The organism is Streptomyces sindenensis, from assembly GCF_014649035.1.
Taxonomy (GTDB): Bacteria; Actinomycetota; Actinomycetes; order Streptomycetales; family Streptomycetaceae; genus Streptomyces; species Streptomyces sindenensis.
Map to the genome: position 1 here is coordinate 57,672 of NZ_BMSG01000024.1, position 57,671 is coordinate 115,342.

33 protein-coding genes (2 of these 33 cut by a window edge) are annotated in these 57,671 nt (G+C 72.1%); 27 read left to right on the top strand and 6 right to left on the bottom strand.

Going from position 1 to position 57,671, the window contains the following annotated elements; all coding sequences use genetic code 11:
• The 3 genes from IE145_RS23615 to IE145_RS23625 form a co-directional block, all read left to right on the top strand.
• Positions 1–12,298, top strand: partial view of a non-ribosomal peptide synthetase gene (locus IE145_RS23615; RefSeq protein ID WP_189527451.1) — the 3' portion only. It extends 3,254 nt beyond the left edge of the window; 12,298 of the gene's 15,552 nt are visible here — the last part of the coding sequence; its start codon lies beyond the left edge, outside the window; it ends in the stop codon at positions 12,296–12,298.
• Between the two features lie 17 nt (positions 12,299–12,315).
• Positions 12,316–27,129: a non-ribosomal peptide synthetase gene (locus IE145_RS23620; RefSeq protein WP_229825759.1), complete on the top strand. Its 14,814-nt coding sequence runs from the start codon at positions 12,316–12,318 to the stop codon at positions 27,127–27,129.
• A gap of 202 nt (positions 27,130–27,331) precedes the next feature.
• Positions 27,332–28,432: an NYN domain-containing protein gene (locus IE145_RS23625; protein ID WP_229825760.1), complete on the top strand. Its 1,101-nt coding sequence runs from the start codon at positions 27,332–27,334 to the stop codon at positions 28,430–28,432.
• 75 nt (positions 28,433–28,507) lie between these two features.
• Here IE145_RS23625 and IE145_RS23630 read toward each other — a convergent pair whose 3' ends face one another.
• From IE145_RS23630 to IE145_RS23645, 4 genes are all read right to left on the bottom strand, one after another.
• A complete protein-coding gene (locus tag IE145_RS23630) occupies positions 28,508–29,356 on the bottom strand; it encodes an ABC transporter permease (RefSeq protein ID WP_189527453.1) in 849 nt (282 codons plus the stop codon).
• Positions 29,357–29,365: 9 nt separating this feature from the next.
• Positions 29,366–30,298, bottom strand: coding sequence for an ATP-binding cassette domain-containing protein (locus tag IE145_RS23635; RefSeq protein ID WP_373296624.1), 933 nt, complete (start codon positions 30,296–30,298; stop codon positions 29,366–29,368).
• Positions 30,299–30,389: 91 nt separating this feature from the next.
• The gene (locus IE145_RS23640) at positions 30,390–31,607 is read right to left on the bottom strand and encodes an acyltransferase family protein (protein WP_189527455.1); all 1,218 of its coding nucleotides are present in this window, start codon (positions 31,605–31,607) and stop codon (positions 30,390–30,392) included.
• A 67-nt stretch (positions 31,608–31,674) separates the two neighbouring features.
• Positions 31,675–32,868, bottom strand: coding sequence for a cytochrome P450 family protein (locus IE145_RS23645; protein WP_189527456.1), 1,194 nt, complete (start codon positions 32,866–32,868; stop codon positions 31,675–31,677).
• Positions 32,869–33,208: 340 nt separating this feature from the next.
• Here IE145_RS23645 and IE145_RS23650 point away from each other — a divergent pair, with 340 nt between their 5' ends.
• On the top strand, positions 33,209–34,147 hold the full coding sequence (locus IE145_RS23650; RefSeq protein ID WP_229825762.1) for a methyltransferase: 939 nt from the start codon (positions 33,209–33,211) through the stop codon (positions 34,145–34,147).
• Positions 34,144–35,313 (top strand): tryptophan 2,3-dioxygenase, encoded by a 1,170-nt coding sequence (locus IE145_RS23655; RefSeq protein ID WP_189527458.1) that lies wholly within the window; start codon positions 34,144–34,146, stop codon positions 35,311–35,313. The genes IE145_RS23650 and IE145_RS23655 overlap by 4 nt, the downstream gene beginning before the upstream one ends.
• A gap of 65 nt (positions 35,314–35,378) precedes the next feature.
• Here IE145_RS23655 and IE145_RS23660 read toward each other — a convergent pair whose 3' ends face one another.
• A complete protein-coding gene (locus IE145_RS23660; protein WP_189527459.1) occupies positions 35,379–36,617 on the bottom strand; it encodes a sensor histidine kinase in 1,239 nt (412 codons plus the stop codon).
• Between the two features lie 68 nt (positions 36,618–36,685).
• Here IE145_RS23660 and IE145_RS23665 point away from each other — a divergent pair, with 68 nt between their 5' ends.
• Positions 36,686–37,222, top strand: coding sequence for a hypothetical protein (locus tag IE145_RS23665; protein ID WP_229825764.1), 537 nt, complete (start codon positions 36,686–36,688; stop codon positions 37,220–37,222).
• 16 nt (positions 37,223–37,238) lie between these two features.
• Here the strand turns inward: IE145_RS23665 and IE145_RS23670 are convergent, their stop codons facing one another.
• The gene (locus IE145_RS23670; protein WP_189527460.1) at positions 37,239–37,994 is read right to left on the bottom strand and encodes a thioesterase II family protein; all 756 of its coding nucleotides are present in this window, start codon (positions 37,992–37,994) and stop codon (positions 37,239–37,241) included.
• Positions 37,995–38,353: 359 nt separating this feature from the next.
• Here IE145_RS23670 and IE145_RS23675 point away from each other — a divergent pair, with 359 nt between their 5' ends.
• From IE145_RS23675 to IE145_RS23770, 21 genes are all read left to right on the top strand, one after another.
• On the top strand, positions 38,354–38,572 hold the full coding sequence (locus IE145_RS23675; protein ID WP_189527461.1) for an MbtH family protein: 219 nt from the start codon (positions 38,354–38,356) through the stop codon (positions 38,570–38,572).
• Between the two features lie 25 nt (positions 38,573–38,597).
• The gene (locus tag IE145_RS23680) at positions 38,598–38,849 is read left to right on the top strand and encodes an acyl carrier protein (protein ID WP_189527462.1); all 252 of its coding nucleotides are present in this window, start codon (positions 38,598–38,600) and stop codon (positions 38,847–38,849) included.
• Positions 38,850–38,884: 35 nt separating this feature from the next.
• Entirely contained in the window at positions 38,885–40,135 is a 1,251-nt protein-coding gene (locus IE145_RS23685; RefSeq protein ID WP_189527463.1) for a beta-ketoacyl-[acyl-carrier-protein] synthase family protein, read from the top strand.
• On the top strand, positions 40,132–41,262 hold the full coding sequence (locus IE145_RS23690) for a beta-ketoacyl-[acyl-carrier-protein] synthase family protein (RefSeq protein ID WP_189527464.1): 1,131 nt from the start codon (positions 40,132–40,134) through the stop codon (positions 41,260–41,262). The genes IE145_RS23685 and IE145_RS23690 overlap by 4 nt, the downstream gene beginning before the upstream one ends.
• Entirely contained in the window at positions 41,259–42,164 is a 906-nt protein-coding gene (locus IE145_RS23695) for a beta-ketoacyl synthase N-terminal-like domain-containing protein (protein WP_189527465.1), read from the top strand. The genes IE145_RS23690 and IE145_RS23695 overlap by 4 nt, the downstream gene beginning before the upstream one ends.
• On the top strand, positions 42,161–42,913 hold the full coding sequence (locus IE145_RS23700) for an alpha/beta fold hydrolase (protein WP_189527466.1): 753 nt from the start codon (positions 42,161–42,163) through the stop codon (positions 42,911–42,913). The genes IE145_RS23695 and IE145_RS23700 overlap by 4 nt, the downstream gene beginning before the upstream one ends.
• Before the next feature lie 23 nt (positions 42,914–42,936).
• Complete coding sequence (locus IE145_RS23705; RefSeq protein WP_189527467.1) at positions 42,937–43,947, top strand: hotdog family protein; 1,011 nt, start codon at positions 42,937–42,939, stop codon at positions 43,945–43,947.
• Positions 43,944–45,050 (top strand): beta-ketoacyl synthase N-terminal-like domain-containing protein, encoded by a 1,107-nt coding sequence (locus tag IE145_RS23710; protein WP_189527468.1) that lies wholly within the window; start codon positions 43,944–43,946, stop codon positions 45,048–45,050. Before IE145_RS23705 ends, IE145_RS23710 begins: the two co-directional genes overlap by 4 nt.
• Complete coding sequence (locus IE145_RS23715; protein WP_189527469.1) at positions 45,047–45,454, top strand: 3-hydroxyacyl-ACP dehydratase FabZ family protein; 408 nt, start codon at positions 45,047–45,049, stop codon at positions 45,452–45,454. The genes IE145_RS23710 and IE145_RS23715 overlap by 4 nt, the downstream gene beginning before the upstream one ends.
• Positions 45,451–45,981, top strand: coding sequence for a 3-hydroxyacyl-ACP dehydratase FabZ family protein (locus tag IE145_RS23720; protein ID WP_189527470.1), 531 nt, complete (start codon positions 45,451–45,453; stop codon positions 45,979–45,981). The genes IE145_RS23715 and IE145_RS23720 overlap by 4 nt, the downstream gene beginning before the upstream one ends.
• The gene (fabG, locus tag IE145_RS23725) at positions 45,978–46,721 is read left to right on the top strand and encodes a 3-oxoacyl-[acyl-carrier-protein] reductase (RefSeq protein ID WP_189527471.1); all 744 of its coding nucleotides are present in this window, start codon (positions 45,978–45,980) and stop codon (positions 46,719–46,721) included. The genes IE145_RS23720 and fabG overlap by 4 nt, the downstream gene beginning before the upstream one ends.
• Positions 46,718–47,392, top strand: coding sequence for a 2-hydroxychromene-2-carboxylate isomerase (locus IE145_RS23730; protein ID WP_189527472.1), 675 nt, complete (start codon positions 46,718–46,720; stop codon positions 47,390–47,392). The genes fabG and IE145_RS23730 overlap by 4 nt, the downstream gene beginning before the upstream one ends.
• Positions 47,393–47,403: 11 nt before the next feature.
• Positions 47,404–49,818, top strand: coding sequence for a non-ribosomal peptide synthetase (locus IE145_RS23735; protein WP_229825766.1), 2,415 nt, complete (start codon positions 47,404–47,406; stop codon positions 49,816–49,818).
• Between the two features lie 11 nt (positions 49,819–49,829).
• Positions 49,830–50,825: a TauD/TfdA family dioxygenase gene (locus tag IE145_RS33470; RefSeq protein WP_229825768.1), complete on the top strand. Its 996-nt coding sequence runs from the start codon at positions 49,830–49,832 to the stop codon at positions 50,823–50,825.
• Between the two features lie 59 nt (positions 50,826–50,884).
• Positions 50,885–51,928: a 2,3-diaminopropionate biosynthesis protein SbnB gene (gene sbnB / locus IE145_RS23740; protein ID WP_189527473.1), complete on the top strand. Its 1,044-nt coding sequence runs from the start codon at positions 50,885–50,887 to the stop codon at positions 51,926–51,928.
• Between the two features lie 30 nt (positions 51,929–51,958).
• Positions 51,959–52,978 (top strand): 2,3-diaminopropionate biosynthesis protein SbnA, encoded by a 1,020-nt coding sequence (sbnA, locus tag IE145_RS23745; protein ID WP_189527474.1) that lies wholly within the window; start codon positions 51,959–51,961, stop codon positions 52,976–52,978.
• A gap of 42 nt (positions 52,979–53,020) precedes the next feature.
• Positions 53,021–54,622, top strand: coding sequence for a phosphoglycerate dehydrogenase (serA, locus tag IE145_RS23750; RefSeq protein ID WP_189527475.1), 1,602 nt, complete (start codon positions 53,021–53,023; stop codon positions 54,620–54,622).
• The gene (locus IE145_RS23755) at positions 54,619–55,143 is read left to right on the top strand and encodes a YbaK/EbsC family protein (RefSeq protein WP_189527476.1); all 525 of its coding nucleotides are present in this window, start codon (positions 54,619–54,621) and stop codon (positions 55,141–55,143) included. Before serA ends, IE145_RS23755 begins: the two co-directional genes overlap by 4 nt.
• 408 nt (positions 55,144–55,551) lie before the next feature.
• Complete coding sequence (locus IE145_RS23760) at positions 55,552–56,262, top strand: helix-turn-helix domain-containing protein (RefSeq protein ID WP_189527477.1); 711 nt, start codon at positions 55,552–55,554, stop codon at positions 56,260–56,262.
• 69 nt (positions 56,263–56,331) lie between these two features.
• Entirely contained in the window at positions 56,332–57,153 is an 822-nt protein-coding gene (locus IE145_RS23765) for a TrmB family transcriptional regulator sugar-binding domain-containing protein (RefSeq protein ID WP_189527478.1), read from the top strand.
• A 160-nt stretch (positions 57,154–57,313) separates the two neighbouring features.
• A protein-coding gene (locus IE145_RS23770; RefSeq protein WP_189527479.1) for a thioesterase II family protein crosses the window boundary here: on the top strand, positions 57,314–57,671 show its 5' end (the start). 395 nt of this gene lie beyond the right edge of the window; only the first 358 of its 753 coding nucleotides appear in the window; it begins with the start codon at positions 57,314–57,316; its stop codon lies off the right edge, out of view.

Consider the following 57,671-nt stretch of genomic DNA (forward strand, 5'->3'; position numbering starts at 1 on the left):
CGCCTCGGTGCTCCAGACCTTCCTCGACCACCACGACGCGCTGCGGCTCCGGCTGACCCGTATCGAGGACATCGGGGAATGGACCCTGGAGGTCACCCCGCGCGGCACCGTGCCCGCCGAGGACTGCCTCCACCGGGTGGACGTCCAGGGCGTCGGCGCGGACGAACTCGCGGCCGTCCACCGCCGGGAGGCCGCCGCCGCGCAGGCGAGGCTCGCCCCGGAGGCCGGCCGCATGGTCCAGGCCGTCTGGTTCGACGCCGGATCCGACCGGCCCGGCCGGCTGCTGCTGGTCATCCACCACCTGTCGGTCGACGGCGTCTCCTGGCGCATCCTGCTGCCCGAGGTCGCGGCAGCCCTGGAGGCCGCCGCCGAGGGAGCGCCGTTCACCCCCGAGCCGGTCGGCACGTCCTTCCGCCGGTGGGCCCAGCAGCTGACCGCGGCGGCCGGCGAACCGGACCGGATCCGCGAACTGCCGCTGTGGCGCGACATCCTGTCCGCACCGGACCCGCTGCTCACCGAACGCCCGCTCGACCAGGAACGCGACACCCTCGCCTCCGCCGGGCACCTCACCCTGCGCCTGCCGGCCGAGGTGACGGAACCGCTGCTGGGCCGGGTGCCCGCGGCCTTCAACGCGCAGATCAACGACGTGCTGCTCACCGCGCTCGCCGTCGCCGTGGCCGACTGGCGGCGCCGTCAGGGCCGCGGCGACGGCTCCTCCGTCCTGGTCGGCCTGGAGGGCCACGGCCGCGAGGAGATCGCCGAGGGCTCGGACCTGTCCCGGACCGTCGGCTGGTTCACCAGCCTGTACCCCGTACGTCTCGACCCCGGCGAGGCGCCCGCCGCCGAGCTCCTCAAGGGCGGCCCCGCCCTCACGTCCGCCCTCAAGGCGGTCAAGGAACAGCTGCGCGCCATCCCGGACAACGGGATCGGCTACGGGCTGCTGCGCCACCTCAACCCGCGTACCGCCGTGACCCTCGCCAAGTTCGCCGAGCCGCAGATCGGGTTCAACTACCTCGGCCGCATCGGCGGCGACGACACCCAGGACGCCGGTCTGGGCGGCGGCGCCGACCCGACGACCCCGCTGCCGTACACCCTGGTCGTCAACGCGGTCACCGAGACCCACAACGACACGCCCCGGCTCTCCGTGACCTGGTCCTGGCCGGGCGAACTGCTGGCCGATGCCGATGTCCAGGACCTGGCGCAGGCGTGGTTCACGGCGCTGGAGGCGCTGGTCGCGCTCGCGGACCGGCCCGACGGCGGGGGCGGGCTCGTCCCCTCCGATCTGCCGCTCGTGCCGCTCGCCCAGGCGGAGATCGACCGGCTGGAGCAGGCGCAGCCGCGCCTGGCCGACGTCCTGCCGCTCTCCCCGTTGCAGGAGGGGCTGCTCTTCCACACCGAGTACGACCAGCGGGCCGAGGACGTCTACATCACCCGGCTCGCCGTGGACATCCGCGGTGACCTGGACACCGGGGCGCTCCGCTCCGCGGTGGCCGGACTGCTGCGCCGGCACGACAGCCTGCGTGCCGCGTTCCGCCACACGAGCGAGGGCACGCCCGTACAGCTCATCCCCCGCGAGGTCCGGCTTCCCTGGTACCAGGTGGACCTGAGCGAACTGGACGAGGAGGAGCAGCGCACCCGGCTGGAGGCGCTGCTGGTGCAGGAGAGGGCGCGCCGCTTCGACCCCCAGCAGCCCCCGCTGCTGCGCTTCACGCTGATACGTCTCGGCGCGGACAGCCACCGGCTGCTGGTCGCCGCCCACCATCTCCTGCTGGACGGCTGGTCGGCGCCGGTGCTCGCCGGTGAGCTCTTCGCCCTCTACGGCACGGCGGGCGACGACTCCGCGCTGCCGCCCGTCGTTCCGTACAAGGAGTATCTGAGCTGGCTGGCCGCGCAGGACGGATCGGCGGCCCGGGACGCCTGGCGCGAGGCGCTGGCCGGTATCGAGGAGCCGACCCTGGTCGCCCCCGCCGCCGGGGAGGCCGGGCCGAGCCTGCCGGGCCGGATCGTGGACGAGCTGCCGGCCGAGCTGACCGCCGCCCTCACCGCCGTGGCCCGTACGCACGACCTCACCATGAACGCGGTGGTGCAGGGCGCCTGGGGCATCGTCCTCGCCGGGCTGACCGGCCGCGACGACGTGCTGTTCGGGGAGACGGTCTCGGGCCGGCCGCCGGAGCTCCCGGGCGTCGAGTCGATGGTCGGGCTGTTCAGCAACACCGTGCCCGTACGGGTGCGGATCGTCCCGGACCGCTCGGTCGTCGACACCCTCCGCACGGTCCAGGACCAGCGGGTGCGGCTCCTCGCGCACCACTACATCGGGCTGGCCGAGCTCCAGCAGATCGCGGGCCTGAACACGCTGTTCGACACCGCGGTGGTCTTCGAGAACTTCCCGGCGGGCCCCGGGGACCGGACCCTCGTGCACGGCCTCGCCCTGACCGACGTGGACACCAAGGGCGACAACCACTACCCGCTGGGCATCGTGGTGATGCAGGACGACGAGCGGATGACCCTCAACTGGTACTACCGCACCGACCTGCTCGACGCGCGCCTCGTCCGGGCCGCCACCTCGCGGCTGCGCCGGGTGCTGGAGACCGTCGCCGCCGCGCCGCAGACGCCCCTGGGCCGGCTCGACCTGCTGGGCGAGGAGGAGAGCTCGCGGCTGGAGGCCGACGTCAGCGGCCCCGAACTCCCCGCGACCCGGGCCGTCGTGCCCGAGCTGTTCCAGGCCCAGGCCGGGCGGACGCCCGACGCCGTGGCGCTGGCGCACGGTGACACCGAGCTGACCTACGCCGAGCTGAACCGGCGGGCCAACCGGCTGGCGCACACCCTGATCGCCCGGGGCGCGGGCCCCGAGCGGCTGGTCGCGATCGCCATGGGGCGCTCCGCGGACCTCGTCGTCACCCTGCTGGCCGTCCTCAAGTCCGGCGCGGCCTACCTGCCCGTCGACCCCGCCCTGCCGCAGGAGCGCATCCGGCACCTGCTCGACGACGCCGCGCCGCAGCTGCTGGTGACGACCCGCGAAGCGGGCGCAGCCCTGCCGGCCACGGACGTCGCCCTGCTGGTGACCGACGACGCGGACACGGCGGCGGAGACCGCGCGGCGGAGCGACGGCGACCCCACCGACGGGGACCGCACCGCACCGCTGTCGCCGGAGAACCCGGCGTACGTCATCTACACCTCCGGTTCCACCGGCCGCCCCAAGGGCGTCGTGGTCACGCACCGTTCGGTCGTGGACTACCTCGGCTGGACCCGGCGCTCCTACCCGGGCGCCGCGGGCGTCGCGATGCTCCACTCGCCGGTCTCCTTCGACCTGACCGTCACCGCCCTGTTCACCCCGCTGACGCTCGGCGGCACCGTCGTCGTCGCGGACCTGGAGGAGGACGACAGGCTCTCGGGCAGGCTCGCCCGGACCCCCTGCACCTTCATGAAGGCGACGCCCAGCCACCTGCCGCTGCTCGGCGCGCTGCCCGCCGCCTACTCGCCGGACACCGAGCTGCTGCTCGGCGGGGAGGCGCTGTTCGGCGAGGCGCTCACCGACTGGCGCGCACGCCACCCCGACGCGACCGTCTGGAACGTCTACGGGCCCACCGAGGCCACGGTCAACGTCACCGAGTACCGCGTCGGACCCGGCGCGGACCTCCCGGCGGGACCGGTCCCCATGGGGCGGCCCCAGGGCAACGTCCGGGCCTACGTCCTGGACGCCCTGCTGCGGCCCGCGCCGGCCGGGGTGCCGGGCGAGCTGTACGTCGCCGGGCCGTGCCTGGCCCGGGGCTACCTCGGCAGGGCCGCCCTGACCTCCGAGCGATTCGTCGCCGACCCCTACGGACCGGCCGGCGGGCGGATGTACCGCACGGGCGACGTGGTCCGCCGCCGGGCGGACGGGAACCTCGTGTTCGTCGGCCGCGCCGACGACCAGGTGAAGGTGCGCGGCCACCGGATCGAGCTCGGCGAGGTGGCGGCCGCCGTGGCCGCCGTTCCCGGTGTGGCCTCCCAGGCGGTCGTCGTGCGCGCCGGACGGACGGACGGCGACCGCCTGGTCGCGTACGTCACCGCGGCCGACGGAGCCGCGCTCAGCGGCCCGGCGGTGCGGGACAGGCTGGCCCTGGTGCTGCCCGAGTACATGGTCCCGGAGGCCGTCGTCGTCCTCGCGGAGCTGCCGCTGACCCCGAACGGCAAGCTGGACCGCAAGGCCCTGCCGGAGCCGGAGTTCACCGTGGCGGCCGCCGTCCGCGCCCCGCGGACCCCGCAGGAGGAGATCCTGTGCGGCCTGTTCGCCCAGGCGCTCGACGTGCCCGGGATCGGCGTCGACGACGACTTCTTCCAGCTCGGCGGCAACTCGCTGAGCGCGGTGCGGCTGCTCAGCCGGGTCCGTTCGGCCTTCGGCACGGACGTCGACGTACGAGCGGTCTTCGAGGCCCCGACCCCCGCGCGGCTGGCCGCCGTGCTGGGCACGGGCGGTTCCGCCCGGCCCGAGCCGGTGGCGGGCCCGCGTCCGGCGGAGATCCCGCTGTCCTTCGCCCAGCTCCGCCTGTGGTTCCTCGACCGGCTGGAGGAGGGGCCCGGCGGAACGTACAACGTGCCCATCGCCATCCGGCTCAGCGGCGCCCTCGACCGGGACGCGCTGCGTGCCGCCGTGGGCGACGTCGTGGCACGCCACGAGGTGCTGCGCACCGTCTACCCGGACACCGGGGGCAAGCCGCGCCAGCAGGTCCTGGAGCCCGCCGCCGCGACCGTGCCGATGGAGTTCGTCCGGACGACGGAGACCGAGCTCGCCGGGGCCCTGCGCGCCGGCGCCCGCCGAGGCTTCGACCTGTCCCGCGAGATCCCGCTCGCCGCGACGCTGTTCGCGCTGTCGGACACGGAGCATGTGCTGCTGCTCACCGTGCACCACATCGCGACCGACGGCTGGTCGAACGCCCCGCTCGCCCGCGATCTGTCGAGCGCGTACGTGGCCCGGCAGGCCGGCCGCGCCCCGGAGTTCGCGCCGCTTCCCGTGCAGTACGCGGACTACACCCTCTGGCAGCGGGAGCTGCTCGGCGACGAGGCGGACCCGGACAGTGTGGCCGCGCGCCAGCTGGCCTTCTGGAAGGAGACCCTCGAAGGGTCTCCCGCCGAGCTGACGCTGCCTCTCGACCGGCCCCGGCCGGCCGAGATGTCCGCCGAGGGCGGCACCGTCGAGTTCGGTGTCGACGCCGAACTCCACGCCGCCCTCGCCGCCCTCGCGAGGACCCACCAGGTCAGCCTCTTCATGGTGGCGCAGGCGGCGCTCGCCGCGCTGCTGACCCGGCTCGGCTCCGGCACCGACATCCCCGTCGGGACCGCCACCGCGGGCCGCGGTGACGAGGCGCTCTCGGAACTGGTCGGATTCTTCGTCAACACGCTGGTCCTGCGCACCGACACCTCGGGCGACCCGGCCTTCACCGAACTGCTCGCCCGGGTCAGGGCGGCGGACCTGGCGGCCTACGCCCACCAGGACATCCCCTTCGACCGGGTCGCCGACGCGCTCAGCCCCGTACGGTCCACGGCCTTCACCCCGCTGTTCCAGGTGTTCCTCGCCTTCCAGAACCACGCGGCCCCGCGACTGGAGCTGCCCGGTCTCACGGTGAGCCCCTCGGACATCGAGCTGACCGCCGCCAAGACCGACCTGGGCGTGGAGCTGACGGAGACCTTCGCCGAGGACGGCGCGCCCGGCGGTCTGCGGGGCCAGGTCAGCTACCGCACCGACGTGTTCGACCGGAGCACCGTCGAGACGGTCGTGGCCCGCTTCGCCGCCCTGCTCGAAGCCGTCGCCGCCGATCCGGGGCGTCCGCTCAGCCGGATCGACCTGCTGTCCGGAACCGAACTGCACCGGGTCCTGGAGGAGTGGAACGACACGGCCCGCGAGGTCGAGCCGACGCCGTTCCCCGCGCTCTTCGAGGCCCACGTGGCCGCGCACCCCGACCGGACCGCGGTCATCGCCGGCGACACCAGGCTGACGTACGCCGAGCTCAACGCGCGCGCCAACCGGTGGGCGCACCACTTCATCGGCCGGGGCGTCGGCCCCGAGCAGCGGGTGGCCGTCGCCGTACCGCGGTCGCTGGACTGGCTCGCGGCGACCCTGGGCGTCCTCAAGGCGGGCGCCACCCACCTCCCCGTCGACCCCGGCTATCCGGCGAGCCGGATCGCCTTCATCGCCGAGGACTCCGGCCCCGTGCTGGTCCTCACCACCGAGGACGCGGAGATCCGGGCGGCCCTGCCCGCCGGGACGGAGGTACTGACCGTCGACGCGCCGGACGTCCGCGCCGCGGTGGACGCGGCCCCGGACACCGATCCCGGCGACACGGACCGTACGGCTCCGCTCAGGGTGGGCCACCCGGCGTACGTGATCTACACCTCGGGCTCCACCGGCCGGCCCAAGGGCGTCGTGGTCACCCACCACGGCATCGCGGGCATGGCGGGCGCGCACGCGGAGAACTTCGACATCGACGACGACAGCCGGGTGCTCCAGGCGGTCTCGCCGAGCTTCGACGTCTCGATGGCCGACCTCTCCATGACCCTCCTCAGCGGGGCGACCCTGGTGCTGCCGGAAGGCAACCAGCAGCCCGCGGGCGGCGAACTGGCCGCGCTCGTGGACGAACACGAGGTCACCCACCTCCAGATCACCGCCGGAGTGCTGGCCACGCTGCCCCGGGCCGAACTGCCCACGCTGCGCACGCTCGCGGTCGGCGGCGAGGCGTGCCCGCCGGACCAGGTCGCCCGGTGGTCGCCGGGGCGCCGACTGCTCAACGTGTACGGGCCGAGCGAGACCACCGTGTGCGCCACCATGAGCCGGCCCCAGTCCGGCGCGGTACGCCCGCCCATCGGACTGCCGGTGTGGAACACCGCGGTGTACGTGCTCGACGACTTCCTGAAGCCGGTGCCGGTCGGGGTCGCCGGGGAGCTGTACATCGCCGGCGCCGGCCTGGCCCGCGGCTATCTGGGCCGTGCCGCGCTGACCTCGGAGCGCTTCGTGGCGCATCCGTTCGGCGCGCCGGGCGAGCGGTTCTACCGGACCGGGGACGTCGTACGCCGGCTGGAGGACGGCCAGCTGGAGTTCGTCGGCCGCGCCGACGACCAGGTGAAGATCCGTGGCTTCCGGATCGAGCTCGGCGAGATCGAGGCCGCGCTCCTCACCCACCCGGACGTGGCCCACGCCGCGGTCACGGCGCACACCGACGGGTCCGGGCGCACCCGCCTCGCGGCCTGCGTCGTGGCGGGGAGCGCGAAGGAGCTGCCCGCCCGGACGCTGATGGGCCACCTGGCGGAGCGGCTGCCCGAGTACATGGTGCCCGCCGCCTACACGGCGCTGGCCGAACTGCCGCTGAACGCCAACGGCAAGGTCGACCGCAAGGCCCTGCCGGAGCCCGACTTCGGGGTCCGGCCGGACGGGCGCGCACCGCGTGACCCCAAGGAGACGCTGCTCTGCGAACTCGTCCGCGTGCTGCTCGGCGTCGAGCACGTGGGCATCGACGACAGCTTCTTCGAGCTGGGCGGCGACAGCATCGTCTCCATCCAGCTGGTGAGCCGGGCCCGCGAGGAGGGACTCGAGTTCACCGCGGCCGACGTCCTGCGCCACCGCACGATCGAGGAGCTGGCCGCCGCGGCGGTCACCATCGGCGAGGCGGACGGCGAACCCGCCGCCCTCGACGCGGGGACGGGCGAGGTCCTGCTCACCCCGGCCGTGCACGCGCTGCGCGAGCGCGGCGGCCCGGTGGACCGGTCGGTCGCCACCGCGCTGCTGAGGCTGCCGGCCACCGGCGACCCCACCGCCCCGCACACCGTGCTCCAGACGCTCGTCGACCACCACGACGCCCTGCGGCTGAAGCTCAGCCGCAGGGCCGGGAACCACGTGTGGGCCCTGGAGGTACGGCCCCGGGGCGAGGTGCGCGCCGAGTCCCTGCTCACCCGGGTCGAGGTGCCGGACAGCGACCCGGCCGCGTTCGCCGCGCTGCTGGCGGAGCACGAGGGCACCGCCGTCGCCTCCGTCGCACCGGAGGAGGGCGTGGTGTTCCGGGCCGTCTGGTTCGACGGCGGCCCGACGGGGGAGCACCACCTGCTCCTGGTCGCGCACACCCTGGCCGCCGACACCGCCTCCTGGCGGATCCTCACGTCGGACCTGCACACGGCGTGGGAGGCCGTGGCCGCGGGAGCGGCCCCGAGGCTGCCCCGGGTGACCACGAGCTACCGGGAGTGGGCCGAGGGCCGCGCGGCCGCGGCCGCCGCTCCGGAGCTCATCGACGAACTCGACGCGTGGACGCGGATGCTCGGGGCGGACACCGCCCCGCTCGCCGGCCGGCCGCTGGATCCGCGACGCGACACCGCGGGCGCCGTACGCGACATGGAGCTGGCCTTCTCCGCGGCGGAGTCCCGGGAGCTGCTGACGGAGGTGCCGGAGCGCTTCTCCACCGGCACCGAGGAGGTGCTGCTCGGGGCGTTCGCGGCCGCCGTGGAACAGTGGCGCGCGGAACGGGGCCTGGACACCGGGAAGGGCGTGCTGGTCGGCCTGGAGGCGGACGGCCGGAGCGCGGCCCACCCCGGAGCGGACCTGTCGCGCACCCTGGGCCGGTTCGCGTCCGTCCACCCGGTGCGCATCGGTCACGCCGGCTCCGCCGACGACGGGCAGGACGGCCAGGTCTCCGCGGGCGCCCTGCTGAAGCGGGTCAAGGAGCAGCTGGCGGACGTGCCCGGCGACGGCCTCGGCCACGGGCTGCTGCGCCACCTCAACCCGCAGACGGCGCCGCTGTTCGCGGGCCTGCCCACCCCGCAGGTCCGGCTCCGCCACCGGGGCGCCTTCGACGCCCCGCTCGCCGACGGCTCCGTGCCGCTCGGCGCGGCGCACGCGGTCCGGGCGGTCGAGGCCGAGGACCCGGACATGCCGGTGACGTACGCCCTCGACATCGACGTATGGGTGACCGAGGAGCCGGACGGTCCCCGCCTGCACGCCCGTTGGGCCTGGCCCGACACGGTGTTCGCCGAGGCGGACGTGACCGGGCTGGCACGGAGCTGGCAGCGGGCGGTCCGGGAGATCGTCGCCGACGCGAGCCCCGCCGGTGGCGGGCACACCCCGTCGGACTTTCCCCTGGTCCGGCTCGACCAGCGGGAGATCGAGCTGCTGGAGAGCGGTGGGCAGGGACTCGACGACGTGCTCCCGCTGGCGCCGCTCCAGGAGGGGCTGCTCTTCCACTCCCTCTACGACCAGAGCGAACGCGACGTCTACACCGTCCAGTTCGGCCTCGACCTGGAGGGCGACCCGAAGACCTCGGTGCTGCGCGACGCGGTCCGGGCCCTGCTGGAGCGTCACGAGAACCTGCGGGCCGGATTCGCCTACGAGGGCCTGTCCCAGCCGGTGCAGTTCGTGCCTGCCGTCACCGAGATCCCCTGGACCGAGACCGATCTCGGCACGATGGACGCCACGGAGCGCGGCGCCGAGGTGGACCGGCTGATGCGGGCCGCCCGGGCCGAGCGGTTCGACGTCACCCGGCCCCCGCTGCTGCGCTGCGCCCTGCTCCGGCTCGGCGCGGGCCGCGCGCGACTGGTGCTCACCCTGCACCACCTCCTGCTGGACGGCTGGTCCACGCCGATCCTGCTGGACGAGCTGATGCGGCTCTACGCCTCCGGGGGCGACCCGGCGGGCCTGCCCGAGGTCAGCCCGTACCGCACCTACCTGCGGTGGGTCGCCGGGCAGGACCGGGAGTCCTCCGAGCGGGCGTGGAGCCAGGTGCTGGACGCGACGGTGCGGCCGACCCTGCTGGCGCCCGCCGACCCGGACCGCGCCCCGGTCGCCACCGAGAAGGTCTCCGCGACCTTCGAGAGCGACCTGGTCACCGGGCTGACCGCGTTCGCCGGCCGGCACGGCATGACGATGAGCACCGTCGTGCAGGGCGCCTGGGGGCTGCTGCTCGGCAGGCTCACGGGACGCGACGACGTCGTCTTCGGGGCCACCGTGTCCGGCAGGCCGCCGGAGGTCCCCGGGATCGAGCGGATGGTCGGCCTGTTCATCAACACCGTCCCGGTCCGCGTCGGCCGAAGCGCCGACGAGCCGGTGGAGGACATGCTGGTACGGCTGCGGGACCAGCAGGTCGACCTGATGGCCCACCAGCACGTCGGGCTGGTGGACCTGCAGCGGATGGCCGGACAGGGCGAACTGTTCGACACCCTGCTGGTGTTCCAGAACATCCCGGCCGACGGTGCGGGCTTCGGCGGCGACGCCGACCAGGTGCGCGCCGTGGACCTGGAGATGAACGACGCCACCCACTACCCGCTCACCCTGGACGCGGGTCTCTCCGGCGACCAGCTGCACTGCCGGCTGGGCTACCGCCCCGACCTGTTCACCGTGGAGCAGACCGAGGTCGTCCTGCGGGGGCTGCGCGAAGTGCTGGAGGCCATCGCCGCCGGCCCGGAGCGCCGCATCGGCCGGCCGGCCGAGGATCCGCTGGCCCGCTGGTGGGACGGCGTACGGGCGGAGCTGGAACAGCGGGTCGGGCACGGTGCCCCGGAGACCGCCGAGGACGGGGCACAAGCCTCGGACGGGGAGCGGGCCCTCGCCGACCGGGAGGCCGTCCTGGCCGGGCTCTTCGCCGAGGTGCTGGGCAGCGAGCGGGTCGGTCTCGACGACGACTTCTTCGAGCTGGGCGGCGACAGCATCGTCTCCATCCAGCTGGCGGGCCGGGCCCGCAAGGCCGGTCTGCTGGTCAGCCTGCGCGATGTGTTCAAGCACCGGACGGTCCGGGCCCTGGCGAGGGTCGCCCGCGCCGAGGAGGACCTGCCCGGGGCCGAGAGCCCCGAGGACGCCGTGGGCGAGCTGGCGCTCACCCCGGTCATGCTCGACCTGTACGAGCGGGGCGGACCGACGGACGCCGTGCACCAGGCGGCCCTCCTCCAGCTGCCGGCCGACTGCGACGAACAGCGGCTCGCGGCGACCCTGCAGGCGGTCCTGGACCACCACGACATGCTGCGTGCGCGCATCATCGACGAGCCGTCGGGGCGACGCCTCGACATCGCGCCCCGGGGCGCCGTCCTCGCGGCCGGGCTGATCAGCCGGGCCGACATCTCCGAGGTGGCCCAGGGCGACCTGATCGGGGTGGTCGCCGACGCGCAGACCCGGGTGCAGACCCAGCTCTCGCCGGCCGACGGCCACCTGGTGCGGGCGGTCTGGTTCGACGCCGGTCCGCGGCGACCGGGGCGGCTGCTGCTCCTCGTGCACCACCTGGCCGTCGACGGGGTCTCCTGGCGCGTCCTTCAGGAGGACCTGAAGTCCGCCTGGCAGTCGGTGGCCGCCGGTGAGGAACCGCGGCCCGCGCCGGTGGGGACGTCGTTCCGCCGGTGGTCGGGGCTGCTCGCCGAACAGGCGACGTCGCCGGCCCGCACCGGTGAGGCCGAGCTGTGGCACTCCGTGCTCGCCACTCCGGACCCGTTGCTCGGCACCCGGCCGCTCGACCCCCGCCGCGATGTGGCGGACTCGGCACGGCAGTTGACGCTGTCCCTGCCGCACGCGGTGGCGGAGCCGCTCCTCGGGCGGGTGCCCGCGGTGTTCAACGCCGCTGTCGACGAGGTCCTGTTGACCGCGCTCGCCCTGGCCGTCGGTCGCTGGCGGTCGGCGCGCGGGCGCGGCGAGGGCACCGCGGTGCTGGTGGGCCTGGAGGGCCACGGCCGTGAGGAGATCGTGGACGGGACGGATCTGTCCCGTACGGTCGGCTGGTTCACGAGCCTCTACCCCGTCGCGGTCGACCCCGGGGCGCTGCCCGAGGGCGAGGCGTGGCCGGGCGGCCCGGCTCTGGGCGACGCGCTGAAGCGGGTCAAGGAGCAGCTGCGGGCGATCCCGGACAAGGGGATCGGCTACGGCCTGCTGCGGCATCTGAACCCGGACACCGGACCGGACCTCGCCCGTCGTCCGGAGCCCCAGCTCGGCTTCAACTACCTGGGCCGGTTCGACGCCGCCGACGCGGAGGCGGCCGTGGCCGAGGACTGGGCGGCCCCGCCGGAGGCCACCGAGACCCTGGGCAGCGGGGGCGACGGCGCCAGGCCGCTGCCCCACGCGCTCGGCCTGAGCACCGTGGCCCAGGACGGCCCCGACGGGGTCCGGCTGGTCGCCATCTGGTCCTGGCCCGGCGAGCTGTTCGAGGAGCCGGAGGTCCAGGAGCTGGCCGATCTCTGGTTCCGGACCCTGTCGGCGCTGGCCGAGTACGCGGAGCGGCCCGAGGCCGGTGGCCTCACCCCCTCCGACCTGTCCCTTCTGGACTTCTCGCAGGACGAGCTCGATGAATTCGAAAGTGATCTGAGCTGATGGAAGGAAACAGCAAAGTGACAAAGCCGGGGTTCATCGACATCTGGCCGCTGTCGCCGCTTCAGAAGGGCATGCTCTTCCACGCCCTGTACGAGGAGCAGGGTGCGGATGTGTACGTCATCCAGATGGCGTTGGACCTGCGGCGCGCCCTGGACGCGCCGGGGCTGAGGCGGGCCGTGACCGGGGTGCTCGCCCGTCACGACAACCTGCGCGCCTCCTTCCGCAACCGGAAGTCCGGCGAGCCGGTCCAGGCGATCCTGCGCGAGGCGGACCCGGACTGGTCCGAGACCGACATCAGCCATCTGACCGGCGACGAGCGGGCGGCCGAGCTGGAGCGTCTCCTGGAGGAGGACCGCGGCCGCCGGTTCGACCTGACCCGGCCGCCGCTGAGGTTCTCGTTGATCCGGCTCGGCGACGAGGAGTACCGGTTCGTCTTCACCGCGCACCACATCCTGCTGGACGGCTGGTCCATGCCGCTGGTGCTCGGCGAGCTGATGACCCTGTACAACAACGGCGGTGACACCTCGGCGCTGCCGCCGGTCGTCCCGTACAAGGGCTACCTCGGCTGGCTCGCGGAGCAGGACCGGAACGAGGCCGAGCGGGCCTGGAAGCGGGCGCTGGCGGGGACCGGCGGGCCGACGCTGATCGCCCCGGCCGGCTCCTCCGCGGGCCCGGCCCTGCCCGAGACCCTGATCGAGCAGGTCTCCGGCGAGCTGTCGGCGGCGCTGGTGGAGCGGGCCCGCTCCCTCGGACTGACGCTCAACAGCGTCGTGCAGACGGCGTGGGGCATGGTGCTCGGCGGACTGACCGGCCGCGACGACGTGGTGTTCGGCGAGACCGTCTCGGGCCGTCCGCCCGAGCTGGCCGGCTCCGAGAAGATGGTCGGTCTGTTCATCAACACCCTGCCGGTGCGGCTGACGATCGACCGTACGCTCCCGTTCGGCGACCTCGTGCGCCGGCTCCAGGACCAGCAGGCGGAGCTGATCGCCCACAAGCACCTGGGCCTGGCCGAGATCCAGCAGCTCACGGGCGGCGGGCCGCTGTTCGACGCGATCACGATCTTCGCCAACTACCCGATCGACACCGATGCCCTGCAGTCGTCCGCCGACGACATCGGGGCGGTGGCCGCGACGACCGTGGACGCCACGCACTACGCGCTCAACCTGGAGGGGACGGTCCGGGGCGACCGGATGACGGTCCGGCTGGACCACCGGCCCGACCTCTTCCCGCAGGGGGCCGGACGCGAGATCCTCGACCGGCTCCTGCGGCTGCTGGCCGCCTTCGCCGAGAACCCGGACCGGCCCGCGGGCGAGGTGCCGCTCTTCACGGCCGAGGACCGCGAGCGCCTGCTGCCGTCCGCGGCCCCCGCCGTGACTGAGGCCGCGGCGCAGGCCGTACCGTCGGCGGCCGTCGCGGATTCCGGGGCGTCCGGCGAACCGCGCGACGAGCACGAGGCGCTGCTGTGCCGGCTGTTCGCCGAGGTGCTCGGCACCGAACGGGTCTCGGTCCACGACAGCTTCTTCGAACTCGGCGGCGACAGCATCAGCTCGATCCAGCTGGCGCACCGGGCCCGGAAGGAAGGCGTCGCGCTGAGCCTGCGCGAGATCTTCGAGCACCGGACCGTCGCCCGCCTCGCCGCCCTCGGGGGCGTCGCGCAGCCCGCGCCGGTGGCCGCGGACGACGGCACCGGCCCCCTGGCGCTCACCCCGATCATGCACTGGCAGCAGGGCCTGGGCGGTCCCGTCGACGCCTTCAACCAGACCATGACGGTGCCGGTCCCGGCCGGGCTGGACGAGACGAAGGTGCGGGCCGCCGTACAGGCCCTGCTCGACCACCACGACGCGTTGCGCATGCGGCTGGAGCGCGGTCCGGACGGCGGCTGGGCGCTGCAGATCGCCGAACGCGGCGCCGTCCCGGCCGAGGACTGCGTCCGCCGGGCCGAGGCGGCCGACGGGGCGGCGGCCGAGGCGCAGGTGCGCGCGGCCATGGAGCGCCTCGCCCCCGGGGACGGCCGGATGGTCCAGGCCGTCTGGTTCGACGCCGGTGCGCGGCAGGAGGGCCGGATCGCCCTGGTGGTCCACCACCTGGCCGTCGACGGTGTGTCCTGGCGCATCCTGCTCCCGGACCTCCAGGCGGCTCTCGCCGCGCTGTCGGCCGGCGACGAGGTGAAGCTGGAGCCGGCCGGGACATCGCTGCGGCGGTGGTCGCAGGTGCTGGGGCGCGAGGCCCTGTCCGAGCGCCGGACCGAGGAGCTGGAGCTGTGGCGTTCGGTGCTCCGGACGCCCGATCCGCTGCTGACGGAACGCCCCCTGGACTCCTCCCGCGATGTGGTCGGCGTCGCACGCCAGCTGACGATGTCGCTGCCGGCCGAGGTGACCGACGAGCTGCTGGGCCGGGTGCCGGCGCGGTTCAACGCCGGTCCGGACGAGGCGATGCTGACCGCGCTGGCCATGGCGGTCGCCCGCTGGCGGCGGGAGCGGGGGCGCGGCGAGGACTCCGCGCTGCTGGTGGGCCTGGAGGGCCACGGCCGTGAGGAGTTCCTCGACGACATCGATCTGACGCGTACGGTCGGCTGGTTCACGAGCCTGTACCCGGTGGCGGTGGATCCGGGAACCGACGGGCCCGAGCTGTGGTCCGGCGGCCCGGCTCTGGGCGCCGCGTTCAAGGCGGTCAAGGAGCAGCTGCGGGCGATCCCGGACAAGGGGATCGGCTACGGCATGCTGCGCCACCTCAACCCCGCCACGGGCCCGGAACTCGCGGAGCACGCGGAGCCGCAGGTCGGCTTCAACTACCTGGGCCGGATGGGCGGGGCGGACACCGAGGAGGCCGCGGAAACCGCCGCCGGCGCGGTGCGCGTACGCGATCTCACCGGGGCGGGCGACGCGGCGATGCCGCTGGCGTACGCCCTGGAGCTCAACGCGGCGGCCGTGGACTACCCGGAGGGGCCGCGGCTCGTCGCGTCCTGGACCTGGTCCGGCGAACTGCTCGGCGAGGACGAGGTCGAGCGGGTCGCCCGGTACTGGTTCGAGGCGCTGGAGGCGCTGGCCGGGCACGCCGCCCGTCCGGACGCCGGCGGTCTCACCCCGTCCGACCTGCCGCTGGTGACCGTGGACCAGGCCGAGATCGACCGGATCGAGTCCGGGGCCGGGACCGCGGGCGTGGCGGACATCCTGCCGCTCTCGCCCCTTCAGGAGGGCCTGCACTTCCACGGCCTGTTCGACGAGACGGCCTCGGACGTCTACACGATCCAGACGATCCTCGAACTCCGGGGCGAGGTCGAGGCGCCCGCCCTGCACGCGGCGGCCCGGAGCCTGCTGGCCCGCCACGACAACCTCCGCGCGTACTTCGTCGAGGGCCAAGCCGGCCGGCCGCTGCAGGTCGTGCCGCGCGAGGCCGGGCTCCCGTGGTCCGAGGAGGACCTCGGCCACCTGGACTCGGACGACGCCGCCGCCCGCTTGCGGTCCCTGCTCGCCGCCGACAGGGCGGCACGCTTCGATCTCGCCGAGCCCCCGCTGCTCCGCTGCATGCTGGTCCGGTTGGGGGAGGGTCGGCACCGCTTCGTCCTGACGGTCCACCACATCGTGCTGGACGGCTGGTCGATGCCGCTGCTCGTCAGGGAGCTCTTCGAGCTCTACGGGCTCCACCGGAGCGGTGGCGACCCCGGTGCGCTCCGTCCCGTCACGCCGTACCGGGACTATCTCGGCTGGCTGGCCGACCAGGACCGTACGGCCTCCGAGGAGGCCTGGCGGCGGGCGTTGGACGGCATCGAGGAGGTCACCATCCTCGCTCCGGACGCCACGGGCAGCGCGCCGGCGGTTCCCGAGCGCTGGAGCGTGGAGGTTCCGCAGGAGCTGTCGCGGGAGCTGATCGCGGCAGCACGGCAGCACGGCTTGACGGCCAACACCCTGGTACAAGGCGCGTGGGGGCTGACGCTCTGTGCCCTGACGGGCCGCGACGACGTCGTGTTCGGCAACACCGTCTCCGGCCGCCCGCCGGAGCTCGGCGACGTGGAGAACATGATCGGCCTGTTCATCAACACCCTGCCCGTGAGGCTGACCATCGCACCGGGCCTCTCGCTGGCCGGGCTGTTCCAGCGTCTCCAGGAGCAGCAGACGGGGCTCATGGCGCACCAGTACCTGGGCCTCGCCGACGTGCAGCGGCTGGCCGGGACCGGCGAGCTGTTCGACACCCTGGTGGTCTTCGAGAACTATCCGGTGGAGGCCGAGCCGCTGCGCCGGTCGGCGCAGGAACTGGGCGTGGTCGACGCCGAGGTCCGCGACGCGGTCCACTACCCGCTGGCGCTGCTGGCGACCCAGCGCGGGGAACGGATGACCGTGGACTGGTCCTACCGTCCCGACCTGCTGGAGCCGAGTGAGGTCCGCACGATCTCCGAGCGCTTCCTGAGCGTGCTGAGAGCGTTCGCGGACGACGCGTCGCGGCCGGTGGCCGGGCTGGACCTGCTCACCGGAGCCGAGCGGCAGCGTGTGCTCGTGGAATGGAACGACACCGCCGCCGAGGCCCCGGACCGGTCGGTGACCGAAGCGTTCGAGGCCCAGGTGGCCAGGAGCCCGAAGGCGACCGCCCTCATCGATGAGGACGAGGAGCTGTCGTACGCGGAGCTCAACGCACGCGCGAACCGGATGGCCCACTGGCTCCTGGAGCGCGGTGCTGGGCCCGAGCGGTTCGTGGCCGTGAAGTTGCCGCGTTCGGCCGGCCTGCTGGTGGCGCTGCTCGCCGTGCTCAAGACGGGAGCGGCCTATGTGCCGGTCGACCCCACGCTCCCGGCCGACCGGATCGCCTACCAGCTCCAGGACGCCGACCCGGTCCTGACCCTGACCGAGCAGGAGCTCGCGGGCGCGGAGCTGGACGCGTACCCGGCCACCGACCCGAAACTGCCGAGGCTCGCGACGCAGGCCGCGTACGTCATCTACACCTCGGGTTCCACCGGACGGCCGAAGGGCGTCGTGGTGCCCTCGGGTGCGATGGCCAACCTGCTGGAGGCCGTCCAGGAACATGTGCGGCTGACGCCCGCGGACCGGCTGGCCGCGGTGGCCACGGTCGGTTTCGACATCGCCGTGATGGAGCTCTACCTTCCGCTGCTCAACGGCGCGGCCGTGGTGCTCGCGGGGCCGGACACGGTGAAGGACCCCGAGGAACTGGCCGGTCTCATCGCGCGGACCGGCGCGACCGTGATGGAGGCCCCGCCGAGCCTGTGGCACGTCCTGGAAGGCGCCGTGCCGCACGCGCTGCGCGGTCTGCGCAAGGTCACCGCGGGCGAAGCCCTGACGGCCGACCTCGCTCAGCGTCTGTGTGCGCTGGGAGGCACCCTGACGAACCTGTACGGCCCCACCGAGACGACGGTCTACTCGACCGGCACCGACATCGACGGTACCCACGTCACGATCGGCGGCCCCCTCGCCAACACCCGGGTCCACGTCCTGGACGCGGCCCTGCGACCGGTCCTGCCGGGCGTGGCCGGCGAGTTGTACATCGCGGGTGCCGGACTGGCCCGCGGCTATCATCACCGCCCCGCTCTGTCGGCGGAGCGGTTCGTGGCCGATCCGTACGGGCCCGCGGGTTCCCGTATGTACCGTACGGGCGATCTGGTGCGCTGGACCGAGGACGGGCGGCTGAGCTACCTCGGCCGCACCGATTTCCAAGTCAAACTGCGCGGTTTCCGCATCGAACTCGGCGAGATCGAGGAGGCCTTGAACGCTCACGTCGACGTCGGCCGCGCGGTCGTGAGCGTCCGGGAGGACCGCCCCGGTGACAAGCGCCTGGTCGCCCACGTGACACCGGCCGGGGGACGTTCGGCGGACCCGGCCGTGCTGCGCGCGCACCTGGGCGAGGCGCTGCCGCACTACATGGTGCCGTCGGCGTACGTCGTGCTGGAACAGCTGCCGCTGACCCCCAACGGCAAGGTGGACCGCAAGGCCCTGCCCGCCCCCGAGACCGCAGGGGCCGTCGGCGGCCGAGCCGCGCGCACGGACGCCGAGGAGGCGCTGGCGGAACTGTTTGCCGAGTTGCTCGGTGTGGAGCGGGTCGGGATCGACGAGAGCTTCTTCGAGCTCGGCGGCGACAGCATTCTGACCATCCAACTGGTCACTCGTGCTCGCGGGGCCGGATTCACGTTCAGCCCGCGCGATGTGTTCGCGTACAAGACAGTGGAGGCCCTCGTGGCAGCAGTGGACGCGGCGGAGGAACCGGCGGCCCGGCCCGCGACCGGGACGGCCGACGGCGTCGGTGACGTACCGGTGACTCCGATCATCGACTGGCTGCGTGAACTGGGCGGCTCGGTGGACCAGTTCAACCAGACCATGTCACTGCCGGCTCCCGTGGGACTCACCGGCGAACTGGTGACGGAGGCCGTTCAGGCCGTCCTGGATCACCACGATGCCCTGCGGATGACCTTGACCCGGATCGGCGGGAACATCGCCTGGTCACTGGAGACCGCCCCGCCCGGCGCCGTCCGGGCCGAGGACTGCCTGCGCCGGGTCGATCTCGGCGTACTGGTGCGGGCCGGAGCGTCCGAGGCCGATCTGGACGAGGAGGGAGCACGGGTCACGGCGGAGGAACAGGCGCTGCTGGACCCCGACTCCGGAAAGATGCTCCGGTTCATCTGGTTCGACATGGGCCCGGACGCCCCGGGGCAGCTGACGGTGATCGCCCACCACCTGGTGGTGGACGGAGTGTCCTGGCGCATCCTCATACCGGACTTCCAGGCAGCTTTCGCGGCCCTGCTCAAGGGCCATCCGATCGAGCTGGAACCGGTCGGCACCTCCTTCAGGCGCTGGGCCCAGCATCTGAACGCAGCCGCCGCGGAGCCCGCGCGGCTCCAGGAGCTGGCCCTGTGGAGCGAGGCTCTCGCCGCCGAGGACACGCAGCTCGCCGACCGTCCGCTGGACCCGGCCCAGGACACGGTCGGCACGGCGTCGGTGCTCAGCGTCAGCCTTCCGCCGGCGGTTACGGAACCGCTGCTCGGCCGGGTACCCACCGCCTTCAAGGCGGGGATCAACGACGTGCTGCTGACGGCGCTCGCCATCGCCGTGCGCGACTGGCGCGGCCGGCAGGGCCGCGGCGACGCCCCGTCCGTCCTCGTCGACCTGGAGGGCCACGGCCGCGAGGAGATCATCGACGGTGTCGACCTGTCGCGCACGGTCGGCTGGTTCACCAGCAAGTACCCGGTGCTGCTGGACCCGGGCGAGCTGCCCGCCGACGAGCTGTTCGGCGGCGGGCCGGCTGTCGGCACCGCGCTCAAGCGGATCAAGGAACAGCTGCGCGCCATTCCTGACAACGGCATCGGCTACGGGCTGCTGCGCCATCTGAACCCGCAGACCGCCCGGGTCCTGGCCAGGTGCCCGGAGCCGCAGATCGGCTTCAACTACCTGGGCAGGCTCGGCGCCGCCGAGCCGTCGGAGGACCCCACCCGCGCCACCGTGCAGGACCTTTCGGGCGTCGCCGAGACCGCGATGGTCCTGCCGCACCTCCTGGACATCAACGCACGTACCGTCACGCGCCCGGACGGCCACTGGCTGGCCGTCTCCTGGACCTGGCCCAAGGCGCTGTTCTCCGAGGAGGCGATCCACGACCTGTCCCAGGCGTGGTTCACGGCGCTGAAGTCGCTGGTCGCCCATGTCGAGGGCGTCCCGGAGGTGGCTCTCAGCCCCTCGGACCTTCCGCTGGTGAACGTCACCCAGGACGAGATCGAGACGCTGGAAGCCGCTCACCCCGGGCTTCTGGACGTGCTGCCGCTCGCGCCCCTCCAGGAGGGCCTGCTGTTCCACGCCCTGTACGACGAGGGCGGTCCGGACGTCTACAGCCTTCAGACCGTCCTGGACCTTCGGGGCGAACTGGACCCGGCCGCTCTTCAGGACGCCGCCCGCGCGGTGCTCGGCCGGCACGACATCCTGCGTGCGGGCTTCCGCCCGGGATCGTCCGGCCAGTCCCTCCAGGTCATTCCGCGTGAGGTCCAGCTGCCGTGGACCGAGGTGGACCTGAGCGGGTCCGGACCGGCGGAGCGCGAAGCGGCGCTCGACCGGCTGACCGCCGACGACGTCACCCGGCCCTTCGACGTCGTCCGGCCGCCCCTGCTGCGGTTCACCCTGATCCGGCTCGGCGAGGAGGAGCACCGGCTGCTCTTCACGCACCACCACATCCTGCTCGACGGCTGGTCGGCCCCGCTCGTGATGGGTGAGCTCTTCGAGCTCTACGGGCGCCGCGGGGACGTCTCCGCGCTGCCCGCCGTGGTGCCCTACCGCGACTACCTCGGATGGCTGGCCGGGCAGGACCGCGCGGCCGCCGAGGAGGCCTGGCGGACCGTCCTGGACGGGCTGGAAGAGCCGACGCTGATCACCCCCTCGGGCACGGGCCGCAACCCCGTGCGGTCCGCGTCCTGGGAGGTGGGGCTCTCGCCGGAGACCACCGCGGCCCTCACCGCCCAGGCCCGCCGCCACGGGCTGACGCGGAACACCGTGGTGCAGGGCGCGTGGGCGCTGCTGCTCGGCGGGATCACCGGCCGGGACGACGTGGTGTTCGGCGAGACCGTGAGCGGCCGGCCGGCCGAACTGCCGGGCGTGGAGTCCATGGTCGGCCTGTTCATCAACACCCTGCCCGTGCGCGTCCGGATCGAGCAGGGGGACAGCCTGCTGAGCCTGCTGGACCGGTTGCAGAACCAGCAGCTCGACCTGTTGCCGCACAAGTACGTGGGCCTCGCCGACATCCAGCGGCTCGCCGGTTTCCGTGAACTCTTCGACACCGCGACCGTCTTCGAGAACTTCCCGGTGGACGCGAACGGCCTCCAGGAGTCCTCGCAGGGGCTCGGCGTCGTCGACGCGCGGCTGGAGGAGGCCACCCACTTCGCGCTGGGCCTGTCCACCGCGGACAACGCCCACTCGCTCGGGCTGAACGTCACCTACCGGCCCGACCTCTTCACCGAGGACGACGCGCGGGAGTTCGGCGAGCGGCTGGTACGGATCCTGTCGGCCTTCGCGGACGACCCCGAGCAGCGGATCGGAGGCATCGGCGTCCTCTCCGCCGATGAGCACCACCGGGTGCTGGTGGAGTGGAACGAGACCGGGCACGAGGTGCCGGCCGCGACCTTCCCCGCCCTGTTCGAGGCCGCCGTCGCCGCATGGCCGCAGCGCACCGCCGTGATCGCGGACGACCGGAAGCTGACCTACGCCGAGCTGGACGAGCAGGCCAACCGCTGGGCGAACCTGCTGATCGGACGCGGTGTCGGCCCGGAGGACCGGGTCGTCGTCGCCGTGCCCCGGTCCCCGCTGTGGCTCGCGGTCACCCTGGGCGTCCTCAAGGCGGGCGCGGTCTACGTGCCCGTGGACCCGGACGGCCCCGCCGAACGCCTCGCCCACCTGCTTGCGGACGTACATCCGGCCCTGGTGCTGGTCACCGAGGGCGGCGCGGAACTTCCGCTGTCGCCCGGCACGGCCGCGCCCCTGCCGGTGGACTCCGCGCAGACCGCGGCGGCGCTGGCCCGGGCGGCCGCCACCGCCCCCCGTGACGCGGACCGGGTGCGTCCGCTCGCCCCCGCCAACGCCGCGTACGCCATCTACACCTCGGGCACCACCGGCCGTCCCAAGGGCGTCGTGGTCACCCATGCCGGCTTCGCCGATCTGGCGGCCTCGCACGCCGGGAACCTGGGCGTCGAACCGGATTCCCGGGTGCTCCAGCTGATCGCGCCCAGCTTCGACGTCTCGGTGGCGGACCTGTCGATGACCCTGCTGAGCGGAGCGGCTCTCGTTCTGCCCGACGGCAACGGCCAGCCCGTCGGTGACGAGCTGACCGCGTTGATCCAGCAGAGCGCCGCCACCCATCTCCAGCTCGCGGCGGGCACGCTGGGTACCCTGCCGCCCGACGCCCTGCCGAGTCTGCGGACCCTGGTGACCGGGGGCGAGCCGTGCTCGCCGGAGCAGATCGCGCTCTGGTCCGCGGGCCGCCGGATGATCAACGCGTACGGTCCGACCGAGACCATGGTGTGCGCCACGATGAGCAGCCCGCTGTCGGGCGCCGTCCAGCCGCCCATCGGCCGGCCGCTGCGCAACCGCCAGGTGTACGTGCTCGACGGGCATCTGCGGCTCGTTCCGCCGGGCGTGCCCGGGGAGCTGTACATCGCCGGAGCCGGGCTCGCCCGCGGCTATCTGGACCGGGCCGCGCTGACGTCGGAGCGGTTCGTCGCCAACCCCTTCGGCCCGCCGGGCGGGCGCTTCTACCGGACCGGTGACGTCGTGCGCTGGACCGCCGACGGCGAGCTGGAGTACGTCGGCCGGACCGACGGCCAGGTGAAGATCCGCGGCTACCGCGTCGAGCTCGGCGAGATCGAGGCCGTCATCGGCGCGCGTGCCGACGTCGAGCAGGTCGTGGTGCAGGCCCGGGACAGCGCGCACGCCGGCCGCAGGCTCGTCGCCTATGTGGTGCCCGCGGCGGGGTCCCGCTTCGACGGGCAGGCCGTCCGCGACGCCGTCGCGGCGCAGCTGCCCGAGTACATGGTCCCGGCCGCGGTCATGGAGCTGTCCGCGATACCGCTGACAGGCCCCGGCAAGATCGACCACCGGGCCCTGCCGGAACCCGTGTTCCCCGGTGCGTCCGAGGGCCGGGCCCCGCGTGACGAGCGGGAGGAGACGCTCAGCGCCCTGTTCGGCGAAGTGCTCGGTCTCCCGCCGGTCGGCATCGACCACAGCTTCTTCGACCTCGGCGGGCACTCCCTGCTCGCCACGCGGCTGGTCAACCGGGTCCGTTCCGTCTTCGCCGTGGAGCTGCCGGTGCGGGCCGTCTTCGACGCGCCGACCGTCGCGACCCTGGCCGAGCGCATCGAAGGGGCCGCCGCGGCCCGCCCGGCGCTGGGACCCGTCGAGCGGCCGGACGAGATCCCGCTGTCCTACGCACAGCGCCGCCTGTGGTTCATGGACCGTACGGGCAACGGCGACGGGCGCTACAACATCCTGCTGTCGGTGAGGCTGCTGGGCGACCTGGACACCGGTGCGCTGCGGTCGGCGCTGGCGGACGTGGTGGCCCGGCACGAGAGCCTGCGTACCGTCTTCCCGGTCGACGAGGGCGTGCCCCGTCAGCGGATCCTCGCCCCGCAGGAGTCGGCCGTGCCGCTGACCGTCGAGGAGGCGGGCCCGGACGGGCTGGACGCGGCCCTGGCGGCCGCCGCCGCCAAGGGCTTCGACCTCGCGGCCGAACTGCCGCTGCGCGGCCACCTGTGGCAGCTCGCCGGACGCGAGCACGTCCTGCTGCTGGTCCTCCACCACATCGCGAGCGACGGCTCCTCGATGGCCCCGCTCGCCCGGGACCTGGGCGCCGCGTACGAGGCCCGGGTCACGGGCAAGTCACCCGAATTCGCCCCGCTGCCCGTGCAGTACGCCGACTACACGCTCTGGCAGCGGGCGGGGCTCGGTGACGAGGAGGACCCGGACAGCGCCATCTCCCGGCAGCTCGCGTACTGGCGTGCGGCCCTGGCGGAGCTGCCGGAGGAGCTGAGCCTGCCGTACGACCGCGCGCGTTCGGCCGAGTCGGGCAACCGCAGCGGGGAGGTCGCGCTGCCGCTGACCGCCGAACAGGTCGACGCCGTCGTGAGTTTCGCCCGGACGTCGGGCGTCAGCCTCTTCATGGTCGTCCAGGCGGCGGTGTCTGCCCTGCTGCACCGGCTCGGCGCGGGGACGGACATCCCGCTGGGCTCGGTGGTGGCCGGACGGACCGACGAGGCGCTCGACCAGCTCGTGGGCTTCTTCGTCAACACGCTCGTGCTGCGTACGGACCTCTCCGGGGACCCGGACTTCGCGGAGCTGGTGCGGCGGGTCCGGGCCGGCAACCTGGAGGCGTACGGCAACCAGGAAGTGCCCTTCGAGCGGGTGGTCGAGGAGCTGGCCCCGGTGCGGGTGGCGAACCGCAACCCGCTCTTCCAGACGGCCGTCAGTTACCAGAACAACGAGGAGGCGACGCTGGAGCTGCCGCGCCTCACCCTGGCGCCCCAGCCCCTCGGCTCGGACGTCGCCAAGTTCGACCTCTCGTTCAACTTCGAGGAGGAGCGCGGCGCCGACGGTGCCGTCACCGGTCTCGGCGGCGTCATCGAGTACAACAGCGCCCTGTTCGATGCCGCCACCGTGCGGTCCTTCGCGGACCGGCTGGTGCGGCTGCTCACCGAGGCGGTGCTCCACCCCGACCGGCCGCTCAGCCACTGCGAAGTGATGTCGCCGGCCGAGCGGAAGCTGTTGCTGGAGGAGGTCAACGACACCCGCCGGGAGGTGCCCGAGGGGACGATCGCCGACCTGTTCGAGGCCCAGGCCGCCCGGACCCCGGAGGCCGTCGCGATCGTCGGGAACGGCACGGCACTGAGCTACGCCGCCCTCGACGCCCGCGCCAACCGCCTGGCGAACCATCTCATCGCGACCGGCGTCCGGCCGGGCTCCGCCGTCGCCGTCCTCCAGGAGCGGTCGGTCGACCTGGTGGTCTCCCTGCTGGCCGTGGCCAAGACGGGCGCGGCGTACGTACCGCTGGACTCCCGCTACCCGGCGCCGCGACTGGAGCTGATCGTCGAGGAGACCGGGTGCCACACCCTGCTCACCGACCGGGCCGGCGCGGCGACGGAGTTCCGCCACGGGGCGCGGACGGTGGTGGTCGACGAGGACCCCGCCGTCCCGTCGGCGGACGCGAGCCTTCCGGACGTGCGGCGGCGCGCGGACGAACTGGCGCTGATCATCTACACCTCCGGCTCCACCGGAGCGCCCAAGGGGATCGGCGTCACCCACCGCGACGTGGTGGCCATGGCCAACGACGAGCACTGGCGGACCGGGCACGAGAGGCTGCTGGTCCACTCGCCGCAGGCCTTCGACGCCCTGTCGTACGAACTCTGGGCCGGCCTGCTGGGCGGCAACCAGCTGGTGGTCGCCCCGCCCGGGCGGATGGACGCCGAGGTGCTGCGTGGCCTGGTGGCCGAACACGGTCTGACCGCCATGTTCCTGACCACCGCCCTCTTCAACCTCCTGGCGGAGGAGGAGCCCGAGTCCTTCACGGGCATGAGCACGGTCCTCACGGGCGGCGAACAGGTGTCGCCCACCGCGATCCAGCGGGTCCTGGACGCCTGCCCGGAGACCGAGGTGGCGCACGTCTACGGCCCGACCGAGACCACGACGTACGCCACGCGGTACGGGATGCGCTCGCCGTACCGCGTGGGCCGGACCGTGCCGATCGGCCGGCCGCTGGACAACATGCGCGCCTACGTGTTCGACGACCGGCTGCGGCCCGTACCGCCGCAGGTCGCCGGTGAGCTCTACATCGCCGGTACCGGGGTGACCCGGGGCTATGTGGGCAGGCCCGGACTGACGGCCGAGCGGTTCGTCGCGGATCCCTACGGTCCGCCCGGCAGCCGGATGTACCGGACGGGGGACGTGGCCCGCTGGGACACCTCGGGACAGCTCGAATTCGTCGGCAGGGCCGACCAGCAGGTGAAGATCCGCGGTCTGCGGATCGAGCTCGGCGAGATCGAGGCCGCGCTGGACGCGCAGCCGGAGGTCGCCCAGGCCGTGGTGGTGGTCCGCGAGGAGGAGAGCGGCGGCAGGCATCTGGTCGCCTATGTGGTGCCGGCCGCCGGGACCGCGTCGCTCGACACCGCCGTCCTGAAGAAGGCGGTCACGGCGAATCTGCCCGACTACATGGCGCCCACCGCCTTCGTCGTCCTCGACACCCTGCCGCTCAACACCAACGGAAAGGTGGACCGCAAGGCGCTGCCCGCACCCGAGCTGAAGACGCGGGCCGGTGGCCGGGGGCCGCGCAACCCGAAGGAGGAGCTGCTGTGCCAGATCTTCGCCGAGGTGCTCAAGCTGGCGCAGGTCGGCATCGACGACAGCTTCTTCGAACTGGGCGGTGACAGCATCGTCTCCATCCAGCTGACCAGCCGGATCAGGTCGGTCTTCGGTATCGAGCTGTCCAACCAGAGCATCTTCCAGGCGCCCACCGTGGCCGGTCTCGCGGAGCTGATCGGCGTCGGGTCCAAGGAGCAGGGCGCCGGCTTCGAGGTCATGCTGCCGCTGCGCGCCGGGGGAGAGCGGCCCCCGATCTTCTGCCTGCACCCGGTGGGCGGCGTGGGCTGGATGTACACCGGGCTGATGCGGCACCTGCACCGCGACTACCCGCTCTACGCCGTCCAGGCCAGGGGCCTCGCCGAGGAGGAGCCGCTGCCGGAGACGGTCCCGGAGATGGCGGCCGACTACCTGGCCCGGATCCAGGAGGTCCAGCCGTCCGGCCCGTACCACCTGCTGGGCTGGTCGATGGGCGCGCTGCTGGCCCAGGAGATCGCCGTACAGCTCCAGCGGCAGGGGGAGGAGGTCGCCCTCCTGGTCAACCTCGACCAGCCCCCCATGACCGAGGAGATGATCGGCGGCGGATTCGTCGCCGCCGACGACCAGAAGGTCCTCGCCGCGCTGCTCGACTTCGTCGGCCGGGACCCGGGCATGTTCGGCGACGGGCCGCTCGACCACGCCGAGGTGATGAAGGTGCTGCGGGAGGAGGGCAGCGCGCTCGCGACCTTCGACGAGCGCCAGATCCTGCGCATCGGCGAGGTGACCAACAACAACTGGAGTCTCTCGGTGGGCTATGTGCCTCCGGTGTACGACGGTGACCTGCTGCTCATCGCGGCCACCGAATCGGAGGACCCCGCGTACGGGGTCGAGCACACGGTGGAGAAGATCGCGCCGCACATCGGCGGCCGGGTCGAGGTGGCCCGGATCGGCTGCGAGCACCGGCAGCTGCTCCAGCCGGGGCCGGTGGCGGAGATCGCCCGGGTGCTGCGCGAGAAGCTGCGCGCACTGGAGGCCTGAGACCGGCCCGAGCACCTGCGGAGGCCCTGACCGGGACGGTGGCTCCCGGACCGCTTCGGCGGTCCGGGAGCCACTGCCGTTGTGACCGGAACCGCTCCCGGGCTCTACCGATCGGCAGATGCGGCGGAGGGGGCATGGCCGGGATTCTTGGACAGACGTCAACAGACGCCGCATTCGCGGGGTGAGGAAGAGGAAGTCCGCCATGGCGAAATCGGCCAGTGAAGAGCGAATCCGGGAGAACCACACCCATCCGGCGACCCGCGGCTCCTGGTGGGCGAGATGGCCGGAGTGGTCCACCTACCTGGCGGTGGCGTGGTCGGTCCTCTACGGGCTCGCCGGACTCTACTGGGCGATGGGCGGCGAAGGCTATCCCTTCGAGAAGACGATCGAGGACCGTTCCTCGGTGTCGATCCTGGAACCCAGCCGGGCCGAGGTCGTCGCCCCGCTGATCGCGCTGTTCTGCGCCGCGGGCGTGGTGGCCGGCGTCCTGATGCTGCGGAACCGGGCCATCGGGCGGTCCCGCAAGGCGGTCCTGGCGGTCGGCTGGGTCACGGCCTGTGTGCTGGCCTTCCTGATCCCCGACTACTCGCTGCTGGGCCTGCTCGCGTTCTCGCCCGTCCTGGTGGTGTTCCTCTTCACCGGGGTGCCGGGACAGCAGGACCTGGGCGACATCGTCTACTGGCACCGCGGGAACCTGATCATCGTCTTCATCGGCGGACTGCTGTGGGCGGCGGCGACGATCGCGTACCAGCGGCGCAGCAGCAACCAGTGCGAGCACTGCGGGCGGGGCGCGAAGGCCGCCGGGGCGTGGACCGAGCCGGCGGCGGCGCTGCGGTGGGGCCGCTGGGCCGTGTGGGTGTCGGTGCTGTCGACCCTCCCCTATGACATCACCCGTCTCGCCTGGTACTTCGGCTGGCCGCTCGGGATCCCGGACGACTTCCTCAAGGACATGGAGGAGACGCCCGGCATGATGGAGATGGGGCTGGCGCTGGCCATCGTGTCCACGCTGGGAAGCCTGCTGTCCCACGGGCTGGTGAGCCGCTGGGGCGAGGTGTGGCCGCGCTGGGTCTGGTTCAAGAAGGGCAGGAGGATCCACCCGGCCACCGCGATCGTGCCCGCCTCGATCGTCGCCGTGGTGCTCATCCCGGGCGGGCTGATGAACATCCGCGCGGTCGAGGCCGACGAGTGGGGGGCCGCGGGGCCGGGCATCTTCTGGGTGCTGTGGGGAGCGGCGCTGGGCGCGGCGACCTTCTCGTACTACCTGCGGCGCCGCACCCAGTGCAAGTACTGCCACCAGGGATGACGCGGCGCGACTGAGGCAGAACCGCGGGTGGGCCCGGAACCGACCGGTTCCGGGCCCACCCGCGGTTGCGGTGGTTCAGGCGGACCGGCGGAAGCTCCTGATCGCCAGGGGCGCGGCGATGGCCACGATCACCGCGCAGATGCCGAGCGGAGCGAGCAGCGTGCCGGCGTCGATCTCACCCATGCTCAGGTCGCGCGCGGCCGTGATGGCCTGCGACATGGGGTTGACGGAGGCGAACGTCCGCAGCCAGCCCGGCAGGCCCTCGACCGGGACGAAGGCGTTCGAGGCGAACAGCAGCACCAGGTTGAGGATGCCTCCGATCGGCTGGAGTGCTTCCGGGCGGCGCAGCCATGCGGACATGGCCATGAAGACCCAGCCCAGCGACCAGCTCAGGGCCATGGCGATCGCCAGGCAGCCGGCCGCGCCCAGGATCCCGCCGGCCGGGTCGAACCCGAAGACGAGGGCGCCGGCCACCAGTAGCGCCAGCATGTTGACGCCGGCGAGCGCGGTGTCGGCGATGCTGCGGCCGACCAGCACGGACCCGGTGTGGATGGGCATAGACCGGAACCGGGCGATGATCCCGTTGTTCATCTCGGTGGTCAGTGCGACACCGGACTTGAGGCCCGCGCTCACCGCGCTGGTGACGAGGAAGGCGGGCAGCAGGAAGTCGATGTAGCTGACGCCGGCTGGGAAGGCGGAAGTCTGGGAGACGCTCTTGAACACCTGGCTGAACACGGTCAGCATCAGGATGGGTTCCAGTACGCCGGGCAGGACCATGGCGGGATCCCGCAGCACCCGCAGGGACCGGCCGGACAGCACGGAGATCTGCCGCAGGACGCTCGACCCCTGATAGCGCGGCGCGGCGGGCTCGGCTTCATCGATTGCCGGGCGGCCTTCGGCCGCCTGTTCGGTGACGGTGCTCATCGGACTTCCCTACCTGTCAGCGCTGGAGTGGTTCAGGGCCATGTACACGTCGTCGAGCGTCGGTTCCGCGTAGGCGAGCCCGGCGATGTCGGCGCCCGCCTCGTCGGTGGCCCGTACGACCGTGGCGATCTCCGTGGAGTCGTGTACGGGCACGATGAGCACCAGGCCGTCCTCGTCGTCGGGTGCGGGATCGAGCCCGGACCGGCGCAGGGCCTCGGTGGTGCGGAGCACGGCCTCGTCGGTGCGCAGGGTGACGCTCACATTCCGGGACCCCGCCCGGCCCTTGAGCTCCTCGGCGGTGCCGGAGGCGACGATCCGGCCCTTGGCGAGCACGGTGATCGAGTCGGCGAGGTAGTCCGCCTCGTCGAGGTACTGGGTGGTCAGGAGAACGGTCGCACCGTCCTTGACCAGCCGCTCGACCACCTGCCAGAGGCCGCGCCTGGCCACCGGGTCGAGCCCGGTGGTCGGCTCGTCCAGGAAGAGCACGTCCGGCCGCCCGACCAGGCTGGCCGCCAGGTCGAGCCGCCGGCGCATGCCACCGGAGTAGGTCTTCGCGCGCCTGCGGGCCGCGTCGCTCAGCTGGAAGATCTCCAGCAGTTCGTCGGCGCGGGCGGCCGCATCGGCCCGCCCGGCGCCGAGCAGCCGGGCGATGAGGACCAGGTTGTCCCGGCCGGAGAGCGTTTCGTCGACGGCCGCGTACTGGCCCGTCAGGCCGATGCGACGGCGGACCTCCACGCCGTCGCCGACCACATCGAACCCGGCCACCCGTGCGTGGCCCCGGGACGGCCGCAGCAGGGTGCTCAGGATGTTGACGAGTGTCGTCTTACCGGCCCCGTTGTGGCCGAGGAGCCCGAGAACGGACCCCTTCTGCACACTCAGGCTCACATCGTCCAGCGCTGCCACCGACCCGAAGGTCTTGCTGAGACCGGCGACTTCGATCACTGCATCCACACGCTTGTCCTTCGTTCGGCCGTCCTTCACAAGGGGGTCCGCTCAATCGAACAGCAAGGAGGCGAGGAGCAGCGCGCCAGTGTCAATTCTTCAAATCGGCCGTCGGCTCCAGTGCCGGTCCGTCAGCCGGTCCGTCCGCAGGTCCGTCGGCCGGTCCGGTCCGATGCGCCCCGACCGGGGTTCTGGGACGGGACTTGCCGATCCGGCGCGAGACCGGGCGCTCGAAGCCGTGGCACAGGACCCAGGCCACGGCGATGGACAGCACATAGGTCAGGGCGATCATGCCGAGCGCCTGGAGCAGCGGCCAGGTGCGCTCCGCCCTGCCGATCGGCCCGAAGATGATCACGAGGGTGTGGGTCAGGTAGAAGGCGAAGGCCAGTTCGCCCAGCCGGACCATGGTCCGGCGCTGGAAGAAGGTGCGCTCTCCCGCGAGGTCGGAGGCCGCCGCGGAGGTCACGATGAGCGCCAGCGGGATCGTGGTGGGCAGCACCAGACCGAAGGTGCCGGGCAGCCACAGGCTGCACAGGTAACCGGGCACGACCGTCAGGAGCGCCACCCCGAGGGGGATCCGTATCCACCGGCCGGTCTGCAGGATCCGGGCCATGACGATGCCCAGGACGAAGTCCAGCATGCGGGTGGCCGGATGGTTGAAGACCGTCCACTGCTGGTCCCAGGACGCGTTGATGAACGGGGTCTCGGGGGCGGCGGAGACCACCAGATGGGCGACGACCGCGACCGCGGCGATTCCCGCCACCACCGATCCCGCCGACAGCCAGAGCCACCGCGCGGGAATCCTGCGGATCACCCGGTACAGCAGGGGGAACGACAGATAGAAGAGCAGCTCGACGCTGAGTGACCAACTGGGCCCGTTGACACCCCAGAAGACGACCTCGTCCGACGTCCACGCCTGGACCAGGAAGAGCGACGGCAGGGTGTCGCCCCACGTCGGGTCCATGCCGCGCTCGGTCAGCAGGAGCACCGCGGCCAGGCACACCAGGAGGTGGGAGGGGAAGATCCTCGCCAGCCGGCGGCGCCAGAAGCTCGTCGGGCGGTCGTCCTCGCGGGCCGTCCAGGCCAGGATGAATCCGCTCAGCATGAAGAAGAAGCCGACGCTGACGAACCCGATCTTCCCTAAGTACTCGTTGAGGTTCTCGTTGAGCGCCTGATCGGTGAAGACGCCGACCTGGACGATGTGCAGGACGAACACGGCCGTCGACGATACGCACCGCATGCCGACGAGGGAGGGCAGAAGCGATCTGCCGCGCTGTGGGCGCTGCTCCGCGTGGCGCAGGGAGGACATGGGGGGAAACCGTTCTCTCGTGAGGGGACAGGGGGAAGCGAAAGCGAAAAGGGAGAACCGCCCGGCCTCAGTCGCCGGGGGTCCAGCGCACGGGCAGCCGGCGCACACCGCGGATGAGCATTCCGGAGACCCAGGGAAGCTCCGCCGGATCGGCGTCGAGCTCCAGATTCGGACAGCGTTCCAGCAACGCGCGGATGGCGATCTGCGCCTCCATCCGGGCGAGCGGCGCACCCATGCAGTAGTGGATGCCGTGCCCGAAGGCCAGATGTCCGCGGGGGTCCCGCCGGATATCGAACTCGGCGGGCGCGTCGAACCGTTCGGGGTCGCGATTGGCCGCGTTGAGTCCGACGAGCACGTACGCGTGACGCGGAATGACCACGCCGCCGATTTCCACCGGCTCGGTCGTGATCCGGTCCGTGGCGGTCTCGACGGCGCCGTCGAAACGGAGCATCTCCTCGACAGCGTTGTCGAGAAGCGACGGGTCGGCCCGGAGGGCGGCCATCTGGGCCGGGTTGTCCAGCAGCGCGCGGACACCGTTGGAGATCAGGTTGATCGTCGTCTCGTGACCGGCGATGAGCAGGAGGAAGCACATGCCGAGGAGTTCGTCGTTCGAGAGCCGGTCGTCCTCGTCGGTCATGCCCACCAACGCGCTCAGCAGGTCGTCGCCCGGGTTCACGCGCTTGTCCTCGGCCAGCTTCACCAGGTAGGTCGCGACCTTCTGCGCCGCGAGCGCCTCGGCCATGGGGCTGGTGGGGGTCATCAGCTCCGTGGACCAGGCGTGGAAGGTGTCGACGTCCTCGGTCGGCACCCCGAGCAGCTGGAAGATCACCGTGATCGGCAGCGGGAAGGCGAGCGCCTTGACGAGGTCGGCCCGGTGGTCGGGGGCCGCCAGCATGGCGTCGAGCAGATCACCGGTGACCCGCTCGATACCGGGCCGCAGCGCCTCGATCCGGCGCCCGGTGAATTCCCGGACCACGAGTTTACGCAGCCGGGTGTGGCGGGGTGGGTCGCTCTGGAGCATATTGCTGAAGGAACCGGCGCCGGGCTCCTCCCCGAGCAGTATCGGAAGCGGTTTCTTGCTGAGCCGGGCGTCCATCAGCGCCTCACGCGCCTCCTGATGTCCGACGATCAGCCAGACCTCCTGTCCGTCAGGGGTCCTGACTTTGTGTACGGGGCCGCGCGCCCGCAGCTCTTCGTAGACCGGGTACGGATCGATCGTGAATTTCGAACCCTCCACGCCCAGATCGATTACTTCAGCCATGAGTGGCACAACTTTTCTGTCGGACTGCAAATGGACTGCAAGAACCCTAAGCAGCCCCATCCGGCCCGGACGTGCGCGCATTGATTTTCTTGAATTAACTTCGGCGAATTGGCTGAATGTATCGATCGAGTTGAGCAAACTTGTCTATCGAAATCTTCGCTACAGCCTTCTGTGACCAGGCTCGGCACGGCCATGCTGGCCTCGTTCGCCGCTCAGGCATGCGCATATCGGACCGTGCAGCACTGATGGCTGGGCGTCTGAAAGCTACCGAGGGGAACCGATGCCTTCCAGCAGTCTCGATCGCGCCATGTTCGGATTGTTCTCGACGCATGCTCTGCATTTGGCCGACAAGCACGGTGTCTTCGCCCGGCTGCTGGCCGAGGGGCCGGCCACCCCGGCGGCCGTCGCCGCCGCCCGGGGGATCGACGAGGAGACCCTGGAGCGGCTGCTGCTGGTCCTGGCGTCGGTGTCGGTGGTCGAACGGGGCGCCGACGGCACGTACCGCGTCGCGGAGGGGCTCGGCCCCTTCCTCGACACCGAAAGCCCCCGCTACATCGGCGACTTCGTGCGCCACCTGGTCACGAACACGACGGGGCAGCTGGACCGGCTCGACGACTACCTGACGCGCGGCAAGGCCGTCGCGGACGCGGGCCGGCCGACGCCGTTCGACACGATCTACCGGGACGAGCAGGCCACCCGCGAGTTCCTCGACGCCATGTGGAACCTGAGCTTCGGGGTGTCCGAGGAGCTGGTACGGCTCGCCGGACTCGACGACGTCCGGCGGCTGGTGGACGTGGGCGGCGCCAGCGGCGCGTTCGCGGTGGCGGCACTGAACCGGTACCCGGAGCTGAACGTCACGGTCTTCGATCTCCCGGAGGTCGGCCCCTTCCTGGAGCAGACCCGGGGGGAGCAGGGTCTCGACGACCGCCTCGCCTTCGCCGGCGGCGACTTCTTCCGCGACCCGCTGCCCGCCGCGGACTGTCTCTCCTTCGGCTACATCCTCTCCGACTGGGACGACAAGACCTGCGTCGAACTGCTCCGCAAGGCGTACGACGCCTGTGCCGACGGAGGCCGGGTCCTGCTGATGGAGCGTCTCTTCGACGAGGACGGCGGCCCGTTGGCGACGGCGGTGATGAACCTCTCCATGCATGTGGAGACCGAGGGGCGGCACCGCACGGCGGCCGAGTACGAGGGACTGCTGCGGGACGCCGGCTTCGCGGACTGCTCCGTGCACCGCTCGACCTGGGACAAGCACCTGGTCGTCGGGAGGAAGGCATGACCACGGCGCCGGCCCTCGCCACGGAACGCTTTCTGACCGCCCAGCAGCGGGAGGTCGCGCGGTTGCAGCGGATGCGCGGCCGCGCCTGCCTGGAGCCCGCGGAGGCGGACGCCCTCGCGGCCCTGCACGACTCCCTCCTCCCCGACCCGGGCGGCGCCGACGAGGCCACCGCGCTGCTGACCCGGTCGGTCAGCCGCGAGCTGGAGATACCCGAGTACTACCGCTACACCTGCCTGCACGTCTACGGCTGGTTCCTCGACTTCTTCCCCGACGACCCCGTCGCCGGGGCGCTGCTGGCTCTGCACACCACCCTGACCGACCTGCTGGAGGTGGAGCGCGCGGCGTGGGTGGCGGGTACGGAGCCGGAGTGCGGCGACGAGCGGATCAAGCGCCTGGACCACGCGACCGTGGCCGTCCGCGCCACCGTCGTCAACCATCTCCTCCAGGTCCGGATCGGGGACCTCGTCGACCGGGCCGCGGCCGATCCGGAGCTGGCCCGCCGCACCGCGCTGCTTGCCGAGTGCACCCGGTTCCCGCGCTCCGACCGGCACGAGGAGAACGTCTTCCTGCGCGCGGTCCAGTGCTGCGAGACCCTGTTCTTCCTGATCCGCAGGCTCTCGGTGGAAACGACCGCGAACAAGGACGAGTTCCCGGCGCGGGCCGCCGCCCGGCTGGAGCTCGCCGTCGTCTGCGCCGGCCTGCTCAACGACGTCTTCGGCGTGCTGCGGACCATGACCCCGGAAGGCTTCATGACCTTCCGGGACTTCACCGGTGCCGCCAGCGCCGTCCAGTCGCTGAATTACCACACGATGGAGATCTCGGTCTACGGGTACGACCCGCGCAAGGCCGAGGTGTTCAAGGCCGTGGACCACCTGGAAGTGCTCAACGACGACCGGGTCCGGGCCCACCGTCCGCTGTCGGCCTCCCTCGCCGATACGGCCGACCCGCGGCTCCGGAAGGGCTGGGCCGAGCTGGACAGGGCGCTGGCCAAATGGCGCGGCGGGCACTACCGGTTCGCCCGGACCTACCTCCCCTCGGACACGCCCGCCTCCGGCGGCACCGACGGGGCGGCCTATGTGAAGCGGTTCGTCAAGAAGGACGCCTGCGTGGCCGGCGCCGACCCGTTCGGCGGACTACCGCTCCTCTCCGGCTTCCTCTACCGATGAGAGGACCGGGCGCATGGACGGGCGGCCCGGGCGCTCCGGCGAGGCGGCCGGGCGCTCGTCCCCCCTCACGCCCGCGCCGGTGTCCCGTGCAGCGGCAGGAGCGCCAGGACCCGCCAGCCGTCGTCGCCGTAGGGGCCCGCGGTGAACTCCCCGCCGAGCACGGCGATCCGCTCGGTGAGGGCCAGCAGGCCCGTGCCCCCGCCGGACCGGTTCCCGCCGAAGCCGGCGGGGCCGATGGCCTGTGCGCTGTTCCTGACCTCGACGACCAGGGACCGGTCCCGGCCGTCACCGGCGATGCGCACCGAGACGCGTACCGCCGTGGTGGACGCCGCGTGCCTCCGTACGTTGGTGAGCGCCTCCACCACCGTCCGGTGCGCGGTCTCCGCCACCTCCCGGGGCACCTCCGCGATCGCCTCGTCGGTGAGCGCGCATTCGTAGCCGACCTCGGTGTAGCCGGAGGTCGTGAACCGCTGGACCAGGTCGGCGATGTCACGCACCCCGTACGGAGCGGAACGCACGTCCCCCGCACCCGCGGACGAGCCGTCCGCGCCGGAGGTGTTGAGCATCGAGACGGTGCGGTCGAGCGAGGCCAGCGCCTGGAGCCCGGCGGCCTCGATACGTTCGAGGAGCGGCAACACCTGCTCGTGCCGGCCGGCGCCGCCCACCACCTGCGCGGCCTGGGCGAGGACGACGATCCCCGAGACGTCGTGCGCCACGAAGTCGTGCAGATCGGCGGCGAGTTGGGCGCGCTGGGCCTTGCGCGCCTCGTGCACCGAGCGCGTACGTCGCGAGTCCAGCGACCTCAGATAGCCGCCGACCACGGCCGCGCCCCCGCCGACCAGCATGAACATCGCGCTCTGCCCGAGCGTCTGCGCGACGGTCGGGGGGATCTCGAGACGCAGCAGTACGGTCGACTCGCTGAGGGCCAGCGCGCTGCCCAGCGGCAACGCCCGGCGGGGCGGCTCGAAGCGCACGACCATGAAGATCATGAGCAGCGACACGGTGATCTCGACCAGCGCCATCAGCCCGGCGTGCCCCTCCGACCTGGAGGGGCGCCCGATCAGGGTGCCGAGCGCGGTGACCACGGCGACCGTGGCCGCCGCCGGAGCGAGCGCCGGCCGCGCCTGCGGCCACCAGCCCAGCACCGTGAAGGTGACCACGACCGTCACGGCCATCGGTACGACGGTCTTCCAGCCCGCGTCGGTCCAGGTGAACACGGCCGCGAGCAGGGCGAGTACGGACACGGCCGTGCACGCGGCCCGGGCAGCCCCGGCGGGCAGGCCGCGATGTGGATTCAGGAGCATTACCCGGAGTGTAATCAGCCGTGTGCCGCCGCGTGCGGTCCGCCCGCTGACGGATCGGAGAGCATGAGATGAGCACGGGTGAACGAACCGGCATGGACCGTCTGCTGCCCCACTGGCACTTCAGGGAGGTGCACACCCTGGCGGTGCCGGCGGACCAGGAGACGGTGATGTCCGCCGTCTACGAGGCCGTCTGGTCGGAAGCACCGCTCGCTCGCGCCCTGATGGCGGTGACGGGCGCGGACGTGTCGGCCCAACGGCGCATCGTCACCGACTCGTTGAGCGCCATGGGTGAGGTGATCCCCTCCGGCGGCGACGAATTCCTCTTCGCCGGCATCCAGGCGCTGGACGACATTCCCCGGCCGGAGGGGACCACCGCCGAGCTGGTGGAGCGGTGCACGGAGCCCGGGATCGTCAAGGTCGGGATGAACGTCCGGTTCGCCGGGGGAGTGCTCAGCACGGAGACCCGGGTGCTGGCCACGGACGAACGGACCCGCCGCAGGTTCCGCCCCTACTGGCTGTTCATCCGGTTCGGGAGCGGTCTCACCCGGCAGTCCATGCTGCGCGCGATCCGCGCCCGGGCCCTGCGGCAGACGGCCGTGGGCTGACGGGACCGCTCGCTCCTCAGCCGCTCCGGACGGTGTGCAGCGCGGTCAGCCGCTCGGGCAGCCGCGCCCACACCTGAGGTGTGTAGAAGTGCCCGCCCGGCAGCCGGTCGACTGCGAACGGCCCCTTGGCCAGGGGGCGCCAGCTCTCCGCGGCCCGGGCGTCGACCACGTCCCCCTCGCCGTGGAGGACCTGCATCGGCGCGGCCACCGTCGCGCCCGCCGGGTGCCGGTAGGTGTCGACGACCCGCAGATCGGCACGGAAGACCTCCACGGCCATCTGCCGCAGTTCCGGCTCGGCGAGCACCGCCGACGACGCCTGGCCGACCCCGCCCATCCAGGTCAGCAGCTCCTCGTCGCTGTCGCCCGAGGACGGTGAGATCCCGCGTGTCTCGGCCACCAGGGCCGGGGAGACCGCCGCCGACACGATCAGGGCGCTCGGCGGCCGGTCGCCCTCCTCGCTCCTCTCCAGCCGGCGGGCGAGATCGAAGGCGACCCAGGCGCCCATGCTGTGGCCCGCCAGGAGATAGGGCCTCTCGCCGAGGGAGCGCACGGCCGCCAGCGCGTCCCGCATGAGCTCTTCCCAGTCGGCGGCGAAGGGGACGGTGAACCGCCCTTCCCGTCCCGGATAGCAGTACAGCGCCAACTCCACGTCGGGCGGCAGCACTTCGGCCCAGGGGCGGAAGGCTGCCGTGCCCCCGCCGGCGAAGCTGACGCACAGCAGGGTCCGTCCGGCACGCGGACGGGGCAGGGGACGGAACAGTGACGCCGGCATCAGGACTCCCTGCGGGGGCGGTGGAGGGGGCAGGTGGACCGTACCGCCGCCGAGGGCCCCGGGCCCCGGGCCCCGAGAATTTCTTGATGACCGGAAGTGGCCCTGGGTGGCGGCCTGTGCGACGTAGGTGACCGAAGTCGGCCGGGAACGGCCCACGAGTGCGACGAATGCCCCTTTCCTACCCGATGTCGGCGGCGGGGAGGGGGTGGCCGAAAGTCTGGCAACTCCTTATTCAATATTTCTCATTGGAATCTCTCAAACGCGCGCGGAGATCACTCCCCGAGGTCTCTTGCCGCAACGAATCCCCGGTGCATAAGGTCGAGCCGAATTGGACGAGAGTGCCAGGAAGGGGAGACTCGATGGCGAATCCATTCGAGGATGACAACGCCGAATACTTCGTGCTGGTGAACGAAGAGGGGCAGTATTCGATCTGGCCCGCTTTTGCCGAGGTTCCGGCGGGCTGGAACGTGGCGCACGGCGCGGCCGGGCGGCAGGAATGCCTCGACCACGTCAACGAGCACTGGGTCGACATGCGCCCCCGCAGCCTCGTGGCCGCGATGGCCGCCGACGCTTCCTGACAAAACAACCGACTGAGGAGAGAGCATGCCGACCATCACCGACGAGCGCCGGGCCATCATCAGAGAAATCATCTGCGACATTCTCGAACTTGAGGACGACGAGGTGACCGACACGAGTCTCTTTATCGATGACCACGGCGCGGACTCGCTCCGTGCGATCGAAATCCTCGCCTCCCTGGAGAAGGAGTTCGGCATCACCATCGAGCAGTCCGAACTGAGCGAGATGGTCAACCTCGAGCGCGTGTACAAGGTCGTGGCCGAGGCCCCCGGCCGCTGACCGGCCCCCAGCCCGCGACTGACATGGGAGACGTGATGTCCTCAACGCGCCCCGGCGCCGAATCGGGAAGACGCCGGGTAGTCCTCACCGGTTTCGGAGTCATCTCCAGCATTGGAATCGGAGCAGCCGAGTTCACCGAGAGCCTCAGAAAAGGCCGAAGCGGCGTCAGCCCGATCTCGGTTTTCGACGTCGAAGGCTTCGCCCACGGCAACGGGTGCGAGGTCAAGGGATTCGAACCGGAGCAGTGGATCACCCGCACTCCCGTGCAGGAGCTGGGGCGGGCCAGCCGGTTCGCCGTCGCGGCGGCCCGGATGGCCGTGCAGGACGCCGGCCTGGACCCCGAAGTACTCGCCGGCCAACGGGGACTCGTCTCCGTCGGCACCACGGACGGCGAGTCCTTCGAACTGGACCAGCTGGTCGCCGCCGAGCTCGCCGACGGCCCGGAGAACATGGATCCGGAGATCGTTCGGCGGGTTTCGGCGGCCAGGCTGTCCACCACCATCGCCCAGGAGCTCGGGCTCAGCGACATCGAGGCCCCGACCATCGCGACCGCCTGCTCCGCGGGCAACTACGCGATCGGCTACGGCTTCGACGCGGTGAGTTCGGGCGAGGTCGACTTCGCCCTGTGCGGCGGCGCCGACGCCATGTGCCGCAAGACGTTCACCGGCTTCTACCGGCTGGGCACCATCGCCCCCGAGTTCTGCCAGCCCTTCGACGCCGACCGCAAGGGCATCCTCACCGGCGAGGGCGCCGGCGTGCTGGTCCTGGAGAGCCTGGAATCGGCCCTCGCCCGCAACGCCGTCATCTACGCCGAGGTGCTCGGTTACGGCCTCAACTGCGACGCGTACCACCAGGTCGCGCCGAAGGGCGACAGCGTCGCCGAGTGCATGAGGATCGCCCTGGACAACGCCGGTGTGAAGCCGCAGGAGGTCGACCTGATCTCCGCGCACGGCACCGGGACCAAGGCCAACGACATCACCGAGGCCGGTGCGATCCGCGAGGTCTTCGCGGAGGACACCCCCCGGACCATCTCCTTGAAGTCGATGCTGGGTCACACCATGGGCGCCGCCAGCGCGCTGGGCGCCATCGCCTGCGGTCTGGCCATCACCCACGGCTTCATCCCGCCGACGATCAACCACCGCCGGACCGATCCGGAGTGCGACATCGACTGCGTACCCAACGAGGCCGTCGACGCGGATCTGCGGATCGTGCAGAACAACGGTCTCGCGTTCGGCGGCAACAACTCGATCGTGATCCTCGGCAAGTACGAGGGCAGTGCCGCATGACCTACCCCATCACCGGCGCCGGTGCCGTCGCCAGTATCGGCGGCGACCTCGACGAGGTCTTCCGTTCCCTGTGCGAGGGCCGCAGCGGACTCGCGCCGCTGCGGGCCTTCGACCGGGCGCAGTTCAACGCGCAGCAGCTGTTCGAGATCGACGACCGGCCCGCCGAGGGGCTCGACGAGCCGGGCCGGGCCACCCGCTTCCTGCTCGAAGCCGTACGGCAGGCCGCGGCGGACGCGGGGCTTCCCGAGGACCTGGCCGGCATACCGGTGCTGGTCGGCACCGGCCTGCGCGAGCTGCGCTCCCTGGAGCTGTGGTGGCGCGACGGCGTTCCCTTCGGGGCCGATGAGCTGCACTTCGAGAACGCGCTGCGCAGCCGGTTCGGCGCCGTCGACACCCACACCTTCGCCGGCGCCTGTTCGGCCTCGCTGTACGCCCTGGCCCTCGCCTGGGACCTCCTGGAGCAGGGCGAGGCCGAGACCGTGATCGTGGCCGGCTGCGACGTGGTCACCGAGAGCATGTTCGGGCAGGCCGACCGCGTCCAGTTCGACCCGCCCTCGTCGGTACGCCCCTTCGACACGGAGCGGCAGGGCACCATCCTCGGCGAGGGTGCCGCCGCCGTCGTGCTCGGCCGTGTTCCGGCCGAGGGCCGCCGGCCGCGCGGCTGGCTGCGCTCCGTCGCCGTCAACTGCGACGCGCACCACCAGACCGCGCCCGACGCGGCGGGCGTCCGGGCAGCCGTCCGGCAGGCCCAGGAGCGGGCGGCGGTCACCCCGGAGGAGATCGACCTCGTGCTCCTGCACGCCACCGGCACGCCGCTCAACGACCGGACGGAAGCCACGGTGACCGCCGAGGTGTTCGCCGAGGCCCGTCCGGCGCTGACCGGAGTGAAGTCCCTGACCGGCCACACGTCCGGCTCGGCGGGCCTGCTCAGCCTGATCGTCGCCCTGCGCTCCCTGGAGACGGGCGTCGTGCCTCCCATCGCCGGGCTCACCGACCCGCTTCCGGAGGGCGCCGGGCTGAACCTGGTGTCCGGCGGCCCGCTGACCGGGCCGCTGCGCACGGCCCAGGTCAACAGTTTCGGCTTCGGCGGCGTGAACGCCGTCGCGATCGTGGCGGGGGCGGCATGAATCCCGTGGCCATGACCGGCCTCTCGGTGGCCCTTCCCGGCGTGGACCGGCCGCGGGGACTGCTGGAACCGGTGGCGCCCGACGCCGCACCGGTCGACCCCGCCGCACTGATCGGCAAGAAGGGCCTGCGCTACAAGGACCGGGCGACCCGGATCGGACTGCATCTGGCCTTCGCCGCGCTCACCGACGCCGGGCTGCTCGACGACGGGCGGCTCCGCGCGCCCGGCGACCGGATCGGCGTGGTCGTCAGCTCCAACCTGGGCAACGCCGACACGGTGTGCCGGGCCGTCGAGACCATCGCGAAGGAGACCACCTCCGGGCTCAGCCCGATGGACACCCCCAACGCCTCCAGCAACATCATCGCCTCCGAGACGGCCATCAGGTTCGGGCTGCGTGGCCCCAATCTGACGGTGTGCAACGGTGCGGGCTCGGGGCTGGACGCGGTGCGCTGGGCCGGGCTGATGGTCCGCTCCGGCCGGGTCGACCACATGGTGGTCGTCGGCGTCGAACCCGACAACCCGGTGACCCGGCGGCTCGTCGGCGGACCGGTGGCCGACGGGGGAGCGGCGCTGGTGCTCAGCCGGTCCGGCGAGACCTCTCCGGCACGTCCGGCCAAGGCGCTGCTCGCCGCCGGGACCCGTACCGCCCAGTCCGGCACGGCACCCCGGCGCCCGGCCGGGACGACCCCGGGCACCGCGCTCCGGCTCACCGACGAGCCGGACCACGTACCGCCCGGAGAGCCGTCGCTGGACCTCACCGGCTGGGGCGAACTCTCCGGCGCCCTCGGCGTCGTGCAGTGCGTCGCGGCCGCCGCGTGGTTCGCGGCCGGCGGTGCCGGTACGGCCCACGCCGTGGCGGGCGGGGCGGGCGTGACACTCCTCGCACCGGGGCACGCCTCATGAAGAACGTGGTGCTGCTGCACGGCCTCGGCAACAACGAGGCGGTCTGGTCCTCGCTGGCCGGACACTGGCGATCCGACGTCGAGGTCCACGCGCCCCGGCTGCCCTGGCACGGCGGGGGCATCTCCGGCTGGCGCTACGAGACCGACTCGGCGGCCCTGGTGGAGGACGTCCTCGCCGCGGTTCCGGGCGGCGCCGACCTGGTCGTCGCCCACTCCTTCAGCTCGGTCCTGCTGCTGGAACTGCTCAGCCGCCGGGCGGCCGCCGGCGACCCGCTGGACCTGCCCGCCGTCGTCCTGGTCAACCCCTTCTACCGCGAGAGCGCGGAGGCCTTCGACTGGGACATGATCGAGCCGACGCTCCACGACTTCCCCCGCACCATGGCGGAGTCGATCCGGCTGCAGACCGGCGACCGCGCCATCGACCCGGAGCTGAGGGCGGACATGGCGCGCCGGCTGTGCGAGTGGGTCGGCCCCTACGGATGGCTGCGGTTCTTCGACACCTATCTGCGCACACCGCTCTTCCGCGTCGACCTGGTCGATACCCGCTGTCTGGTCGTCGGAGGTGCGGACGACCTGTCGGCACCCGCCGCCGAGGCGGCGCTGCTGGCCCGCCGGCTGCCCGCCGCCGAAGCAGTGATCGTGCCGGGCGGGCACTTCCCGATGCTCGAACGGCCGGGCTGGTTCGCCGGCACCGTGCACGACTTTCTCGACCGAACTCCGGACCGGGTCGCTCCGGCCGCCGGCATCTGAATCCTCATACGAAGGAGTCCGTGATGGGCCCGACGCCCGATCCCACTGTGGCGGCGCTGCTGGACACCTCGAGCACGGTGCGTCTGCGCCCGCTGTTCGAAGGCAACAACATCAGCTACGCCATCGGCTTCAAGCAGATCAACTACCTCGCCGAAGCCGCGGTGCTGCACCACTTCCGGGCCGCCGGCCTGCCCGTCGGGGAGCTCTACCAGCGCTTCGGCCTCGGCTTCGACCTCGTGGACCTCCGCTCGCGCCTGGGCGCGCTGCTGGCCGTCGACGACGAGGTGGAGGCGGTCGTCACGCCCGTCACCAAGGACGGCGAGGACCGGCTCGGCTTCACCGTCGGCCTGTTCGTCGAACGGGAGGGCAAGCGGGTCAAGTGCGCCGGCTCGACCGTCCGGGTCGCCCTGCGCGTCGACAGCCACATCACGGCGAGCGAACCGCTGCCGGCGGGCCTCGCCCGGTTCACCACCGAGCGTCTGGGCGTCGGCGAGCAGAGGAAGACCGAGGCCGTCCCCGAGCCGTACGGCAGTCTCTCGCGCGGCCGCGGCACCACCGGCCCCGACCCGGTCCTCACCGAACTCATCGGCGAGGACAACGCGTTCGGCTGGCGCTACCGGATCCCGTACTTCTACTGCCACTTCAACGAGCGCATGCAGATGTCCGGCTTCCTGCGGGTGATGGAGGAGGTGGAAGACCTCTTCCTGGCCGACCGCGGACTGCCGATCAAGGAGGTCCTCGACACCCGCGGCTGGATCCCCGTCGTCACCCAGTCGCGGATCGAGCTGCTGGACGAGTCGCTGATGGAGGAGGAGCTCTACACGGTCTACACCGTGGAGAACGTCTTCAAGAGCCTCCTCTACACCTGCCGCATGGACTGCTACGTGCTCCGCGGCGACCAGCTGGTGAAGACGGCCACGGGCACGATCACCCACGGCTACCTCCAGGAGACCCGGCCCAACGTGTGGGAGATGGCGACGCTGGACGACGCGGCCGTCGCCGCGCTCAGCACCCCCCGGAAGGTCTCGGCATGAGTACGGCGCTCCAGAACCGCCGCCCGGTGATCACCGGGTGGTCCGCGGTCTCCCCCCACGGCATCGGCGCCGAAGCGCTGGTCGACGGGTTGCGCGCCCAGAGGTCCACCGGCGCGCCGCTGGACACCGGGCGATGGCGGGTCCCGGCCGGCCGGGCCCACCTCGTGCCCGGCTTCGAGACCCGGGAGGTGCTGGGCAAGAAGGGCACCCGGTCCATGGACCGGGTCACCGGCCTCGCCGTGAGCGCCGTCGGCGGGCTCCTGCGCCAGCCCGGTTCCGTACGGGAGACGGAGACCGGTGACCGTGCCGCCCTGGTGCTGGCCACGACCACGGGCAGCGCGGCGAGCATGATGGACTTCACCCGCAGCTCGCTGGAGGGCGCGCGCCCCTACGACGTCGACCCCGCCGTCATGCCCAACGCGGTGATGAACTGCGCGGCCGGGCAGTGCGCGATCTGGTTCGGCATCAAGGGGCCCAACACCACGCTCGCCGGTGGCCGCGCGGCCGGCCTGCTGTCGGTCAACTACGCCACCCGGCTGCTCTCCTCGGGTCGCGCCGACACCGTGCTGTGCGGCGCCGCCGAGGAGTTCTCGGCCGCCCGGTACTGGCTGGAGCGGCACAGCCGCGGAGCCGAGGCCCCCGACGTCCCGCTCGGCGAGGGCGCGGCCGTGCTGCTCATCCAGCCGGCCGGGAGCATCGGCCAGGAGCGGCCCGCGCTGGCCGAGATCCTCGCGGTGCGCTCCCGGGTCGCCGTCGGCAACCAGGCACGGGGCGCGCTGGAGGCCTGTGTACGGGCGGCGCTCGACGCCTCCGACGTGCGGCCCGAAGAGGTCTGGGCGGCCGTGCCCGGCGAAGCGCCCGGCCGCCTCGGCCAGGTGGAGCGCGATGTGCTGACGGAGCTGTGCGGCTCCGAGGCGACGACGCGGGTCCCGGCCGTCAGCCGGCTCGGCGACGTCTCCTCCGCCTCGGCGTCCTTCCAGATCACCATGCTCCTGGCCACCGCGGACGCCCGGCCCGAGTCCGCCGGGCGGATCGCCCTGGTGACGTCCGCGGACCGTGACGGCTCGCTGGTCTGCGCCGTACTGAGGCTGGTGGGCGCATGACACCGACCGCTACCGGCCGCCCGGCCGGCCCCGTCCGGGCCGGCATCGAGGTGCTGGACCGCGACGAGGACGGCCGCGTGACGGCCGCCCGGGCCGGCATCGCGGCGACGGAACCCGTCTTCGCGGGCCACTACCCCCACTTCGCGATCTTTCCCGGAGTCTGCCTGCTGGAGTGCGTGCACCGCGCCGCCACCGACGGGGACGGCGCACCGGCCCCCGCCGACCTGGCAGCCGTCGAGTCGGCCCGGTTCTCCGGAGCCGTGCTCCCCGGCGACACCCTGGACATCACGCTGCGCTGGCGGCGCACCGAGCACGGTCTGCGCTGCGACGCCACCACCGCCACGGCGCGCGGGAAGTCGGCCACGGTCCGACTGCGCTACCGGACCCGTGGAGGCGCGTCATGAGCGCGGCCGTACAGGCGGCCTTCGACGCGCCGCCGCTGCCCCGGGTCACCGACCTCCTGCCGCACCGCTACCCGATGCTGCTGGTGGACCGCGTCGAGGAACTGGTGCGCGGAACGAGCATCCGCGCGGTCAAGGCGATCACCCTCAACGAGCCCTGGTACGAGGGCCTCGCGGCCGACGCCCCGCTCGACTATCCGCCGGCCCTGCTCATCGAGTCCTGGGGACAGTCCGCGGGACTGCTGGCCTCGGCGACCGCCCCGGCCCCCGACGGCCAGGTCATGCTCTTCGGCTCGGTGGCCGACGCGCAGTTCCATCTGCCGGTCCTGCCGGGCGATGTGATCGAGCACCGGGTCCGGGTGTCCCGCTCCCTGGGCGACTCCGTGATCTTCGAGGGGTCCAGCCACCGGGGCGCGGACACGGTGATGACCGTGTCCCGGATGGTCATGGCGTTCCGGCCCGGCGAAGTGCTCACAACCGATGAACCCGTCCGCCCGCCCGCCGGACGAGACAGAGAGGCGACCGCATGACCGACAACAGGCCCGTGGCCCTGGTCAGTGGAGGATCACGAGGCATCGGACGTGCCGTGGTGCTGAAACTGGCGGCCGACGGATACGACGTCAGCTTCTGCTACCACTCCCAGCAGGAGGCGGCGGACATCCTCGCCAAGGAGGCCGAGGCGCTGGGCGCCGACACCCTGCACCGCCGGGTGGACGTGAGCGACGCCGAAGCCGTGACCGAGTGGGTGCGTGAGACGGAGAAGGAACTCGGGCCGATCGCGGTCGCGGTCCCCTCGGCGGGCATCACCCGCGACAAGGCCATGGTCCTGATGTCCGACGACGACTGGCGTTCGGTCCTCTCCACCAACCTCGACGGCTCCTTCAACGTCTGCCGCGCGGTCGCGTTCGGCATGATGAAGCGCCGCGCCGGAAGCCTGGTCAACATCTCCTCCGTGGCCGGGGTCTACGGCAACGCCACCCAGACCAACTACGCGGCGTCCAAGGCGGGGATCATCGGCTTCTCCCGGTCCCTGGCCAAGGAGGTCGGCCGCTACGGCATCCGCGTCAACGTGGTCGCGCCCGGCTTCGTCGACACCGACATGGTCGCGGCCGTCTCGGAGCGCGCCCGGGACGAGGCGCTGGCCGGGGTCTCCCTGGGACGCATGGGCACCCCCGAGGAGGTCGCCGAACTCGTCGCCTTCCTGGCCGGGGACCGGGCGAGCTACATCACCGGGTCCGTCTTCCAGATCGACGGCGGTATATCCCTGTGAGCCGCCGGAAGAAGCATCCCCGCTGGTACTTCTCGCTCCGCAGCCCGTACTCGTGGTTCGCCTACCGCGACCTGGCCGAGCGCTACCCCGACGTCCTGGACACCATCGAGTGGATCCCGTACTGGGAGCCCGACGAGGAGTCGACCCGGCTGCTCGCCGAAGCCGGAGTCACGCTGCCGGTCATGCCGATGCACCGGGCCAAGAACTTCTACATCCTGCGGGACGCCCGCCGCTGGGCCCACGCCCGCGGCTGGACGGTGACCTGGCCGGTGGACCGGGCCCCGCACTGGGAGGTCTCCCACCTGGCCTACCTGGCCGCCGCGGAGGCCGGCCGGGGCAAGGAGTTCGTGGCGCTGGCCTACCGGGCCCGCTGGAACCAGGGGCGGGACCTGGCGGAACGGCAGACCATCGCCGACATCGCCGAGGAGCTGGGACTCGACCCGGCCGTCGCCGACTCGGTGGACGACGCGGGGCTGCGGGCCAAGGGCGTGGAGTGCCTGGTCTCCGCCTATCACGACGACGCCTTCGGTGTGCCGTTCTTCGTGAACGGACGCGAGGGGTTCTGGGGCGCCGAACGGGTCTCGGCCTTCGTCGCGGCCGTACGCGGCGACACCTGGGACGGCGAGACCGACGCGCCGTTCCCCGTGCCCGCGACCGCGAAGCCCGCCTGACTGGAGGAACGATGACCATCACTGGAGCACCCGAGCGGCTGATCCCGCGCTGGGCACGGCCCCAGGCCGCCGCACCGGCGGGCACGGCCGAGCTGTCCCGCGCCCTTCCGGTCCGGCTGGCCGCGCGGATCCGGCTGCTCGGGCGGCGTTCGGCCACCGGATGGGAGGCGGCCCTCCTCGCCGCCCACACCGTGGTGCTGTCCGCGCTCAGCGGCGAACGCGCCCTGGTGACCGGGTACGTACCGCCCCGGGCGGACGGCACCGCCCCCGAAGCCCCGCGGGCCCGCTCGCTGGAGGTGGACACCGAGTCCTGGCGCGAGCTGCTGACGGCTTCACACCGCAGCGCGGACCGGCCCGTCGAAGGCGCCTTCGAGACCGTGCTGGACCTCGGCGACCCGGAAGGCGCGCACCCGGCCCCGGAGGATCCCGCCGTGGTGCTGACCACCGCGCTGCGGTACGGGAACGAGGGCCCCGCGCTCCTTCTGCGCTACCGCACCGACGTCCTGGACACCGAGGCCGCGTCGAGGATCGCCGGCTACTACCGGGCCGCGCTCGACCAGCTGGTGTCCGAACCCGACGCTCCCAGCCGCCGTCGCGGGCTGCTGGGCGAGGCCGAACTGCGCCACCAGCTCGACGGTCTCGCCGGTCCGGCCGTCGAGCTGCCCGACCGCCGGTTCCACGAACTGTTCGAGGAGCAGGCCGCGGCCCGCCCCACCGAGACCGCCGCGAGCCACGCCGGCAAGGACTGGACGTACGGCGAACTCAACGCGTACGCCAACCGGATCGCGCACGCGCTGCTCGCCCGCGACCTCGGTCATGAGGCGGTGGTGGCCGTGGTCACCGAACGCAACCTGGACTGGCTGGCCTCGGTCATCGCCGTCTTCAAGGCGGGCGCGGCCTACCTGCCGATCGAACCGCACGCCCCCGCCGACCGCATGGCCAGGACACTCGCCCGCAGCGGCTGCCGGCTCGTGCTCACCGAGGACGGCGGCCCCGGGCACCTCCAGGAGGCGGCTGAGCCCGGCCTGGAACTGCTGACGGTCACCGCCGCGTACGGCGAGGGCCGCCCCGACCACGATCCGGCCGTGCCGGTCGGGCCCGACCAGCTCGCCTACCTGTACTTCACCTCGGGTTCCACCGGCGAACCCAAGGGCGCGATGTGCGAGCACGCCGGATTCGTCAACCACCTGTACGCCAAGATCGAGGACCAGGGCATCGCCGAGGGACAGGTGGTGGCGCAGACCGCGCCGCAGTCCTTCGACATCTCGCTGTGGCAGCTGGTCGCCGCGCTGGTCGTGGGCGGGCGCACGCTGATCGTCGAGCAGGACGCGATCCTCGACGTCGACCGGTACCTCGACACGATCGAGCAGGGCGAGGTCGCGGTCCTCCAGGCGGTTCCCTCGTATCTGGAGGTCGTGCTCGCGCGGCTGGACGAGCGCCCCCGGGAACTGCCCGCGCTGCGGTGCGTGTCCGTCACGGGGGAGGCGCTCAAGAAGGAACTCACCGTCCGGTGGTTCGCGCGCTTCCCCCACATCGGCCTGATGAACGCCTACGGGCTCACCGAGACATCGGACGACACCAACCACGAGGTGATGACGGACGTCCCGGAGCGGGACTCGGTCCCGCTGGGCGCCCCGGTGCGCAATGTGACCGTCTACGTCGTGGACGAGAACCTGCGGCCCGTGCCGCTCGGCGCGCCGGGGGAGATCGCCTTCTCCGGAGTGTGCGTCGGCCGCGGATACGTCAACGACCCGGAGCGGACCGCCCTGGCCTTCGGCGACGACCCCCACCGTCCGGGCAGCCGGCTGTACCGCTCCGGCGACTTCGGGCGCTGGCTCCCGGAGGGCAAGCTCGAATTCCTGGGCCGGCGGGACGCCCAGGTCAAGATTCGCGGATTCCGCATCGAGATCGGCGAGATCGAGAACCAGCTGCTCAGGCTGCCCGGCGTGCGCGACGGCGCCGTCGTGGTCGTGGAGAGCGCCGACGAGGGGCGCCATCTGGTCGGCTTCCAGGCGGGCTCGTCCGAGCCCGTCGAGGTGCTGCGCGCGGGGCTCCGGCGGACGCTGCCGGAGTACATGGTGCCGCGCCGCATCGCCCGGCTGGACGCGCTGCCCCTGACCCCCAACGGCAAGACCGACAAGCGGGCGCTCACCGTGCTGGCCGCCGGTCTCGGCGGACCGGACGGCGAGCGGGAGGAGCCCCGTACCGCCACCGAGCGGCGTCTCGCCGAGGCGTGGGCGTCGGTACTGCGCGTGCCCGTCGACACGATCGGGCGCGGCGACAGCTTCTTCGAGCAGGGCGGCACGTCGCTCTCGGCGGTGCAGCTGGTCGTACGGATGGAGCGCGCGTTCACCCTGCGCGATGTGCTCCAGAACCCCGGGCTCGCCGAGCTCGCGGGACTTGTGGACGCCAGGACGACGAACTGAGGACGCGCACCATGGTTGTGACATCGCAGACGACACAGGCGGAGCCGTTCGAGGTGGCGAAGACCGACGGCCGCCCGGCCGTGCTCACCCTCGACGGCCCGGCCCCGGCCGATCCCGCCGCCTGGGCCGCCGGGAACCGCGACGCCGTGCGCGCCGCCGTGGCCGAACACGGGGCGCTGCTGGTACGGGGGCTGGACCTGCGCGACGCGCAGAGCGTCGGCCGGGTGAGCCGGGAGCTCGTGGACCAGGTGATGACGGAGCGCGAGGGCTTCGCGACGAGGGAGGTGTGGGCGGACGGCGTGTACTCCTCGTCGGAGTGGCCGGCCGACCAGCCGATGTGCATGCACCACGAGCTGAGCTATGCGCGTCAGGTCCCCGCCACGCTGCTCTTCGCCTGCCTCGCCGCACCCGAATCGGGCGGCGCGACGGGCGTGGCCGACGCCCACGAGGTGCTGGAGGCCCTGCCGCCGAGCCTGGTGGACCGGTTCGAGCGGGAGGGCTGGCTGCTCGACCGCAACTACACCGACACGGTGGGGGTCGGGCTGGCGGAGTCCTTCGGCGACGGCACCCGCGCCGGGGTCGAGGCGTACTGCGCGACCCGCGGTATCGAGCTGACCTGGCAGGCCAACGGCGACCTCCGCTCCGGACAGAAGGCGCCCGCCGTCCTGAGCCACCCGGTCTCCGGCCGTCGCGGCTGGTTCAACCAGATCGCCTTCCTCAACGAGTGGACGCTCGACCCGGTCATCCGGGAGTACCTGAAGTTCGAGTTCGGCGACAACGGACTGCCGTTCAACACCCGTTACGGCTCCGGCGCGCCCCTCGACGAGGACACCGTCACGACGATCAACGCCGTCTACGACAAGCACACGCTGCGTGAGCCCTGGCGGGAGGGCGATCTGATGGTCGTGGACAACTTCCGGATGGCCCACAGCCGGGAGGCCTACGAGGGGACCCGCCGGATCGCGGTCGTCCTCGGAGACCCGGTCACGGTCCCGTCGTCCTTCTGACCGCGAAGCGGCCGCCCGGCCCGCCCCTACGCACACCACACATCTGGATGGAGCCAGCCATGCCCCCTCAGCCCGTTGTTCCCCCGTTCTCCGTCATCACCGGCGCGCAGGTGGCCGACGTCCTCACCGGCAACGAGAAGCAGATCGTCGACCTGGTCGAGGAGGTGTACCGGCTGCACGGCCGGGGCGACTCCGTGAACCCGCCCTCCTACTTCCTGCGCTTCCCCGACCGGCCTACCTCCCGCATCATCGCCCTGCCCGCAGCGGTGGGAGGCGAGCAGGCCACCGACGGCCTGAAGTGGATCTCCAGCTTCCCGGAGAACGTGGCGGCGGGGATCCCCCGCGCCTCCGCGGTCCTGATCCTCAACGACCACACGACGGGCTACCCCTTCGCCTGCCTGGAGAGCTCCATCATCAGCGCGTCCAGGACCGCCGCGTCGGCGGTCCTCGCCGCCGACCGGCTGAGCCCGCAGGGCCGTCCCCGCCGGATCGGCTTCGTCGGGACCGGGCTGATCGCGCGCTACATCCACCAGTATCTGGAGGCCACCGACTGGGAGTTCGACCAGCTCGGCATCCACGACCTGTCCGCCGAGCACGCCGAGGGGTTCGCCGGCTACCTCAGCGGCCGTCCCGGCGACGCGCCCGTGGTGGTCCACGGCACCGCCGAGGAGCTGATCCGGGAGAGCGACCTGGTGGTGTTCGCCACCGTCGCCGGCGCACCGCACGTGCACAACCCGGCCTGGTTCGGGCACAACCCGCTGGTGCTCAACGTGTCCCTGCGGGACCTGGCCCCCGAGATCCTGCTGGCGTCGGCGAACTTCCTGGACGACGTGGAGCACTGCCTCAAGGCCGACACCTCTCCGCATCTGACCGAACAGCTCATGGGCAGCCGCAAGTTCATCGACGGCACCCTCTACGACGTCCTGGAGGGCACGGTCGAGGTCCCCACGGACCGGCCGGTCGTCTTCTCCCCCTTCGGCCTCGGCGTCCTGGACATCGCTCTCGGCCGGTACGTCCACGACCGGCTGAAGGACGCGGGCGGCCTCGGCGTCATCGACGGGTTCTTCCACGATCTCGACCGCTACGGACGCACCAGCGCCTAGCGAGCACCCCCAACGAATCGCGGTGATGAAGTGCCGGTGATATCCGCCCCGTACGAGATCAACGTCGACGACCTCTTCGTCGATCTCGAGCCCGTTTTCGATGTTCCGCTCTACCTCAAGTGCGAGGGCCTGAACCTCGCAGGTTCCATCAAGATGAAGGCCGCCCTGGAGATGGTGCTCGCCGCCGAACGCGCCGGGACCCTCACCCAGGGTTCGGTCCTGGTCGAGTCGTCGTCCGGCAACCTCGGCGTCGCGCTCAGCATGATCGCCGCCCACCGGGGATACGGGTTCCTGTGCGTGACGGACTCCCGGTGCAATCCGGCGAGCCGCCGGCTCATGGAGTCGCTCGGGGCGCAGGTCCACATCATCTCGCGCCCCGACAAGGAGCGCGGGCTGCTGGGCGCCCGCATCGACTACGTACAGCGGCTGTGCCAGTACGACCCCCGGTACGTGTGGCTCAACCAGTACGTGAACCCGCACAACTGGCTCGCGCACTACCGGAGCACGGGGCCGTCCATCGCTCTCCAGTTCCCGGACATCGACGTGCTGTTCGTCGGGGCCGGCACCACCGGCACCCTGATGGGCTGCGCGCGCTACTTCCGCGAGCGGGAACGGCCGGTGACCATCGTGGCCGTCGACAGCGTGGGGTCGGTGACCTTCGGCGGCCCCGCGCTTCCCCGGCACATCCCCGGTCTCGGCGCGGGCGTCAGGCCGGCGCTGCTGGACACGTCCCTGGTCGACGACGTGGTGATGGTGCCGGAGCAGGACACGCTCGACAGCTGCCACGCCATGGCCCGGCAGGGCTTCCTGTTCGGCGGTTCCACCGGGACCGTCGTCAGCGGCGCACTGCGCTGGCTCGCCGCCCGGCCGCGCGACGAACGGCTCACCGCCGTGGCGCTCTCCCCCGACCTCGGGGACCGCTACCTCGACTCGGTGTACGACCCGGAGTGGACGGAACGGCACTTCGGGGCGCCCGGGACCTGGGGCGAGCCGGTGACCGCCCCGACCCCGCCGGCCGACGAGCCGCGCCTGGTCACCAGCGCCGGCTGACCCCTTCCCCCTCCGCGTCCCGGTCAGGTTAGGAGACCTGCTGTGCCCAAGCCAGTTGTACTGATCGCCGAGGAACTTTCGCCGGCCACCCTCGACGCGCTCGGATCGGACTTCGAGATCCGGCGCTGTACGGGATCCGACCGGGACGCCCTGCTGGAGGCCCTGCCGGGGGCGGACGCCGTGCTGGTGCGCAGTGCCACCCGGCTGGACGCGGAGGCCATCGCGGCCGGAGCCCGGCTGAAGGTGATCGGCCGGGCCGGTGTGGGGCTGGACAACGTGGACGTCCCCGCCGCCTCCCGGGCGGGCGTCATGGTCGTCAACGCCCCCACCTCCAACATCGTCAGCGCCGCCGAGCTCACCGTCGGACTGCTGCTGGCCGTCGCCAGGAACATCCCGCAGGCCGACGCGGCGCTCCGGAAGGGGCAGTGGCAGCGCAGCCGGTTCACCGGCGTCGAGCTCGCGGACAAGGTGCTCGGCATCGTCGGCCTGGGCCGCATCGGATCGCTGGTGGCCCGGCGGATGGCCGCCTTCGACATGCGGGTGATCGCCTACGACCCGTATGTGCCGCCCGCGTACGCCACCCAGACCGGCGTCGAGATCGTGGGGCTCGACGAACTCCTCACAAAGTCCGACTTCCTCACCGTGCATCTGCCCAAGACCCTGGAGACCGAGGGGCTGATCGGTTTCGACGCGCTGCACCGGGTCAAGCCGGGCGTGCGCATCGTCAACGCGGCCCGTGGCGGGATCGTGGACGAGGCCGAGCTGTACGCCGCGCTCAAGGAAGGACGGGTGGCCGCGGCCGGCGTGGACGTCTTCGCCACCGAACCGTGCACGGAGTCACCGCTGTTCGAGCTGGAGAACGTGGTCGTCACGCCGCACCTGGGCGCGGGCACCGCGGAGGCGCAGGAGCGCGCCGGCGTGGCGGTGGCCGAGTCCGTACGGCAGGCGCTGGCCGGCCGGTTCGTCCCCGAGGCGGTGAACGTCCGGCTGGGCACGGTGGACGACGAGCTCGCCCCGTGGCTGCTGCTGGCCGAACGGCTGGGGCGGCTCTTCACGGCGACCGCCGGCAGCCTCCCCGAACTGCTCCAGGTGCGGGTGGGCGGGGAGATCGGCCGCCATGACGTCGCGGCCCTGGAGCTGGGGGCGCTCAAGGGCGCGCTCGGGTCGGTCGTCGAAGGCGGCATCTCGTACGTCAACGCCCCCCTGATCGCCCAGGAACGCGGTCTGGCGACCGAGTTGCTGACCGGCGGGGACCACCCGGAGCACCGAAGCCTTCTCTCGGTGCACGGGGTCCTGCCCAGCGGCGAGGCGGTGTGGGTGTCCGGCACGCTGACCGGACTCCAGCGCCGGGAGCGGCTCGTGGACGTCTGCGGGTTCGAGGTGGATCTCCCGCTGGAGGGCGATGTGGCGTTCCTCCGCGCCCCCGATCGCCCCGGGGTGATCGGTGCCGTGGGCGAGGTGCTGGGCAGGGCGGGGCAGGACGTCGCCGGGGTGCAGGTCGCCCGCGCCGCGGACCGGGCGGAGATCCTGGCCGCGGTGCACACGGCGGGACCCGTCGCGCAGTCCGTGCTGGACGACACGGCGGCCCGGATCGACGCGACGCGCAGCTGGTCGCTGGAGAAGAGCGAGCGGACGGCGAGATGACCACCCACGACCGGCTGATGGACCTGCTGGAGCAGGGCCGCGCGCGCTTCCGGATCATCGACCATCCCCCGGAGGGGCGGACGGAGCCGGCCAGCGTGCTGCGCCGGCACGATCTGTCCCAGGCCGCCAAGTGCCTCGTGGTCCGGGTGGCGTTGGGGCGGCGGGCGCGGCGCTACGTGCTCGCGGTGGTGCCGGGCGACCGGCGCCTGGACCTGGACGGCCTCAACCGGCTCTACGCCGGGACGGAGTCGTCCTTCGCGACCCGGGAGATCGCCGAACGGCTGGCGGGGAGCGTCAGCGGATCCGTCGTGCCGTTCGCTCTCCACCCCGATCTCGACCTGGTGGTCGATCCGGATCTGCTGGTGCACAAGGAGATCTTCTTCAACGCCGCTCGGCTGGACCGGTCCGTGGCCCTGATTACGGAGGATTATGTGCATCTGGCCGCACCTCGTGTCGAAGTTATTGCACAAAGGTCCTTGACGGGAGCGGGAGCAGCCTCCCGAGGCGCCGAGATAAATTAGGAATTAACTACTCCGATTACTTCGCCTGCCCCGGAAGAAGAACGGTGGGTACATTGATGTTTGACGGTTGTCGGCCCGCGAACTAGGGTCGCGACGGTGATCCCTTTAGGGCCGGTGACACCGGAGGGCAGGGTCCTCAGTTATTGTTCCGAGCGTCAATACATGGGGATGTTATGGCACTTCGTGTCAGTACGGGTTCGCCTGGATTCAATCCATCGGTCGATCACACTTTGTACGACTAGGTTTGAGGTGCGGCAGGCGGAGTCGGCGCCGCGCCCCAGCACAGGTGGAGGGGCTGACTTGTCGACCATGTCCACGGGCGACGCGCGGGAAACCTTAGTGATGCAGGGGAGACCCGGCACGCCGGAACGGGGGACGCAGGAGCCGGCAGACGGTGTGGAAGGGGCGTTGCTGCACGCACGCGCCCTGATCGACCTGATGGTGACACTTCACCGTCAGACGCCCAGAAGCGATTCCCTGGTCATCCTGCCCGACGACGAGGCGGCGGTGGCGAACGCGGTCGACGTGCTGCTCGACCGGGCTCGGCACAGTGTCAATCTGACCCTGCCGGGCAGCATCGAGCAGGCGCGGCTCGGCGAACCGGTGCTCACCCGCCGCACGGGCCGCCACGAGCGGGTCGTCCGCCTGCTGTGCAACCCGCGTGGACTGAACGCGCAGCTCACCCGTGCCGCGAAGAAGGGCACGGGACGCCTGGAAACCAGGGTCACCCACAGCCCCCTGGAGGAAGTCCTCATCGCCGACGGGCAGTTCGCCCTGGTCAGGGCCGAACTCCAGACGGACGGCGACTGTGTGCTGATCGTCCAGGACCCCGCCGTCGCCCGGACGCTGGACCTCCTCTTCGCCGGCGTCTGGGGCGGCGCCGTCCCCCCGTCCGAGCACCTCAGGGTGAACGAGCGGCTGAGCTCGGACGTGGCACGGCGCATCCTGGACCGGCTGCGTGACGGCACCACCGACGCCGTCGGGGCGCGGGAGATCGAGGTGTCCCTGCGGACTTACCGGCGGCATGTTGCGGACATCATGCGGGAATTGGGGGCAAATTCCAGATTCCAGGCCGGAATGCGCGCGGTGGAACTGGGGCTGCTGACCCCCGAGGACTGAGCCCCGGCCGGGACTCCCACGGGGCGGGAAGCCTGCCCGAATCATTTGTTTTCCGAGATCACGTACGGGGTGAGTACTGTGCCGGAATCGGCATCTGCGGTCCGGGGCCAGAATGATGACAGACACGAAGAGCCGGGCGGACATCCCGGCACCTCGGACGAGTTCGGGCAGGCTCTCAGACAGGTCAGTGCCCTCATCGACACCACCGTCGACAGGCACCGCGATCGGCAGTACGGAAATTCCCTGGTCAATACGGTCGGTGAAAGCGAGGACGCGGTCGGCCTGGCCTGCGAGCTGATAGCCGGCACCGAGGAGCGCGTCGACCTCATCATCGCCTCCGAATCCGCGTCCGCCGGCTCGCTGCTCACCGCCATGACCGAACTGCTGGAGGCGCGCGGCGGAAACGTGGCCGTACGCCTGCTCTGCACCCCGGCGAAACTCGACGCGCGACTGGTACGGGAGTACGCGGCGCGACGCCGCTGGATCGAGGTCCGGGTGGCGCGGATCCCGCTCTTCGTCGCGGTCGTCGCCGACGGCCGGGAAGCCCTCGTGATCGCGGACTCGATGGTGGGCCGCAAAGCCTCCCTCATCAGGTCCGAAGGCGTCGTGGCCCCCCTGCTCACCCTCTTCGACGGCGTGTGGCGCAATTCGGTGGCGGTCGCCGACCAGCTCGACTTCGGGGACGCCGCCCGCACCGAGACGGCCCGGCGCATACTGGAACAGCTGAGGTCGGGCAACACCGACGAGGCGTCCGCGCGGGACCTGTCCATGTCGGTCCGCACCTATCGCCGCTACACCGCGGAGATCATGTCCTTGCTGGGAGCGACCTCACGCTTCCAGGCAGGGGTGCGTATTGCGGAGCTGGGACTGCTCCCCGCCAATCCCCGCTGAATATCGCAGGGGGAAGCCGGTATCGAATATTTCGCATCGACGGCATCTTCCTGTAGCGCCCGTTGCCGTTGAATGAAAGGCACGACTAAAAAGGTCGCGGGAAGGCGATTCCCCTGGGATGGTGGACGGTTGGTTCGCCGTTGACGCGAGGTGTGGAGAGATGACAGTCGGTATCGACACCCGATGGTTCCGTAGATATGGCGCGAGCGCCGTACCGCGCAGGCGCGTGCTGATCATGCCGCATGCCGGTGGTTCGGCGAGTTTCTTCCACACCTGGGGAAGGGCCTTCGGCGACGACACGGAGGTCCTGGTCGCCCGTTATCCCGGCCGGCACGACCGCTTCGCCGAGCCGTGCATCGACACCATGGACGCGCTGGCGGACGAGATGACCGAGGCGCTGCTGCCGTTCACGGACCTGCCGTTGACGCTCTTCGGGCACAGCATGGGGGCGTCGCTGGGCTACGAGACGGCGCTGCGGCTCGAACACCGCCACGCCGTCCGCCCCGAGGCGCTGCACG

What these genes read in the sequence shown, in the direction of transcription:
- IE145_RS23625 (WP_229825760.1), top strand. Translation starts at nt 27,332, where the DNA reads ATGGCGAAATCGGCCAGTGAAGAGCGAATCCGGGAGAACCACACCCAT.
- IE145_RS23640 (WP_189527455.1), bottom strand. Translation starts at nt 31,607, where the DNA reads ATGTCCTCCCTGCGCCACGCGGAGCAGCGCCCACAGCGCGGCAGATCG.
- IE145_RS23715 (WP_189527469.1), top strand. Translation starts at nt 45,047, where the DNA reads ATGACACCGACCGCTACCGGCCGCCCGGCCGGCCCCGTCCGGGCCGGC.
- IE145_RS23690 (WP_189527464.1), top strand. Translation starts at nt 40,132, where the DNA reads ATGACCTACCCCATCACCGGCGCCGGTGCCGTCGCCAGTATCGGCGGC.
- IE145_RS23660 (WP_189527459.1), bottom strand. Translation starts at nt 36,617, where the DNA reads ATGCTCCTGAATCCACATCGCGGCCTGCCCGCCGGGGCTGCCCGGGCC.
- IE145_RS23630 (WP_189527453.1), bottom strand. Translation starts at nt 29,356, where the DNA reads ATGAGCACCGTCACCGAACAGGCGGCCGAAGGCCGCCCGGCAATCGAT.
- IE145_RS23705 (WP_189527467.1), top strand. Translation starts at nt 42,937, where the DNA reads ATGGGCCCGACGCCCGATCCCACTGTGGCGGCGCTGCTGGACACCTCG.
- IE145_RS23685 (WP_189527463.1), top strand. Translation starts at nt 38,885, where the DNA reads ATGTCCTCAACGCGCCCCGGCGCCGAATCGGGAAGACGCCGGGTAGTC.
- IE145_RS23670 (WP_189527460.1), bottom strand. Translation starts at nt 37,994, where the DNA reads ATGCCGGCGTCACTGTTCCGTCCCCTGCCCCGTCCGCGTGCCGGACGG.
- IE145_RS23755 (WP_189527476.1), top strand. Translation starts at nt 54,619, where the DNA reads ATGACCACCCACGACCGGCTGATGGACCTGCTGGAGCAGGGCCGCGCG.
- IE145_RS23655 (WP_189527458.1), top strand. Translation starts at nt 34,144, where the DNA reads ATGACCACGGCGCCGGCCCTCGCCACGGAACGCTTTCTGACCGCCCAG.
- IE145_RS33470 (WP_229825768.1), top strand. Translation starts at nt 49,830, where the DNA reads ATGGTTGTGACATCGCAGACGACACAGGCGGAGCCGTTCGAGGTGGCG.
- IE145_RS23735 (WP_229825766.1), top strand. Translation starts at nt 47,404, where the DNA reads ATGACCATCACTGGAGCACCCGAGCGGCTGATCCCGCGCTGGGCACGG.
- fabG (WP_189527471.1), top strand. Translation starts at nt 45,978, where the DNA reads ATGACCGACAACAGGCCCGTGGCCCTGGTCAGTGGAGGATCACGAGGC.
- IE145_RS23680 (WP_189527462.1), top strand. Translation starts at nt 38,598, where the DNA reads ATGCCGACCATCACCGACGAGCGCCGGGCCATCATCAGAGAAATCATC.
- IE145_RS23720 (WP_189527470.1), top strand. Translation starts at nt 45,451, where the DNA reads ATGAGCGCGGCCGTACAGGCGGCCTTCGACGCGCCGCCGCTGCCCCGG.
- IE145_RS23700 (WP_189527466.1), top strand. Translation starts at nt 42,161, where the DNA reads ATGAAGAACGTGGTGCTGCTGCACGGCCTCGGCAACAACGAGGCGGTC.
- IE145_RS23665 (WP_229825764.1), top strand. Translation starts at nt 36,686, where the DNA reads ATGAGCACGGGTGAACGAACCGGCATGGACCGTCTGCTGCCCCACTGG.
- IE145_RS23675 (WP_189527461.1), top strand. Translation starts at nt 38,354, where the DNA reads ATGGCGAATCCATTCGAGGATGACAACGCCGAATACTTCGTGCTGGTG.
- sbnB (WP_189527473.1), top strand. Translation starts at nt 50,885, where the DNA reads ATGCCCCCTCAGCCCGTTGTTCCCCCGTTCTCCGTCATCACCGGCGCG.
- IE145_RS23645 (WP_189527456.1), bottom strand. Translation starts at nt 32,868, where the DNA reads ATGGCTGAAGTAATCGATCTGGGCGTGGAGGGTTCGAAATTCACGATC.
- IE145_RS23695 (WP_189527465.1), top strand. Translation starts at nt 41,259, where the DNA reads ATGAATCCCGTGGCCATGACCGGCCTCTCGGTGGCCCTTCCCGGCGTG.
- IE145_RS23710 (WP_189527468.1), top strand. Translation starts at nt 43,944, where the DNA reads ATGAGTACGGCGCTCCAGAACCGCCGCCCGGTGATCACCGGGTGGTCC.